Source organism: Dyella telluris (assembly GCF_014297575.1).
GTDB lineage: Bacteria > Pseudomonadota > Gammaproteobacteria > Xanthomonadales > Rhodanobacteraceae > Dyella > Dyella telluris.
The window spans coordinates 4,806,045-4,863,715 of sequence record NZ_CP060412.1; the positions used below are offsets into that span (position 1 = coordinate 4,806,045).

54 protein-coding genes (1 of these 54 only partly in view) are annotated in these 57,671 nt (G+C 63.3%); 24 read left to right on the forward strand and 30 right to left on the reverse strand.

Annotated elements, in window-relative coordinates; all coding sequences use genetic code 11:
• Positions 1-21: 21 nt before the first annotated feature.
• The 3 genes from H8F01_RS20890 to H8F01_RS20900 form a co-directional block, all read right to left on the reverse strand.
• Positions 22-666: a hypothetical protein gene (locus H8F01_RS20890; RefSeq protein WP_187056920.1), complete on the reverse strand. Its 645-nt coding sequence runs from the start codon at positions 664-666 to the stop codon at positions 22-24.
• Positions 667-708: 42 nt separating this feature from the next.
• A complete protein-coding gene (locus H8F01_RS20895) occupies positions 709-1,521 on the reverse strand; it encodes a hypothetical protein (RefSeq protein ID WP_187056921.1) in 813 nt (270 codons plus the stop codon).
• Positions 1,522-1,585: 64 nt separating this feature from the next.
• Entirely contained in the window at positions 1,586-2,662 is a 1,077-nt protein-coding gene (locus H8F01_RS20900) for a LacI family DNA-binding transcriptional regulator (RefSeq protein WP_238481084.1), read from the reverse strand.
• A 347-nt stretch (positions 2,663-3,009) separates the two neighbouring features.
• Between H8F01_RS20900 and H8F01_RS20905 the strand changes: the two genes are divergently transcribed.
• The 8 genes from H8F01_RS20905 (at position 3,010) to H8F01_RS20940 (ending at position 11,560) form a co-directional block, all read left to right on the forward strand.
• A complete protein-coding gene (locus H8F01_RS20905; RefSeq protein WP_187056922.1) occupies positions 3,010-4,209 on the forward strand; it encodes a Gfo/Idh/MocA family protein in 1,200 nt (399 codons plus the stop codon).
• Positions 4,206-5,420: a nucleoside permease gene (locus H8F01_RS20910; protein ID WP_187056923.1), complete on the forward strand. Its 1,215-nt coding sequence runs from the start codon at positions 4,206-4,208 to the stop codon at positions 5,418-5,420. Before H8F01_RS20905 ends, H8F01_RS20910 begins: the two co-directional genes overlap by 4 nt.
• Before the next feature lie 43 nt (positions 5,421-5,463).
• Positions 5,464-6,342, forward strand: coding sequence for a sugar phosphate isomerase/epimerase family protein (locus H8F01_RS20915; protein WP_187056924.1), 879 nt, complete (start codon positions 5,464-5,466; stop codon positions 6,340-6,342).
• A 45-nt stretch (positions 6,343-6,387) separates the two neighbouring features.
• A complete protein-coding gene (locus H8F01_RS20920) occupies positions 6,388-8,079 on the forward strand; it encodes a GMC oxidoreductase (RefSeq protein WP_187056925.1) in 1,692 nt (563 codons plus the stop codon).
• Between the two features lie 10 nt (positions 8,080-8,089).
• Positions 8,090-8,680, forward strand: a complete 591-nt coding sequence (locus H8F01_RS20925; protein WP_187056926.1) for a gluconate 2-dehydrogenase subunit 3 family protein — start codon at positions 8,090-8,092, stop codon at positions 8,678-8,680.
• 35 nt (positions 8,681-8,715) lie between these two features.
• Entirely contained in the window at positions 8,716-9,771 is a 1,056-nt protein-coding gene (locus H8F01_RS20930; protein WP_187056927.1) for a sugar phosphate isomerase/epimerase family protein, read from the forward strand.
• A gap of 67 nt (positions 9,772-9,838) precedes the next feature.
• Positions 9,839-10,741 (forward strand): hydroxypyruvate isomerase family protein, encoded by a 903-nt coding sequence (locus H8F01_RS20935; RefSeq protein WP_187056928.1) that lies wholly within the window; start codon positions 9,839-9,841, stop codon positions 10,739-10,741.
• Positions 10,742-10,759: 18 nt separating this feature from the next.
• Positions 10,760-11,560 carry a 3-keto-disaccharide hydrolase gene (locus H8F01_RS20940; RefSeq protein WP_187056929.1) on the forward strand — a complete coding sequence of 267 codons (801 nt, stop codon included), beginning with the start codon at positions 10,760-10,762 and terminating at the stop codon, positions 11,558-11,560.
• 36 nt (positions 11,561-11,596) lie between these two features.
• Here H8F01_RS20940 and H8F01_RS20945 read toward each other — a convergent pair whose 3' ends face one another.
• The 3 genes from H8F01_RS20945 to H8F01_RS20955 form a co-directional block, all read right to left on the reverse strand.
• Positions 11,597-12,988 carry an FAD-containing oxidoreductase gene (locus H8F01_RS20945; protein WP_187056930.1) on the reverse strand — a complete coding sequence of 464 codons (1,392 nt, stop codon included), beginning with the start codon at positions 12,986-12,988 and terminating at the stop codon, positions 11,597-11,599.
• 115 nt (positions 12,989-13,103) lie between these two features.
• The gene (locus H8F01_RS20950; RefSeq protein ID WP_187056931.1) at positions 13,104-13,436 is read right to left on the reverse strand and encodes a BON domain-containing protein; all 333 of its coding nucleotides are present in this window, start codon (positions 13,434-13,436) and stop codon (positions 13,104-13,106) included.
• 122 nt (positions 13,437-13,558) lie between these two features.
• Positions 13,559-17,410, reverse strand: coding sequence for an ATP-binding protein (locus H8F01_RS20955; protein ID WP_187056932.1), 3,852 nt, complete (start codon positions 17,408-17,410; stop codon positions 13,559-13,561).
• A 237-nt stretch (positions 17,411-17,647) separates the two neighbouring features.
• Between H8F01_RS20955 and H8F01_RS20960 the strand changes: the two genes are divergently transcribed.
• Entirely contained in the window at positions 17,648-18,286 is a 639-nt protein-coding gene (locus H8F01_RS20960) for a response regulator (protein ID WP_187056933.1), read from the forward strand.
• Between the two features lie 1,087 nt (positions 18,287-19,373).
• Here H8F01_RS20960 and H8F01_RS20965 read toward each other — a convergent pair.
• From H8F01_RS20965 to H8F01_RS20980, 4 genes are all read right to left on the reverse strand, one after another.
• Positions 19,374-22,238, reverse strand: coding sequence for a fimbria/pilus outer membrane usher protein (locus H8F01_RS20965; RefSeq protein ID WP_338017290.1), 2,865 nt, complete (start codon positions 22,236-22,238; stop codon positions 19,374-19,376).
• Between the two features lie 131 nt (positions 22,239-22,369).
• Positions 22,370-23,104 carry a fimbrial biogenesis chaperone gene (locus H8F01_RS20970; protein ID WP_187056935.1) on the reverse strand — a complete coding sequence of 245 codons (735 nt, stop codon included), beginning with the start codon at positions 23,102-23,104 and terminating at the stop codon, positions 22,370-22,372.
• A 91-nt stretch (positions 23,105-23,195) separates the two neighbouring features.
• A complete protein-coding gene (locus H8F01_RS20975) occupies positions 23,196-23,795 on the reverse strand; it encodes a fimbrial protein (protein ID WP_187056936.1) in 600 nt (199 codons plus the stop codon).
• A 464-nt stretch (positions 23,796-24,259) separates the two neighbouring features.
• Positions 24,260-27,484 (reverse strand): GH92 family glycosyl hydrolase, encoded by a 3,225-nt coding sequence (locus H8F01_RS20980; protein ID WP_187056937.1) that lies wholly within the window; start codon positions 27,482-27,484, stop codon positions 24,260-24,262.
• A gap of 486 nt (positions 27,485-27,970) precedes the next feature.
• Between H8F01_RS20980 and H8F01_RS20985 the strand changes: the two genes are divergently transcribed.
• From H8F01_RS20985 to H8F01_RS21000, 4 genes are all read left to right on the forward strand, one after another.
• On the forward strand, positions 27,971-28,399 hold the full coding sequence (locus tag H8F01_RS20985; protein ID WP_187056938.1) for a DUF1330 domain-containing protein: 429 nt from the start codon (positions 27,971-27,973) through the stop codon (positions 28,397-28,399).
• On the forward strand, positions 28,396-28,758 hold the full coding sequence (locus tag H8F01_RS20990) for a DUF2239 family protein (protein ID WP_187056939.1): 363 nt from the start codon (positions 28,396-28,398) through the stop codon (positions 28,756-28,758). The genes H8F01_RS20985 and H8F01_RS20990 overlap by 4 nt, the downstream gene beginning before the upstream one ends.
• Positions 28,758-29,108, forward strand: coding sequence for a GIY-YIG nuclease family protein (locus H8F01_RS20995; protein ID WP_187056940.1), 351 nt, complete (start codon positions 28,758-28,760; stop codon positions 29,106-29,108). Before H8F01_RS20990 ends, H8F01_RS20995 begins: the two co-directional genes overlap by 1 nt.
• Positions 29,109-29,444: 336 nt before the next feature.
• Complete coding sequence (locus tag H8F01_RS21000) at positions 29,445-30,470, forward strand: aldo/keto reductase (RefSeq protein WP_187056941.1); 1,026 nt, start codon at positions 29,445-29,447, stop codon at positions 30,468-30,470.
• Positions 30,471-30,527: 57 nt separating this feature from the next.
• Here H8F01_RS21000 and pgm read toward each other — a convergent pair whose 3' ends face one another.
• The 4 genes from pgm to H8F01_RS21020 all read right to left on the reverse strand — a co-directional run bounded on the left by pgm (position 30,528) and on the right by H8F01_RS21020 (position 34,660).
• Positions 30,528-32,180, reverse strand: coding sequence for a phosphoglucomutase (alpha-D-glucose-1,6-bisphosphate-dependent) (gene pgm, locus H8F01_RS21005; protein ID WP_187056942.1), 1,653 nt, complete (start codon positions 32,178-32,180; stop codon positions 30,528-30,530).
• 191 nt (positions 32,181-32,371) lie between these two features.
• Positions 32,372-32,635 carry a DksA/TraR family C4-type zinc finger protein gene (locus H8F01_RS21010; RefSeq protein ID WP_187056943.1) on the reverse strand — a complete coding sequence of 88 codons (264 nt, stop codon included), beginning with the start codon at positions 32,633-32,635 and terminating at the stop codon, positions 32,372-32,374.
• Between the two features lie 106 nt (positions 32,636-32,741).
• Entirely contained in the window at positions 32,742-33,161 is a 420-nt protein-coding gene (locus tag H8F01_RS21015; protein WP_187056944.1) for a GNAT family N-acetyltransferase, read from the reverse strand.
• Positions 33,158-34,660, reverse strand: coding sequence for an efflux transporter outer membrane subunit (locus tag H8F01_RS21020; protein ID WP_187056945.1), 1,503 nt, complete (start codon positions 34,658-34,660; stop codon positions 33,158-33,160). The genes H8F01_RS21015 and H8F01_RS21020 overlap by 4 nt, the downstream gene beginning before the upstream one ends.
• A gap of 314 nt (positions 34,661-34,974) precedes the next feature.
• Between H8F01_RS21020 and H8F01_RS21025 the strand changes: the two genes are divergently transcribed.
• Together H8F01_RS21025 and H8F01_RS21030 are read left to right on the forward strand one after the other, a co-directional pair.
• A complete protein-coding gene (locus tag H8F01_RS21025; protein ID WP_187056946.1) occupies positions 34,975-35,388 on the forward strand; it encodes an OsmC family protein in 414 nt (137 codons plus the stop codon).
• A gap of 319 nt (positions 35,389-35,707) precedes the next feature.
• Positions 35,708-37,369, forward strand: a complete 1,662-nt coding sequence (locus H8F01_RS21030; RefSeq protein ID WP_187056947.1) for an MASE1 domain-containing protein — start codon at positions 35,708-35,710, stop codon at positions 37,367-37,369.
• Between the two features lie 15 nt (positions 37,370-37,384).
• Here H8F01_RS21030 and H8F01_RS21035 read toward each other — a convergent pair whose 3' ends face one another.
• Positions 37,385-37,852 (reverse strand): hypothetical protein, encoded by a 468-nt coding sequence (locus H8F01_RS21035; RefSeq protein WP_187056948.1) that lies wholly within the window; start codon positions 37,850-37,852, stop codon positions 37,385-37,387.
• 304 nt (positions 37,853-38,156) lie between these two features.
• Here H8F01_RS21035 and H8F01_RS21040 point away from each other — a divergent pair, with 304 nt between their 5' ends.
• The gene (locus H8F01_RS21040) at positions 38,157-39,155 is read left to right on the forward strand and encodes an MBL fold metallo-hydrolase (RefSeq protein ID WP_187056949.1); all 999 of its coding nucleotides are present in this window, start codon (positions 38,157-38,159) and stop codon (positions 39,153-39,155) included.
• Positions 39,156-39,167: 12 nt separating this feature from the next.
• Positions 39,168-40,169 carry an NAD(P)H-quinone oxidoreductase gene (locus H8F01_RS21045; protein ID WP_187056950.1) on the forward strand — a complete coding sequence of 334 codons (1,002 nt, stop codon included), beginning with the start codon at positions 39,168-39,170 and terminating at the stop codon, positions 40,167-40,169.
• 21 nt (positions 40,170-40,190) lie between these two features.
• Here H8F01_RS21045 and H8F01_RS21050 read toward each other — a convergent pair whose 3' ends face one another.
• Complete coding sequence (locus tag H8F01_RS21050) at positions 40,191-40,418, reverse strand: hypothetical protein (RefSeq protein WP_187056951.1); 228 nt, start codon at positions 40,416-40,418, stop codon at positions 40,191-40,193.
• A 315-nt stretch (positions 40,419-40,733) separates the two neighbouring features.
• Entirely contained in the window at positions 40,734-41,168 is a 435-nt protein-coding gene (locus H8F01_RS21055; protein ID WP_187056952.1) for a universal stress protein, read from the reverse strand.
• Between the two features lie 234 nt (positions 41,169-41,402).
• Between H8F01_RS21055 and H8F01_RS21060 the strand changes: the two genes are divergently transcribed.
• Positions 41,403-41,840: a universal stress protein gene (locus tag H8F01_RS21060; RefSeq protein ID WP_187056953.1), complete on the forward strand. Its 438-nt coding sequence runs from the start codon at positions 41,403-41,405 to the stop codon at positions 41,838-41,840.
• Between the two features lie 89 nt (positions 41,841-41,929).
• On the opposite strand, the gene H8F01_RS21065 is transcribed toward H8F01_RS21060, so the two are convergent.
• From H8F01_RS21065 to H8F01_RS21075, 3 genes are all read right to left on the reverse strand, one after another.
• Positions 41,930-44,224 (reverse strand): TonB-dependent receptor, encoded by a 2,295-nt coding sequence (locus tag H8F01_RS21065; RefSeq protein WP_187056954.1) that lies wholly within the window; start codon positions 44,222-44,224, stop codon positions 41,930-41,932.
• Positions 44,225-44,393: 169 nt separating this feature from the next.
• The gene (locus H8F01_RS21070) at positions 44,394-44,831 is read right to left on the reverse strand and encodes a DUF2946 domain-containing protein (protein WP_187056955.1); all 438 of its coding nucleotides are present in this window, start codon (positions 44,829-44,831) and stop codon (positions 44,394-44,396) included.
• A gap of 146 nt (positions 44,832-44,977) precedes the next feature.
• A complete protein-coding gene (locus H8F01_RS21075; protein WP_187056956.1) occupies positions 44,978-45,397 on the reverse strand; it encodes a DUF1801 domain-containing protein in 420 nt (139 codons plus the stop codon).
• Positions 45,398-45,587: 190 nt separating this feature from the next.
• Between H8F01_RS21075 and H8F01_RS21080 the strand changes: the two genes are divergently transcribed.
• A complete protein-coding gene (locus H8F01_RS21080; RefSeq protein WP_187056957.1) occupies positions 45,588-46,199 on the forward strand; it encodes a histidine phosphatase family protein in 612 nt (203 codons plus the stop codon).
• A gap of 12 nt (positions 46,200-46,211) precedes the next feature.
• On the opposite strand, the gene H8F01_RS21085 is transcribed toward H8F01_RS21080, so the two are convergent.
• The gene (locus H8F01_RS21085; protein WP_187056958.1) at positions 46,212-46,652 is read right to left on the reverse strand and encodes a hypothetical protein; all 441 of its coding nucleotides are present in this window, start codon (positions 46,650-46,652) and stop codon (positions 46,212-46,214) included.
• 202 nt (positions 46,653-46,854) lie between these two features.
• A complete protein-coding gene (locus tag H8F01_RS21090) occupies positions 46,855-47,112 on the reverse strand; it encodes a hypothetical protein (RefSeq protein WP_187056959.1) in 258 nt (85 codons plus the stop codon).
• Positions 47,113-47,721: 609 nt separating this feature from the next.
• Between H8F01_RS21090 and H8F01_RS21095 the strand changes: the two genes are divergently transcribed.
• The 3 genes from H8F01_RS21095 (at position 47,722) to H8F01_RS21105 (ending at position 49,397) form a co-directional block, all read left to right on the forward strand.
• Complete coding sequence (locus tag H8F01_RS21095) at positions 47,722-48,333, forward strand: M17 family peptidase N-terminal domain-containing protein (protein WP_187056960.1); 612 nt, start codon at positions 47,722-47,724, stop codon at positions 48,331-48,333.
• A 253-nt stretch (positions 48,334-48,586) separates the two neighbouring features.
• Entirely contained in the window at positions 48,587-48,913 is a 327-nt protein-coding gene (locus H8F01_RS21100; RefSeq protein ID WP_187056961.1) for a hypothetical protein, read from the forward strand.
• A gap of 217 nt (positions 48,914-49,130) precedes the next feature.
• Positions 49,131-49,397 carry a helix-turn-helix transcriptional regulator gene (locus H8F01_RS21105; protein ID WP_187056962.1) on the forward strand — a complete coding sequence of 89 codons (267 nt, stop codon included), beginning with the start codon at positions 49,131-49,133 and terminating at the stop codon, positions 49,395-49,397.
• 40 nt (positions 49,398-49,437) lie between these two features.
• On the opposite strand, the gene H8F01_RS21110 is transcribed toward H8F01_RS21105, so the two are convergent.
• The 8 genes from H8F01_RS21110 to H8F01_RS21145 form a co-directional block, all read right to left on the reverse strand.
• Positions 49,438-50,415 (reverse strand): SOS response-associated peptidase family protein, encoded by a 978-nt coding sequence (locus tag H8F01_RS21110; protein WP_187056963.1) that lies wholly within the window; start codon positions 50,413-50,415, stop codon positions 49,438-49,440.
• A gap of 8 nt (positions 50,416-50,423) precedes the next feature.
• Positions 50,424-50,633, reverse strand: a complete 210-nt coding sequence (locus H8F01_RS21115; protein ID WP_187056964.1) for a hypothetical protein — start codon at positions 50,631-50,633, stop codon at positions 50,424-50,426.
• Positions 50,634-50,808: 175 nt separating this feature from the next.
• Positions 50,809-51,249 carry a hypothetical protein gene (locus H8F01_RS21120; RefSeq protein WP_187056965.1) on the reverse strand — a complete coding sequence of 147 codons (441 nt, stop codon included), beginning with the start codon at positions 51,247-51,249 and terminating at the stop codon, positions 50,809-50,811.
• Positions 51,250-51,738: 489 nt separating this feature from the next.
• On the reverse strand, positions 51,739-52,302 hold the full coding sequence (locus H8F01_RS21125; RefSeq protein WP_187056966.1) for a hypothetical protein: 564 nt from the start codon (positions 52,300-52,302) through the stop codon (positions 51,739-51,741).
• A 442-nt stretch (positions 52,303-52,744) separates the two neighbouring features.
• Positions 52,745-53,740 (reverse strand): SLAC1 anion channel family protein, encoded by a 996-nt coding sequence (locus tag H8F01_RS21130; RefSeq protein WP_187056967.1) that lies wholly within the window; start codon positions 53,738-53,740, stop codon positions 52,745-52,747.
• Between the two features lie 150 nt (positions 53,741-53,890).
• The gene (locus H8F01_RS21135; RefSeq protein ID WP_187056968.1) at positions 53,891-54,232 is read right to left on the reverse strand and encodes a hypothetical protein; all 342 of its coding nucleotides are present in this window, start codon (positions 54,230-54,232) and stop codon (positions 53,891-53,893) included.
• Between the two features lie 70 nt (positions 54,233-54,302).
• Positions 54,303-54,650: a hypothetical protein gene (locus tag H8F01_RS21140; RefSeq protein WP_187056969.1), complete on the reverse strand. Its 348-nt coding sequence runs from the start codon at positions 54,648-54,650 to the stop codon at positions 54,303-54,305.
• Positions 54,651-54,716: 66 nt separating this feature from the next.
• Positions 54,717-55,646: an alpha/beta hydrolase family protein gene (locus tag H8F01_RS21145; RefSeq protein WP_187056970.1), complete on the reverse strand. Its 930-nt coding sequence runs from the start codon at positions 55,644-55,646 to the stop codon at positions 54,717-54,719.
• 257 nt (positions 55,647-55,903) lie between these two features.
• On the opposite strand from H8F01_RS21145, the gene H8F01_RS21150 reads away from it, so the two are divergent.
• Both H8F01_RS21150 and H8F01_RS21155 read left to right on the forward strand, forming a co-directional pair.
• Positions 55,904-56,800 carry a dienelactone hydrolase family protein gene (locus tag H8F01_RS21150; protein ID WP_187056971.1) on the forward strand — a complete coding sequence of 299 codons (897 nt, stop codon included), beginning with the start codon at positions 55,904-55,906 and terminating at the stop codon, positions 56,798-56,800.
• 804 nt (positions 56,801-57,604) lie between these two features.
• On the forward strand, positions 57,605-57,671 hold the 5' portion of the coding sequence (locus tag H8F01_RS21155; protein ID WP_187056972.1) for a tyrosine-type recombinase/integrase. It continues 1,199 nt past the right edge of the window; the window shows 67 of its 1,266 coding nt (coding positions 1-67); the start codon lies at positions 57,605-57,607; its stop codon lies beyond the right edge, outside the window.

Genomic DNA, 57,671 nt, shown 5'->3' on the forward strand with positions numbered 1-57,671 from the left:
TGCGCAACACGCCAAACTCCTTCAGGCTCGTGTCTGCAGTGCGAGCCACGCCGACAGACAGGCGAGCTTCTGCTCTTTTCGCCAGGGCCGCCCTGCGACCACGCCCATGATCCTCAGGCGTGCGAGCTGCTCCGTTGACGACAAACCCAGGGATTTCCCCGCGAGATCGGGAAGCGACTTCTCATCCAGTTCCACGAGGCCGATGCCGCATTCACTGAAGGCGTGCCGGATGGCATCGCGCACGGCCAACGCCTCGGCCACCGGCACATGCTCCGCCCAGGCCAGGCTGTAGGAAAGGAGATCGGTGATCCAACCCGCCCGATTGACCAGCAGCGCACCCACCACCGTTGCCGCACCCGCCGATTCCAGTCGCGCCAGCAGCATGCGTAGTCCGCGGGTGGCCTGCTGCTCCTGTCGATGGCGTCCTGTCGCCACGGCATCCGCGGCTTCCTGCATGGCCCTGCCATTCGATTCGCGGATCAGCTCGGAGGCGACACCATAAGGCTCCAGCGAAAGCCGGTCACCCTCGGCACGGGTTTCAAGAAACGTGGAAAAAGCGATGCGAGGCTCGCCCGCCTCGTCCATCAATCCCACGGCAACCGCGCCACCTTTGCACGCGCGCAACCCAAGGGCGGCTCGATGCGATTGAAGCTGCGGATGTGACATCGATTCCTCCACGACGACACGCGCGAAGATCCAGCAGGGAAATCAGGACACGGCCTCCATGACCGTCGATACCACATGCCAGCCGGTGGCATCGTGCTTCATCACGGCTTTGTACGAGCCGGCACAAAGGGAGCCGCAGTAATAACCGAAGGATACGTCGTAGTTGCCGTCGGCACGACGAACCGGCAAGCCGATCGAATACTGCATCTGCAGCGGGGACACGGGATGCTGCGGATCTTCCGGCGGCTTCCAGCTACTGCCTGGAAGCGTCTCGATGCCATCACGCTTGAGCCGCGCCACCACCTCGGGAGCCAGGTCGGTTCCGCGGGAACTGTCCGGCGACTGGAGCAGCACGAAATAGCTCGCCCGCGTCGATGCACCCGCACCCGTGCGCTGCGGATCGAACTGATACCGGATCAGCGCCTCGGCCATGCCCTGCAGATCCGGCGCTGGGTGCGTCTTCGCCATGAGCTCGGCATCCGCCCTCGCCCTGGCCTCGGCAACCTGCTGACGGATGTCGGCCTTGGCCACGCACGCCACGCCCGGCAGGGAACGCAGGCACGCCAGTCCGGTGGATTCATTGAGGGTGATCAGGAAGTGCTTTTCGCCACTGACCGCCTCAATCGTCACCATCTCGATCACCCATTCCTGCGTGGCCGGCTCGAAGCGCATGGTCGGAATGGAGAAACTCTGGCTGGAGGAGACCTGCCGCGTGAGGTTGGTTGCCACGCCCATGACGACTTCATGGGGAAGCGCGGGCTGAAGCTCATCCGCGGCTACGGGAGAAATCCGGCAGACGCCCATCACGACCATGCCAGCCACCAGCCATACGCGCAAACGAAAACACGGTGGCATGCCCAACCTCCCGTCCACGAAAGTTTTCCGGCCCACGCTAACGTGCCTGAATTGAGCGCCTTCTCTAGCGTTGCCGCGAACGCGGCGCCGTAGACCCGCGCACGATCAGATCCGCCGACAATACGCGCTTGCGCGGCGGCACGCCCGGATCATTGAGCAACTCGATCAGCATGGCCATGGCCTCGCGGCCCAGCGCGTTCTTGGGCTGCGCCATGGTGGTCAGCGCGGGCGTGGTGTAGCGCGCGAAGCGGATATCGTCGAAGCCGACGACCGATACATCCTCCGGCACGCGCAAGCCGTGGCCGCTCAGGGCACGCAGGGCGCCGATGGCCATCTCGTCGTTGGCGCAGAACACCGCACTGAACGACTGCCCTTGAGACAGCAGCAGCTCGATGGCGCGCTCGCCCGCTTCAATCGAGAAATCACCCACGGCCATCAGTGCCCCGTTCACCGGAACATCCGCGCGCTGCAGGGCCAGTCGATAACCCTGTTCGCGATCCACGCAGATCGGGCTGCTCGACGGGCCGCCAATGAAGGCGATGTCGCGGTGCCCCAGTGTCACCAGGTAATCGACGGCAATGCCCGCCGCTGCGACGTTGTCCACATAGACGCTGGAGATCTGGTTGTCCTTGACGTACTCGCAGGCGTTGACCACCGGCAGGCGCCCGTGGATGGGTATGGCCGGCACGCGATGGGACATGGTGATGATGCCGTCGGCCTGTCGCGCCGCCACCATGTCCGCATAGGCCTGCTCGCGCACCAGGCTGCTCTGGGTTTCGCCCAGCAGCACGGAGTAGCCACTTTCGTGCGCCACCTGCTCGATGCCGCGGATGACCTCGGAGAAGAAGGGGTTGGCGATATCCGGCAGCAACGCCACGATCAGCCGTGTGCGCGCGGTGCGCAGGTTGCGGGCGAGCGCGTTGGGCGTGTAGCCCAGCCGCTTCACCACCTCATGGATGTGTTGCCGGGTGGTCTCGCTGACCACCTCAGGACGCTGCAACGCCCGCGACACCGTAGCCACGGAAACATTGGCCGCCGCCGCGATCTCCTTGACCGTCCGGGCGCGACCCGGCTGCACCGGCGCCACCGGCTTCGGTTCGCCGGCACCCTGTCGCTTGCGCTTGGATCCATCCCCACTCACGAGCCGGCGCCTCCCTCAATGTTGCATTGCTTAGGACGATACCACTGGCCTTTTGGCCACCCATTCACGCGCAGAACGCACAACCGGCCGAAACCATCGGGTGCGCATTGATGCAGTGCAATGTAATGGATTACATGAAATCGTTGCATCTGCTTTTAAGCATCTGTTACATATTTTAGCCGATTCGTGTGCATCAGCTGCCAGAGGGCGGGGAAATCCCTCCAGGTGATGTGATTGAAGCCTAAGTTTTATGCGGATGTAATCGAATACATTCGACGTCGGACGAACCGCATCGGAGGGGACATGGCAGACCACCTGGCATCGGCGACCGCCCTGGGGGCGGCACGATGAAGAAGCTCGGCATGGGCCTTGTAGGCCCGGGCTTCATCGCCGCGCATCACCTCGACGCCGTGCGTCGCCTGGGCAACGTCGACATCGTCGGCATCGCCGGCTCCAGCCTCGAATCAGCCAGCAAGCGGGCACGTGAACTGGGCGTTGGCCATGCCTATGCCAGTTACCGGGATCTGCTGGCTGACCCGGCGATTCACGTCGTGCACAACACCACGCCCAACCACCTGCACCGCGAGGTGTCGCTGGCCGCGTTGCGTGCCGGCAAGCACGTGATCTCCGACAAGCCGCTGGCCAGCAGCGCCGAGGAAAGCCGCGAGCTCTTCGAAGCCGCGCGCGACGCTGGCCTGGCCAATGTGGTGACCTTCAACTATCGCGGGCACGCCTTGATCCAGCAGGCGCGCAGCATGATTGCCAAGGGCAAGCTGGGCGCGCCCGTGTTCGTGCACGGCCGCTACCTGCAGGACTGGCTGACCGACGAGTCGACCTACACCTGGCGGCTCGACCCGAAGCTGGGCGGCGCGAGCTCCGCGCTGGGAGATATCGGCTCGCACTGGTGCGACCTTGCCGAGCACGTCACCGGCTCGCGCATCACCGCCGTGCTGGCCGACCTGCATACCGTGGTACCGGTTCGACAGGCGCCCGCCTCATCGGCCAAGGCGTTCGCGAAGCAGGACCGGTCCGTGCAGCAGCGCGCGGTGAAGATCACCAGCGAAGACCTGGCCAGCGTGCTGCTGCGCTTCGAGAACGGCGCGCGTGGCTGCCTTGTGGTCGGCCAGGTGTTGCCGGGCCACAAGAACGACCTGCGCCTGGAAGTCAACGGCCGCACGGCCTCGGTTGCTTGGCAGCAGGAACAACCCAACCAGCTGTGGCTTGGCCACCACGCGCAGGCGAACACCGTGCTGGAGCGAGACCCGGCCCGGCTGGATCCTGCCGCGCGCGGTTACGCGCACCTGCCCGCCGGCCATCCGGAAGCGTGGAGCGATGCCTTCCGCAACCTGATCGCCGACGCCTATACATGGATACGCCGCGGCGGCACGCCGGAAACGCGACCCGCCGCCCTGCCCACCTTTGCCGATGGCTACCGCAACAGCCTGGTGATTGACGCGATGCTTCGCAGTCACGCCGCTGGCGGTGTCTGGCAGAACGTCGACGAACCCATCGCATCGAAACGCAAGAACAAGGGGAAACGGGGATGAAGTGGCGCCTTCGCTTGATGATGTTGTTCGAATACGCCATCTGGGGCGCCTGGTACGTCACGGTCGGCACCTGGCTGGGCAAGACGCTGCATTTCAGCGGGCAGGAGATTGGCGCCATTGCCAGCACCACTGCCGTCGGCGCGCTGATCTCGCCACTGTTCGTCGGCCTGCTGGCTGACCGCCTGTTCGATACGCGCAGCGTGCTGGCCATTCTCCATGTCATCGGCGCCGGCCTGCTCGTGCTGGCTGCGCAGCAGCAGTCGTTCCCTGTGCTGTACGCCGCCCTGCTCGCCTACAGCCTGTGCTACATGCCCACGTTGGCCTTGACCACCTCACTGGCCCTGCGCCATATCCATGATCCGCGTGAGGAGTTCGGTGCCATCCGCGTGTTCGGCACGCTGGGCTGGATCGTGGTTGGCCTCATCGTCGGCGCATGGGGCGTGGAGGCCACGGCCTCGCCGCTGCACCTGGCCGCCGGGCTTTCCGTGCTGATGGCGGTGTATTGCCTGACCCTGCCGAAGACGCCGCCGCTCGCGCGCCACCAGCGCTTCGAACTGCGTCACGCCCTGCCGCTGGAATCGCTGCACCTGCTGCGTGACCGCTCGATGGCCATTTTTGCGCTGGCATCGTTCCTGATCTGCATTCCGCTGCAGTTCTACTACGCCTTCACCAACCTGTTCCTCAACGAAGTGGGCGTGGTCAACGCCGCAGGCAAGATGACCGGCGGACAGATGTCCGAACTGCTCTGCATGTTGCTGATCCCGTGGTTCTTCCGCCGGCTTGGCGTGAAGTACATGCTGGCCGTGGGCATGCTGGCCTGGGTGCTGCGCTACTCGCTGTTTGCCTTCGGCAACCCGGACTCGCTGATGTGGATGCTCTGGCTGGGCATCATCCTGCACGGCATCTGCTTCGACTTCTTCTTCGTCGTCGGCCAGATCTACATCGACCGCGAGGCACCGCCCGCGTTGCGTGCCGCCACGCAGGGCCTGATCACCTTCCTTACCTATGGCCTGGGCATGTTCGTCGGCTCGTGGCTGTCGGGGCTGGTCGTCGACACCTATTCGCACCCCGGTGCACAGGGCGTCGTCGTGCATGACTGGCATGCCATCTGGATGATCGCCGGTGCATGCGCTGCCGTGGTGCTCGTGCTGTTCGTCGTACTGTTCAAGGATCGCAAGGCCGCGACGCATGCCGTCGCCAGTGCCGCCTGATCCGACTCCCTCCTCCCCACCTGGTTTCCAGGAGTAACGCTTCATGATGACCCGCAGGCAGTTCTTGTCCCGATCCGCGCTACTGGGTGGCGCCGCCTGGCTCGCCGCCAACACACCCGGCAGCCTGCTGGCCGCCACGGCGCAGGGCAAGTCGCTTGGCATCCAGCTCTACATGGTGCTCAAGGCCTATCAGGACGACCCGATGGGCGCGCTGAAGACGCTCAAGTCCATCGGCTATACCGAGATCGAGGCCATCGTCACTACCACGGCCAAGGCGCTGCGCGACCAGCTGAACGAGGCTGGCCTCGCCTGCCCCAGCATGCACTTCGACAGCCTGGGCATCGAGCCGGGCATCGAAGCGGCGCACACGCTGGGCACGCAGTACTTCGTCAGCAGCATGCTGCCGTCCATCATGGGCAAGATGCCGGGCAGCAAGGGCGAGCCGGGATACACCCTGGACGGCGCCAAGCGCACCGCCGAACTGGCCAACCACATCGGTGAAAAGGCGAAGCAGGCCGGCCTGCAGTACGCGTATCACAACCATCATCTGGAATTTACCGATGTCGGCCAGGGGCAGACGTTCTACGACGTGCTGCTGAAGGAAACCGATCCGGCGCTGGTGAAGTTCGAGCTCGACTGCGGCTGGGTGCATGCCGGCGGCAAGAATCCCGCCGACTACTTCAGGGCCAATCCTGGCCGCATCCCGCTCATGCACGCCAAGGATTTCCTGCCCTCGACGACGCCGGAACAGTACCCGGGCGCCGAACTCGGACGCGGCACCATCGACTACAAGCCGATCATGGCCGCCGCGGATGCCTCGGGCCTCAAGCACTGCTTCGTCGAACAGGAAGGCCCGTTCAGCCGCATGAGCCAGCTCGAAGCTGCGCGCATCGACTACGCCTACCTGCGTCCGCTGCGTTAAGCGGTACGCATCCCCACGCATCGATACTTGCCTCCAGGGAACCACATGGACAAGAACACGTATGACGCCATTGTCGTCGGCACCGGCGTCAGTGGCGGCTGGGCCGCCAAGGAACTCACCGAAAAGGGTCTCAAGACCCTCGTGCTTGACCGTGGCCCCATGGTCAAGCACGGCGACTACCCCACGGCGATGAAGGCACCCTGGGAGCTCCCCTACGCGGACCAGCCCACCCAGGAAGACATCCGTCGCTGGCCCAAGCACACGCGTCCGTCGTTCTACGGCATCACGCAGTCCACCAAGCACTGGTTCGTGGACGACCTGGACAACCCCTACGAGGAAACCAAGCCGTTCGACTGGTTCCGCGGTTATCACGTGGGCGGCCGCTCGCTGATGTGGGGACGCCAGAGCTATCGCCTCAGCGACCTGGACCTGGAAGCGAACGGCAAGGAAGGCGTGGGCGTGGACTGGCCCATCCGCTATGCCGACCTGGCACCCTGGTACGACTACGTCGAACACTTCATTGGCGTCAGCGGCTCGGTGGAGCACCTCGCGCAGCTTCCCGACGGTGACTTCCTGCCGCCGATGGAACTGAACTGCGTCGAGAAGGAATTTGCCGGCCGGCTGTCCGACAAGTTCAGCCGCAAGCTGATCATTGGCCGCACGGCCAATCTTTCCGGGCCGCTCAAGCATGACAAGAGCCCGCAGCGCGCCACCTGCCAGTACCGCAACCTGTGCATGCGCGGCTGTCCGTTCGGTGCCTACTTCAGCAGCAACTCCTCCACCCTGCCCTCGGCCGAGCGCACCGGCAACATGACCATCGTGCCGAATTCGATTGTCTACGAGATGATCTACGACAACGCCAAGGGCAAGGCCACCGGCGTGCGCGTGCTCGATGCCGAGACGGGCAAGCAGACGGAATACTTCGCCAAGGTGATCTTCCTCTGTGCCTCCACCTTCGGCACCACGCACATCCTGCTCAATTCCACGTCCAGCCGCTTCCCCAACGGGTTCGGCAACGACAGCGGCGAGCTGGGCCACAACGTGATGGACCACCTGTTCGGCATCGGCGTATCCGCCTCGGTCGAAGGCCATGAGGATCGCTACTACAGCGGGCGTCGCCCGAACGGCTTCTATATTCCGCGCTACCGCAACGTGGGCTCGGACAAGCGCTCCTACCTGCGCGGCTTCGGCTATCAGGGCAGCGCGAGCCGCCAGAACTGGTCGCGCCTGGTCGACGAACCGCTGCTGGGCGATGACCTCAAGCGCGCCGCGGAAGAACCGGGCCCGTGGCGCCTGGGCATGTCGGGCTTTGGCGAGATGCTGCCCTCGCACTCCAACTACGTGACGCTCGATCACAACCACAAGGACAAGTACGGCCTGCCCGTGCTCAACTTCAACGTGGCCCATGGCGACAACGAGAACCGGATGAAGAAGGACATCCTCGACGACGCCATGGAGATGATGACCGCCGCCGGTTATCGCGATGTGCGCTCCTACATCACCCCGGCCAATGTCGGTGCCGCCATCCACGAGATGGGCACGGCGCGCATGGGCCGCGACCCGAAGACGTCGGTGCTCAACGGCTGGAACCAGATGCACGCCTGCAACAACGTGTTCATCACGGACGGCTCGTTCATGGCCTCGTCCGCCTGCCAGAACCCCTCGCTCACCTACATGGCCATGACGGCTCGCGCGGCCAAGTACGCCGTGGACGAGCTCAAGCGCGGCAACATCTGAGGATATCGCCATGAACCGTCGTGAATGGTTGAAATGCGTTTCCGCACTGGCCATGGGTGCCGTGGCCGCACCGTCGCTGCTGGCCGCGTTCGACGCCCATGCGGCCTCGCAGGCGCCCGGCTTCACCCCGCAGTTCTTCACCCGCCCGCAGGTCGACCTGATCACCGCCGTGGTCGACATCATCCTGCCGCGCAGCAGTACGCCGGGCGCGGTGGATGCCGGCGTGCCGTCGTTCATCGATCAGATGTTCAAGGCCGTCTACACCCCGGCCGAGCAGGAGCGCTATCAGGCCGCGCTCGCCTCGTTCGACCGGGCCGGCGGCAAGCCGTTCCTGCAACTGGATGCGGCGCAGCGCAAGGCACTGGTGACCAAGCTGCACGGCGAGGCCATTGCCGGAAAGAAAGGCAAGAACCCTGCACCAGCAGCCGACTTCGTGCTGATGACCAAGAAGCTGGCCATGATGGGCTTCTTCCTGTCCCAGCCGGGCTGCACCGAGGTGCTGCAGTACGCCGCGGTACCGGGCGCGTACCACGCCGACATTCCGCTTTCCCAGGCAGGCAACGGCAAAGCCTGGGCGGTTGAAACGGTGCTGACGCTCTGACCCATGGCTCCACTCGAACGAACAGGCACGCAGGCATGAAGACACTCAAGGGCCCGGGCATTTTCCTCGCGCAGTACGCGGGCAACGAAGCGCCATTCAATACCTTGCCGGATATCGCGCGCTGGGCGGCATCGCTTGGCTTTGTCGGCGTGCAGATTCCCTCGAACGATCATCGGTTGTTCGATCTGGAAAAGGCGGCGGCGAGCAAGACCTACTGCGACGACATGGCCGGCATGCTGGCCGGGCACGGCATCGCCATCACCGAGCTGTCCACGCACCTGCAAGGCCAGCTGGTGGCGTCGCATCCGGCCTATGACCGGCTGTACGACGGCTTCGCTCCGCCGGCATTGCGCGGCCATACCGCCGAGCGTCAGGCCTGGGCCGTGGATCAGCTCAAGCTGGCCGCCAAGGCCAGCCAGAACCTGGGCCTGTCGGCGCATGCCACGTTTTCGGGCGCGCTGGCGTGGCACCTGTTCTATCCCTGGCCGCAGCGTCCGGCCGGCCTGGTCGAAGAGGCCTTTGCGGAACTGGGCCGTCGCTGGCGACCGATCCTGGACGCCTTCGACGATGCAGGCGTGGACGTCTGCTTTGAACTGCATCCGGGCGAAGACCTGCATGACGGCGCCACCTTCGAGCGCTTCCTCGATGCGGTCGATCACCATCCGCGCGCCAACATCCTGTACGACCCCAGCCACATGGTCCTGCAGCAGATGGACTATCTGGCCTTTATCGACCTGTATCACGAACGCATCCGGGCCTTCCACGTGAAGGACGCCGAGTTCCGTCCCAACGGACGCGCGGGCGTCTATGGCGGCTACCAGAACTGGATCGATCGCCCCGGCCGTTTCCGTTCACTGGGCGACGGGCAGATCGATTTCCGCGCGGTATTCAGCAAGTTTGCGCAGTACGACTACCCGGGCTGGGCCGTACTGGAATGGGAGTGCTGCCTGAAGGATCCCGAGCAAGGCGCGAAGGAAGGCGCAGTGTTCATCCGCGACCACATCATCAAGGTGACGGATCATGCCTTTGACGATTTCGTGGCCACGGGTGCCGACCAGGCCTTCAATCGCCAGATCCTGGGGCTGGACTGATCCATGCGTTTCGCTTCACGCCAGAACCTTTCGCAAATCCAACCGATGGCCCAGACGAGACCACGCCATGACTGATACCTCCGGCGGCATCACCCGCCGCGAAGCGCTGGGCCGTATGGCGGCTGCGGCCGCCTTTGGCGCGACCGCGATGCTGCCTTCTGCTCATGCGTCGCCGGCCACGCCCGCGCAGGCAAAGCTCCCGGCCGGACGCCTCAAGCAGTCGTTGAGCCGGTGGACCTCCGACGAGCCGCTGCCCGCGCTGTGCAAGCGCCTCAAGCCGCTCGGCTTCGCCGGCGTGGACCTGTTGTTCACCGACGAATGGTCCACTGTGCTCGACAGCGGCCTGGCGGTATCCATGGGCTATCCGTCGCGACGCAAGGATTTCATCGCCACCGGCTTCAATGACCCGGCCAACCACGCCCTGCTCATCAAGGAGATCGAGGAAACCATTCCGCTGGCCAAGAAGGCGGGCGTGAAGAACCTGATCACCATGTTCGGCAACCGTCGTCCGGGCATCGACGACCACCAGGCACTCGACAACTGCGTGGCCGGTCTGTCGAAGATTGCTCCCTATGCCGCGGAGAACGGCATCACACTCCACGTGGAACTGCTGAACAGCAAGGTCGATCACCACGGCTACCAAGGCGACAGCACGGCCTTCGGCGTGGCCGTGATGAAGGGCATCAACTCGCCCAACGTGAAGCTGCTCTACGACATCTATCACATGCAGATCATGGAAGGTGACGTGATCCGCACCATCCGCGACAACATCGCGTGGATCGGTCACTTCCACACCGGCGGTGTTCCCGGTCGTCACGAGATCGACGGCACGCAGGAGCTGAACTATCACGCCATTGCCAAAGCCATTGCCGACCTGAATTACCAGGGGTTCATCGCGCACGAGTTCATGCCCGCGCAACCGGACCCGTTCGCCTCGTTCGCCGAAGCCATCCGGATCTGCACGGTCTGAACCCACTCGGGATTACCCATGAAACAATCGCTCAAAACCTTTGCCCTGCTTGCCCTGGCCACCGCCGTGCCCGCCGCATGGGCGCAGAGCAGCACCGCCACGAACACTGCCGAGCCCACCGACCCCAAGGCCACCGAGCAATGGGAGCCCGTGCCGAAGATCGTTACGCCGGGCCAGCAGGACAGTGCCCCGCCCTCCGATGCCATCGTGCTGTTCGACGGGCACGACCTCAGCAAGTGGGAAACGGTGAAAGACCAGTCGCCGGCAAGCTGGAAGGTGCATGACGGCATCGTCACGGTCGACAAGTCCGGCGGCAACATCCAGACCCGGCAGCATTTCAAGAACTATCAGCTGCATCTGGAATGGCGCGTACCCAAGGACGTCCAGGGCGAAGGCCAGGCTCGCGGCAACAGCGGCGTATTCCTTGCCTCCACCGGGCCGGGCGATGAAGGCTATGAGGTGCAGATTCTCGACTCGTACCAGAACAAGACTTACGTCAACGGGCAGGCAGCGAGCATCTACAAGCAGACGCCGCCTCTCGCCAATGCCATGCGCCCGCCCGGCGAATGGCAGAGCTACGACATCGTGTGGACGGCGCCGACCTTTGCCGCGGACGGGTCGCTCAAGACACCGGCCTACGTCACCCTGTTCCACAACGGGGTGCTCATGCAGAACCACACCCAGCTCGCCGGCGAAACACTCTACATCGGCAAGCCCAAGTACAAGGCCTATGCCGAGGCTGCCATCAAGCTGCAGGCCCATGGCGACAAGTCGCCACCGATCAGCTTTCGCAATATCTGGGTAAGGCCGCTGGATTAAGCACCCAAAGGAACACGGCGACGTCGCCCGGGTGACTCAGCTTGCCCGGGCTGACACACGATGAAGATCCTGAAGGGTCGTCGGAAGCAGCTCGCTGACCGTCGGATGGATATGCACCGCATGGGCCACCGTGCGGTAAGGGGCATCGGCGTACATCACGTCCAACAGGCAATGGATGGCCTCGTCGCCGCTCGCACCAAGGATGGCGGCACCGAGCAGGCGCTCGCTCTGCGCGTCCACCACCACCTTCATGAACCCCTGCGTCTCGCCACGCTCAATGGCCCGGCCGACGCGCGCCATGGGCCGCACGCCCACCTGCACGTCGTAGCCACGCTGTAACGCCTCATGCTCGGTCAGGCCGATGCGCCCCAGCGGCGGGTCGATATACAGGGCATACGCCGGAATGCGGTCGGCAATCTTGCGCGGCTCACCATCCAGTACGTTGGCGGCAACGATCTCGTAGTCGTTGTACGAGGTATGGGTGAACCCTCCCCTGCCATTGCAATCGCCCATGGCCCAGATGCCTTCGATGCTGGCGCGGCATTGGTCGTCCACCACGATGTAACCGTGCTCATCGGTCTCGACACCCGCCTTGTCCAGGCCAAGATCGTCCGTATTGGGGCGACGACCGACGGCCAGCAGCAGGTCGGTACCGCGGATCTCCATGCGCGGATCGGCGCACCGGGCGATCACGCCGACATCGCCGGCCTTGCCCTGCAGCTCGATGCACTCAGCCCCCAGATGGAGTGCGATGCCTTCGCGCTCGAGTATCTCGACAATGGCCGCGGAAACATCCTCGTCTTCGCGCGGCAGCAGGCGATCGCTGCGCTCCACGATGGTGACCTCGGCACCGAACCGCCGGAACATCTGGCCGAATTCCAGCCCAATGTAGCTGCCTCCCACGATGATCAGATGGCGTGGCAGGGTTTTCAGATCCATCACGCCGACATTGGTGAGGTAAGGCACGCTATCGATGCCCGGAAACGCCGGCGTGGAGGCGCGCGCACCCACGTTCAGGAAGATCTGACCGGCCTCGATGACGTCATCGCCGATGCGCAAGGCGTGGGCCGACTCGAACCGGGCATGCCCTCGAATCAGGGTGACATTCGGCATGCCTGCCACCCAGCTCTCTACATTGGTGCGCGACCGTTCGGAAATACCCCGGGTGCGCTTCCATACACCTTCCATGTCGACGGCCACCTCACCGCCGGTCGATACGCCGTAGTCGCCGGAACGCCGAGCCATGTGCGCCACGTACGCGCTGGCCACCATCGACTTGGTCGGAATGCAACCGGTGTTGACGCAGGTGCCTCCCATCAGCTTGCGCTCGACCAGCGCCACGCTGCGGCCCGCCGCACTCAGCCGCTGTGCCAGCGACGGCCCAGCCTGCCCGGCACCGACAACAACTGCATCGAATCGTCTGCTCATCACCGCCGCCCGCCGCATGGAATGCGCAAGCGTTGCACCGGAGGGTGCAAGGAACCGTCAATGACCGGCCCGGCGGCACCGGATAGCAGGGCACGGCACGGCGAAGCAACGCAACTTATTGCTTCACATCGATCTCGTTGGTGACTTCCTTGACGCCGGCCATCTTGCGGACAAGGGCATCGATCTTCGATTTCTCCGCATCGCTCTTGACGGGCCCGCGCAAGACCACGGCGCCCTCCGCCACGATGACAACCACGTGGTGCGCGGCATCGGACAGGGACGCATCATTGGCGATGGCCTGACGCACCGCTGCCTGCAGCCGTGCGTCCTCCGAGCTGTGGACCTGCGATGCCGCCTGATGCGGAGGCGCCGACGACGGCGCCGCCTGGAACGCCATGGCCTGACCCATGGCCAGCCATACCCAACCCATGATCATCCAACGCTTCATGATCCAGCCTCGCGACACGAACGATGTCGTTCCTTCGGCCCATTAGTCGCTGTCAGGCGTGAATCACGCGTGCAATGAATCTTCGGAGGGCGGTAAGAAGGCACGGACACTGCCGCCGGAACTCAGAAACGCGCCTCCAGCTGCTCGACGAGGGCGCGAATCTGAACCAGCTGGTCAACGATGGCATCCCTGCGCTGGGACAGGGTTTCATGCTCGCTGGATTCCAGCGTTTTCGGATCGATCAAACGCAGTGAGCCCACCAGTCGATGAATGAGTTCACGCTGCGTCTCGACGTCGCCGGTGGCGATGGCTGCATCCAGCCGCGTGATATCGGCGTGCCCGGCATCCAGCAGCCCCTCAAGCAGGCCCTTCAGCTGGGCCTCGGAACCGATCACACCCGCCAGATAGGCCAGCTGATCCTGACCTGACGACGGCCCGCCGGCATCTTCACCGGCCTGTAGTCCCGAGATCTTCTGGCGCAGCTCGTCCAGCTGCACGGGCTTGGCCAGGAAGTCGTCCATGCCGGCCTTGCGGCATTTCTCCACCTGCTCAGGCAAGGCGCTGGCCGACAGCGCAATGATGGGCAGGTGCGCTTGGGTGGCCACTTCCGATTCGCGAATGCGCTGGGTCAACGCGTAGCCATCCAATACCGGCATGTGGCAGTCGGTGATGAGCACGTCGTAATGGCCGGCCGCCAGTGCCTCCCATGCCTGCTGTCCATCCTCGACCACCGTATGGTCATAACCGAGCAGATCCAGCTGCCGCTCGATCACCACCCGGTTGATGGGGTGATCCTCTGCCACCAGCACGCGCACATGGCGTGCGCTGTCCGGTGACGCCACCGGCTTCGCCGGACGTTGCGGCTGCAGGCCGAGTACCAGGCGACAGGCGTCCACGCTCGAACGCCAGAGCAGCGGGCTGCCACACAACATGACTTTGCCATCCTCGACATAGAAACCTCGGGGATCGGTTTCCGGCAGCACATGGATGGCCGGCACCCCCGGCACGGCCACGCCCTGCTCGATCAGGAGTGCATCGGCGATATAGATATCCGCATCAACCCCCGTGAACTCCGCCACATCCTCGGGATCGACCTCCATGGTGCCCATCCCCATGGCAGAAAGCGTATTGGCCAGCTCGCGCTCCAGCATGCCGTCACGCGTACACACCAGGGCGCGCTTGCCGGCAAGATCGGGAATGGCTGTTGCGTTCTGCAGCACCGGCAAGGTCACCTCGAAAACCGCTTGCGTGCCACCACCGGCCTCGCTGCTGAGGCGGACGTCGCCGCCCATCATGTGCGCAAGCCGGCGGCAGATGCTCAGCCCCAGCCCGGTACCGCCGAAGCGGCGTGTGGTGGATGCTTCAGCCTGCGTAAAGGGCTGGAACAGGCGATTGAGCTGGTCGGTCGAAATACCGATGCCCGTATCCGTCACGCCAAAGCGCAGCCGCTGACCGCCGTCCACCGTACCCACCACGTCCACGCGAAGCTCCACATGGCCCACCGAGGTGAACTTCAGTGCATTGCTCAGCAGGTTGTTGATGATCTGTCGTATGCGATTGGCATCGCCCCGGTATTCGGACGCCAGGCGCCAGTCCAGCACCAGGTAGATGTGTATGTCCTTCTGCTGGGCGCGGGCTATAAAGGTACCCATGGCGCCATCGGCCAGCTTGCGCAGGTCGAACGGCCGTGGCTCCAGCTCGAGCTTCTCTGCCTCGATGCGCGAGAAATCCAGGATGTCATCGAGGATCTGCAGCAAAGCCAGGGCCGAATCCTGCACCATCCCAACCATGTGCGACTGCTCGGGGTTGAGGGGCGTTTTCGACAGCAGCTCGATCAGGCCAAGCACGCCGGCCATGGGCGTGCGAATTTCGTGGCTCATCATGGCCAGGAAGGCGCTCTTGGCGGCCACGGCGGCTTCGGCCGTGGCCTTGGCCTCCACCAGCGCCCGCTCCTGCTCCTTCAGCAGGGTGACGTCCGCGCAATAGACGCTCCAGAAATAGCCCCCGCCACCGGTGGGCTTGAGCTCGCCACCCAGGGTGCGGATCCAGCGAGTGACACCATCCACGACCACGCGAAACTCGACAACCTCTGCATGGTGCGAGCGCGATGCACGCACCACCATGGCCCGCACTGCGTCCCGGTCTTGCTGCTGTGCAGTGTCCAGCGGACTGGCCGCGCCGGACAGGATGTCCGCGTGCGACATGCCGAACAGCGCGCGTGTCGGGCCGCTGACGTACTCGCACGTATATCGTTCGGACGCATCGATATGCAGCCGCATCACCACGCCCGGCAGATTCTCGTTGGTATCGACCAGCCGCTGCTCCGACGCGCGCGCGCGGGCTTCGGCGACGCGCATGCGCTTGTAGGCAAAACCGATGACGGCGACCACGGAGGCACTGATCGCCAGGCCGAGCAATACCCAGCCCCAGGGGGCGCCATAGTTGTAGTCGGCGCGCAGCCAATGGCTGCGCATGGCCTGGCGCTGGCTGTCCTTCAGGTTGCCAATCACATTGTCGATCAGGCCAGCCAGCCGTGCCTTGTCACGGCTGATACCCATGGTGAAATCCTGATCCAGCCCTGCTGGCGCCACCACATGCAATGAGGCCGCATAACGGTCGCGTATAAGCGCATCGATGGCCGGCAAGGTACCGATGTAGGCGTCGACTTGACCATCGGACAGCCGCTTGAGTCCTTCCTCGTTGCTGACCACCGGCACCAGGTCGGTACGCGGCAGCAACATCTTCAGGCTGCTGATGAGCCCGGCCTCTTCGCGTACCGCCACCCTCCTTCCACGCAGATCTTCCGGGCCGGCGATGGCCGGTCCGCCAAGGCGTGACACGATCACTTCGGGGAAACGTTCGTAGGCGCGGGTAAACGCCATGCTGGACGGGTCGTAATCCGCCGGCATGGCGGCAGCCACCAGGTCGACTTCCTTCGCTGCCACTCGTCGCTGAAGTTCATCCAGGTCGCGGGCGGGCACGAACTCCAGCCGCAGCCCGAGCTCACTCTTGATCAGCGAAAGATAGTCGCTGGACAGGCCGTCGAGCGCGCCATCCTTGTCCATGAAACTGTAGGGGTAACGATCTGCCTCATAACCCACGCGCAACGTGCCGAGTTGGGCAAGCCAGCGACGATCGTCCTCGGTGAGGCTACGCCCATGGGCAATAGGTGATGACAAGTCCGCACTGTAGCCCCAGCGTGCCTTCAGATCGGAGAGTTCGTCGTCGCTGATCGATGCCTCCGCCTTACGCAGGATGGCCGCGAGCATGGCCTGGTCGCGCGGCACCGCCAGCGACGCCTTAAGGGTGCCCATGTCCGGCAGACGGGCCAGGATGCTCAGGTCGTCACGTTCACGTTCGGCCAGCAGCCAGCGGGTTCGACCAGGGGTACCGATGAACGCATCGGCCTGCCCCTGCGCGACCATGTCCAGCGCCTGCCGCGCGTCGTCGGCATACACCATGGTGGCGTCGGGAAACCGCTGTTTGATCCGCTGATTGAAATATTTGCCGAAGCGCTCGGTAGCTATGCGTGCGTGCGCCAGGCTGCTCTCGTCGAGAATCTGCAGGTCGCCCTTGCGCGCCGCCATGACGAAGCCCGATTCCACGTAAGGCTTTAGGTACTCAAACCGGCTGTTTCGCCCGTACGGCTGGGCCACCAGCAGGTCGAACGGGACGGGTTTGTCCACGTCGTCGAAAGCTACGTAATCCCATTCGGTAAAGGGACGAAACTGCAAGCGCAGCCCCACCCGGCTGGCCAGTCGTTTCGCATAGTCCACGCCAAAACCATCCGGGGCGCCAGCCACCCAGGCTTCCAGCGGAAAGTGATTCCCGGCATACACGCCCACCTGTATCACCGGATGAGCCGCGATCCACGCGGATTCCTGCGGCGACAGTTCAACCCCGGCCGTCGATGCGGCGCGTGCGCCAGACACCAGCAAGAACAACACGACCAGCGCAGTCAGCCAGGTTCGCACCTTGCGCGACCGCACACCGACGCTTGGTCGATGCCAGGAATCCTGCAGATTGGCACTGGCCACCGGCCGCCTGCGATGCATAAACGCCCCGGACTTCTCTGAACTGAGATATCAGAATAAGTGTCGTATGCGAGACCCATCCATGAGATTTATCCGAATTGCCCTTGGCGACCGTCGCCGCAGACATCGGGATGGCTATTCTTGCCATCTACTTCCAGATCACCCTTTTCGCCTGCCATGTCCATTCGAGCCTTTCTCGCCGACGATCACCCCATCGTGCGCGCCAGCGTCAGCATGGAGATCAGCCGCATGAGTGATGTCCATGTTGTTGGTGAAGCTTCCACTGCCGACGAACTCATCACGTTCATCCGCACCGGTGCATGCGACCTTCTGGTCACGGACTTCAACATGCCAGGCAACATCGATGAAGACGGACTGGCCATGCTCGACGCCATCCGGCGACTGCAGCCCACGCTTCCGGTGATCGTATTGACCATGCTCACCAATTCCGCCCTGCTTCGCGCCATCCACGAACGCGGCATTGCAGGCATCGTGATCAAATCCGATGGCATGAGCGAGCTTGCCTCCGCCCTGCGGGCTGTCGTGGCTGGCGACATCTACGTTAGCGCAAATGCCCGGGCCCTGTTCCAGACTGCCACCCGGCGGGATGCCGCGGCACCAGGCATGGCCCTGACCGATCGCGAAGCCGAGGTCCTGCGCCTGTTCGCCTCTGGCCGTACGGTTTCCGAAATTGCCGTCCAGCGTGGGCGCAGCGTAAAAACCATCAGCCACCAGAAGATCAGCGCCATGAACAAGCTCGGGTTGCGCAACGACCCAGAGCTTTACACGTATGCGCACGAACATGGACTGTGCTGATTACCTAAGTACATCCGCTTAGGTAGCTGAGCATACGTTGACTGGCCGCCATAAGGCGGCCTTCTTCTTTTGGATAGCTCATGGCCAAAAGATGGCGACAGATTCTACAGCCCCGACTACACCTCACACGGGACAGCCATATGTACCAGCAACCAATCAGTTGAATCCATACAAGCCTTATCCTCTACATCGAAAGGTAGACTATGAATCAATCGACACTCAAATAAGAAGCCGCCTGTGCGGCCTCCTATTTTGCGGACTAACGGGCACTGGTAGATAACCAACCAATGGGCATCGGTAAAGCCCCCCCTGTTACCTAGCGAAGATCGTACCGTTCTGCTGCTGGCAAACATTTAGTGTTGCGCTGATCATCTGGCCAGTGGTGGTATCCACAAGACCAGCGGCAGTGATGAAAGACCCGCCGGGCGGCGTGGACGGGAGACACCCAAAGTTCGCATTGTATTCGTCGTGCTTCCCGATGTAGATGTTTGTTCCTTTCCAATTCACGCTCATGGGACGCCCAGCATAAGTTGCCGTGCAATTCCCTCCCCATCCATCGTCGCACTCCAGCTTCATGCTCTGGATCCCGACTGTGTCAACAGTCGACTGCGACTTCGCAAATACTGGGCTGCTTATCGAAGGACAGACTTGGACTGTCACCCCCGCCTTCTTGCCGGTAGTCAGATCTACGGGACCAGAAGCAGTGATGAACGATCCACCGTTTGGCGCGGTAACACAAGAGAAATTCATGGCTGAAAACCGAGATGCAGCTATATCCATATTTACGTTTACTCCCTCCCACGTAGACGCCAATGGCGCCCCGTCATACGTCGCCTGGCAATTTCCCCCAACGGCGCTCTGGCACGAGAGTTCTATGCTTTGGGGACCCGCCTGTGCAGAAGTCGGGAATGACACAACGGATAACGTCAAGGCTAACAACGACAGACCCACTACTTCACCCTTCATAGTTCAATCCTTTCCTTTGATGTTCTTCAAACTCAATTGATGACATACAGCGGGATTGCGGAGATCGGCAAGGCTTAGAGAAATTAATCTCGCGATGAGGCCTCCTCGGCATCTAGCCTATTCAGTGGCACATCACATTGGTTACATCGAGAATTGACACCTGCCCCTTGGACCGGGCGGGCAGCTGATAATTGACCCGGCACTGCTCGTGATCTGAGTCTCCCCAGTGCACGGTGAGCACACCGCCTTCTTCCGCTCCGCGCACGAACATCTGTCCACCCTGGCCAACGGTGCCCACACTGTTGCCGTTGGCGTCGATCACCTCCGCACCGAACGGAAGCACCTCCCCGTTGGGCTGCGTGGCACGAATCAGTGCCGCGCGGCCCGATACGGTATTGAACTTCAACGGCACAACGGCGCCGGCGCGTGGCGCCGTCTGAAGACGCGTAGTCTGAAGCTCCACGTCCATCGACGTACTGGTGGGATCCAGCGTCACGTCGTTCATGCGGTAAGGCATGAGGCTGGTGGCTACCGCATAGCCTCGACCGTCGATCTTGGTTTGCCCGCTGCTGGAAACGCGGGCGCCCTTGGCATCGGGAGCCTCAATAATGGCAATGGGACTGTTGAGGTCGATCTGCGGGGCCAGCGTGACGCCGCCACCGTGTACGACGACGCCACCCGAAGCACCCACCGACCCCTGCTGGTAGTGGCTGGAGTACGAATAGCCCGCATTGAGGTTTCCATAAGCGGCCTGCCAACCCATGTTGCCGCTGGCGGTGGTGCTGCTATTGCTGTTGCCGGTATCGGCGTAGTTGACGTTGGCGTTGTAGTTGTACTGGCTGCGATCACCGAACGTGCCATTGATACCCACACGATCGTTGTTGCCCATGGTGTCATCGTGCTGCAGGGCAGCCGACAGCATGGGCGCGTTCTTGGACGAGGGACCACCAAGCGGTATGGAGATATTGAGGCCGAACTGGTTGTCGTAGCGCCCACCGCGAAACACGGGGCTGGAGGTGTAGGTACGACTGGCGGTCAGGCCGTAGTTCACGCGGCGATAGGTATTGCTATAGCCCAACTGGTAAGTGGTGGCATCGGGCATGCCGTTCCAGTAGGTATTGCGCGAGCCGTTGAAATAGAGCTGGCCGTACTTGCCGCCGAAATCCTGGTTGAGCGTCACCTGGATGCGCTGTCTGGAGCGAAGCACCGTGGGTGCTGCCCAGTCGACACTATGCATGGAGGTCAGCTGGTCCTGCGTCTGGACAGCATCGCTCAACGTCAGGAACTTGCTGTTGGAGTAGCGATACGAGGCCACCGCAAGCGTGGTGCCTGAGGTTGGAATCGCCTTGGAGTACGACAGGCGCGCGCTGTACCCCGACAACGAGTTGTCGGCACCCTTGAAGGTGGTATGCGAATTGGTGACGTCGAGCGCGAACGCACCCACCGGCGTGTTGACCGCCGCACCGCCAAGGTAGGAGTGGTACAGATCGCGATAGGTGGATTGCACGCCGGCATACAGCGTCAGCCAGTTGGTGATGCCGCGCTGGTAGGTACCTTCCACGAAGTACGGCTTGCCGTTCTGTAGCGTGGTGTCACGCACCTGGCCGTCGGTGATGGCCCAGCGACTGACGCCCGGGCGCAGCAGCATGGGGACAGCCGAGTACGGCACGGAGAAGGTATGGGTAGAGCCATCTGCCTCGAATACCGTGACGTTGAGGTCGCCGCCGTAGCCCGTCGAATACAGGTCATTGATGACGAACGGACCGGGAGCCACCGTAGTCTCGTACAGCAGGTTGCCGTTCTGCCGAACCTCCACGCGGGCCTGCGTGTTTGCCACGCCGCGCACCACTGGCGCAAAGCCCTGCTGCGAATCGGGCAACATGCGATCGTCGCTGTAGACGGTGGCACCACGGAATGGCGTGGTATCGAACACGATGCCCTGTGTATAGCTGTCGCCCACGGTGAACTGGGCTTTCCACTTCGTAATGTCGTGGGTCGCCGTAGTATTGAAGTTGTGCCAGGTGGTGCGACCGGTCTTCTGGTCCCATTGCCCCGTCTCCACGCTACGGACACGCCACCCCGCCACATTCAGGCCAAGATTGAGACCCAGATACGCATTGATGTCGTTGTAGCGGTAGCCGGTACTGCTCGCGGGCGAATAGCTACCGATCTGCACGGGTACATAGGCACCCGTGTTGCTCAGCATGTAGTTGCCGGTACTGCTCGGCACGTAGACGCCACCCGGCCCCTGCGTATAGTACGTACCGCTCTGCACCTGGACGGGCGTACCGTCCGTGCTGATCGCATTGCCGCCGCTCGCCCGGGGCCCGCTGTAGCTCTGGTTGACGGAGTAGGCGTTGAAGTTGTAGCCCAGCAGGAAGGCCGCTTCGCCCTGATCCCACAACTCCGGACTGACGTAGCCGCGCGCTCGCTTGAGCAGGGACGCCTGCGGAATGGACACATCCAGGCGAAGCTCGCCCATGTCCATCGTTACGGTGGCTTCCGGACTGACATCACTCATGGAAATGCAGGGGTTCTGCGGATTGACGACGGTCGCGTCGAGCTTGCCGACATCAACCCCCATTGTCACCAGATCGGCATAGTGGAAGCATGGCTGTGCGTTCTTCAGGCCATCGACGGCGCGGAACTGGACGTTCTGGCGCGAGATCCGCCCCTCGTTGACATAGATGTCGACGTTGTAGCTTCCCGGCAGAACGGTGACGCCGTTTTCGAAGCGTGACACGTCGACGGTCGACTTGCCCGTCCCGATAAACGCCTCGCTGAACTGCACAGAGCCGGGTTCTGCACTTGCCGGCTCGAGGGCCGCGGCACTGGCCGGCTCAATGCCTGCAGCCGCAGCAAATGCAAACCCCGGAACCATGCCCAGGGCACCGAGCACCGACCATGCAAGCAGCCGGGGACGAAAAGTCTCGTGCGGACATTCCCTTCCCTGCGAAGTCGAACGATTGTGCCTCAGCATGACCATGTTCTTCCCTGCGGTGCGTTTTTTGGGCAAATGCTGCTCGTCCAGGCGCCAAAGGCAGCCTGGTCAGGTGAGCAACTTGAATGAATGTGCAGCGAACAAGGCCTGTCGGGACGGCCTTGACGCGCCCTAAATCAGCGGGTGTAACTCACGTCGTGTTCGTTGAAGCCGCCGTAGTCGTTGATCACCGTAACCACCAGCTTGTTGCTGGCGTCCGGGGCACCGGTGACAGGTGTGGTCGCTTTGCCCATGGCTGGACACATGCCGCCCTTGCTTACCGACTGCACCGGCGCCGAGCCTTTGAAGGTCACGTCGCTGAAAGACACGTTGAACGGCGTGTTATTGGTGCACTCCACCAAATAGCCTTTCGCGTCCTGCAAGATATGCCAGCTTGCCTGGTCGGCAGCACTATCCGGACTACCCTGAAGGCCCTTCGGCCGATAGAAGAGCTTCATGCGCGAACGCACGGCAAGCTGCATGTAGTTTTCCGCGTGATCCGAGCCGGCTTTTGGTTTGGGAGGAATCTCCAGAACATTCAGCCAGAACACTGTCTCGCGATCCTGCGGCAGCTCTGCACCAGTAAACATGATGCGCAATGTCTGTCCTTTGCCAGGATCCACTCGCGCCATTGGCGGCGTGATCAGGAACGGGGCCTTGCTGGTATCCGGCCTGGTGCTGGCATCACCCTCGTCAACCCATGCCTGGATAAGACGGGTTTCCTTGCCGTCATTGACCATGCTGAGGGATACCTCACGCTGATCGGCGGGATACACCACGCGGGTGCCATTGATGGTGATGCCGGCATGCACTGCGCCAGCACCAGCGACTGACAATGCAACGGCGAAGAGGGTACTGCCAAAGACTTTCATGTTGCTGCTCACTTGGCTAAGGGCACAAAGGCGATTACGACAAGGCAGGGCCGGATAGTCCGGCCCTGCCGCCGAAGGCCTGAGCAGGCGATCAGTTGTACTGCATGGAGTACGTCATGACCGTACTGACCGTACCAGCGCCCACCGTGCCCCCCTTTGCCAGGTAGCGGCCAACGTAGTTCAGCGTGGCCGTATTGCCGGCAATGGTGGCGGCCGGCTGGTTGTTGGCGGCAATCACAGTAGCGCCATTCGTGACAGCTGCATTGACGGCCAGATTGATCGCCTTGTTATTCGCCGGATTGACCATCTGTACTTCCACATTCGTCGCGGATCCATTGATGTTCTTGAGAGCACCGGTACTTGCATCGAGTGCCGGTGTGGAGGCGGTCTCCACCCACAGAGCAGCCGTCTTGCCGTCTGTGCACTTCGTGCCACCACCAAGAATCAGGGAGAAGGCCGTCTCGCCGGCGGTCGCACCGTCAGACGGGAATGCGGATGTGCTGACGGTCGGCAGAGTCACCGTGATGTTGCCGGTACCAGTGGCAGCACCACCACCGGTGATGGTGCAACTGGTATCAGTAATGGTGCCGTTGAAGGTGATGGTGCCATCTGCGGCGGAAGCGTGCTGCGGAGCCAGCGCGACGAGACCGAAGGTCGCGGCGAGAACCGCGGAAAGAACGCTCTTCTTCATGACGTAGTCCTTTGACTTGAATGTGTCTGCCTTCCAGGGATCGGCTGGAACTTTGGTGTGCGCGCCTCGTGATCCAGAGTCCCTTTGCAGGAGAGGCGGCAAGCCGTGCAGGTCATCCCGCATCGACTGGTACATGATCACGAACTGAACACCGCCAGAGATATCGGGAAAATCCGACAAGTTCGTCGTCAAGGAAGACAAGTTTTGTCAGTACAAACGTTCCAGCGCCACCGTATTGACTGCAAAGTCGAGAAAGGACCGTCGAGGCAGGAAAATTCGTACGAAACACCAGAGCGTTCTGGCAAAAAAAATGCGGGCACGGGAACGAAAAAGGCCTTGAAGGAAAATCCTTCAAGGCCTCGATGTTCACTGAGTTAATGAAGCGCCGATCATGCGCTCCCCAGGTCACCTGACCATCACGCGATGGAAAAGCCATCGCGCAACGACCAGTCAGAAACGGCGCATCACGGCTGCCCCAGCCACTCCACCTCGGACAACGCGACACCCTTCGAAGCACCGGCACCTTCTGCACGCCACCGGTAATGGGCGTAGCTTCCCGGGTGTGCCACCGCAAACGCGCGGGTCTGTCGGCGCCAGGGGAAGGCCTCGTCATGCCGTGTATCGAGCGCCACCCAGTGCACGCCATCGCTTGAACCCTCGAACGTCCACGCCTTGGGATCGTGCCCCGCCTGTGCCGACGAGGTGAGCGTATACAGGGCCACCTGTTTGGGCTGCTTCAGATCCAGCTGCACCGTCGCCTCGGAACCACGCAAGGTCGCCTCGGTATCGGAGGTGTTGTCGCTAAGTGCACGGCCAGCGGCAGCATCGCCGGGAACCTTTACCTGAGCGCCATCGCTATCGGCGAAGTCACGCAAGGGTGCGGGCGCGGCATTCCCGGTGGTGATCGAAGGCAGTCTTGCCTCACCTTCGGCGCTGCCCCATGCGGACGGCTTCTCGCCCATGCGGAAATCGAGCACGGCGCCGTTGGCGAGATCGGCGTGGGCCAGCCAGCTCCGGTCGTACGCCTTGCCATTGAGCGTCACGCCCTGGATGTAGCGGTTGCGATCGCTCACTTCCGGTGCGCGGATGTCGATGGTCTTGCCGTTCTCCAGATGGATGATCATGTGCGGAAAGTACGGCGCGCCGATGGCGTATGTAGGCGTACCCATGCGCAGCGGATAGAAACCGGCGGCACTGAATACCCACCACGCGGACATCTCGCCGTTGTCTTCGTCGCCCGGGTAGCCCTGCCCGATTTCACTGCCCACGTAGAGACGCGACAAGGCATCGCGCACCTTGTCCTGCGTCTTCCACGGCTGGCCGGCCAGGTCGTACATGTAGAGGATGTGGTGGGACGGCTGGTTGCTGTGGCCGTACTGGCCCATGCGTACGTCACGCGCCTCGAGCATTTCGTGAATGATGCCGCCGTAGGCACCCACGTTGAATGCCGTGCCGGCACCGAAGAACGCATCAAGCTTCTTCGCCAGCCCTTCGGTGCCGCCGTAGAGATTGGCCAAGCCCTGCCCGTCATGCACGCCGTCGAAGCTCATGTTCCATGCATTGGTCTCGGTGTAGTCACCGCCCCAGGCTTTCGGATCGAACTGCGCCGCATCGATGCGCCACGAGCCATCGGGCTTGCGGCCGATGAAGAAGCCCGCGTCCGCATTGAACAGGTTGGTGTAGCCCAGCGAACGGCTGCGGAAGTACCGGGCGTCGTCTGCGTAGTGGGCGGCATAAGGGTCGCCCGCTTCATGATCGCCAGCCAGCGTCTGCGCCAGCTCGCTGATGCCGAAGTCGTTGAGGTAACCGGCCATGGACCACGACAGGCCTTCGTCGGTGCTGTTGTCGACGTAACCGTGGAACACCGAACGCTCGATGCCCTTGCGCCCGGCACCCGGCACATCGCTGACCACGGTCGCATCCTTCAGGGCCGCCTGGTAGAACGAGCGCACGTCGAAGTTGCGGATGCCTTTGTTCCAGGCATCGGCAAACGCAACATCCGAACTGGTGCCCACCATCAGGTCGGCATAGCCCGGTGAAGACCATCGCGCGATCCAGCCGCCATCGCGGTACTGCTGCACGAAGCCGTCGATCATCTCGCCCGCCTGCTTTGGCGTCAGCAAGGCATACGCCGGCCAGGCGGTGCGGTAGGTGTCCCACAGGCCGTTGTTCACGTAGGGCTTGCCGGCAAGCACGCGCGCGCCGGTCTGCGTGGGTGTGCTGGCGCCGGTTGCCGCCGAGAACGGGCTGGCATAGCGATAGTCGGGATGCTCAGCCGTGCCGACGTTCTCGTACGCCTCGTTCGGATACAGGAACAGGCGATAGAGGTTGGAGTACAGCGTGACCTTGTCGCGGGCGCTGGCACCGGGAATCTCGATACGACCCAGCAACTGGTTCCACTGCTGCGCTGCCCGCTTCTGCACGCTGTCGAAGGTGTCGTCGCTGCTGATCTCCTGCGCCAGATTGCGCTTGGCCTGTTCCAGGCTGATCAGCGAGGTGGCCATGCGCATGGTCACGGTCTTGTCGGCGTGCGTATCGAAACCGAACCAGGCGGCGACGTTGTCACGCCCCTGCCCTGTCAGGCGTCCGCTTTCGGTAACGGGTCGATCGAACGTGGCATAGAAGAACAGGCGCGTCGCGCCGGTCGAAAGGTGGCTGGCTACATCGGAATAGCCACTGATGCTGCCGTGCGCCGCGTCCAGCTCGACGCCGCCCTTGTCGTTGCGGTTGTCGAACACCAGCTGCGAGCGGTCACCCTTGAAGGTAAAGCGCATCATCGCGGCATGGTCGGTCGGCGTCATGGCCGTGGTGATGCCGTTGTCGAAGGTGACCTGATACAGGTCGGCACGCGCGATTTCGTGGTCGTGCGTAAATGGCAGCGAGCGCGCATCGCGATCCAGCGACGGCGCGCCGGTGGCCGCGGCGGCCGGCATCACCTGGAACGTCTGGCGGTCACCCATCCACGGGCTGGGTTCGTGGCTCAGCGCAAACGCCTGGATGCGCGGGTGGTTATCCGCGCCGTTGCGATCCTGGTACTGATAAATCCAGTCGGAGCCGGCCTGCGTGGTCGGCGTCCAGAAATTGAAGCCATGCGGCAGCGCGACCGCCGGAAAGTTGTTGCCACGCGAAAAGTGCGCGTTGGCATTGCTGCCGCGGCGCGTGTCGACATAGGTGTTCGGCGCGGCGTCTGCGCTGGCCTGCGCGACATCGGCAAGACGCAGGTCATCGATATAGCCGTGGAAGGCTTCGGCGCCCTTGGGCGCGTCCTCGACCAGTTCGATGGCCGCCACCGTCTTGCCATGGGCTACCGCGCCCACGTCGATATCCAGGGCATTCCACTGGTTGTCGTGCAGCACGCGCGAATCGCCCTGTGCGGCTGCGCTGGCGAGCACACGGTGCTGGTCCATGGCCTTGAGCGAAGAAAGCCGCGTGCCGTCGGTGAACAGCAGATCCACGGCCACATACTGCGCATTGCCGCTCGCCTTGCCGGAGGCATCGGCGGGAAGCACCACGTAGGAGAGACGCGTGGATGCCGTGACCGGCTGCTTCAGCCGATAGAGCGTGGCGCGGCGCTCGCGCTGCTCACTCACGGCATCGGCGTCATAACGAAGGGTACGGACGCCGGTAAAACCGACGCCCGGCCGGGAGGTGAGGGATTCCTCCTTGCCGGGGCCGGGTACCACGCTCATTCGCCAGCCCGGGAGGCTGGCCGATACCGGTTGGGCATCTCCCGTCTCGAAGGACGTGGAAAAACCCTGATTCGGGACTGCTGCCTGCGCCCATGACGCCAGGCCTAGCGACAAGCTGCTCGCCAACAACAACGAACCTGCGTACCACCCCTGTCCTGCTGACGAGCAACGTCCCATGTACTTTCTCCCCGGGCGACCGCGGAGCGGTCTATTTGTAGCAATTGGATCGATCTAATTCAACCATCCAAAAAAACCCGCCGACCGAATCCGGAATCCGGATGCGCCGCAACGGGGCCTGCACCGGACTGTAGCGTGCCTCCATGCCGGGATGCTTGCTGCGGCGCAAAACCAGCGCCCGGGCTGTGACGGGCGACAACCCAGCGCCAGGCGCCCTTGGTTTTACCCGGATCTTATTGACCGTCGTAAATATACCCGGGTATATTTCGCGCCCACCGGCGCCCGTGCCGGCCCTGAGGAACTGCCCGCATGGAACTGAAATCCCCCTGCCTGGAACCCACCGAAGCGGCGGGTCGCGCCTTTGTCATGCGCGGCATGACCGGCAACGTCGTGATGCTCAATCTGCTGCGCTTCCGTGAGATCGCCGACTACTCGGCAACGCCCGAACTGTCGCCGCCATCGCCCATCTCCGGTGAAGCAGCCTTTCACCGCTATATCGCGCACACGCTGCCCTTCCTGCGCGCATCGGGAGGAAGCGTGGACTTCCTCGGCAGCGGCGGGCCCTTTCTCATCGGCCCTGCCGATGAACGCTGGGACATGGCCATGCTGGTCAGGCAACGCAGCGTTGAATCGTTCCTGGGCTTCGCCACGCACCCGGCCTATCTGGCGGGCATCGGGCATCGCACGGCGGCGCTTGAGGATTCACGACTGCTACCGCTCACGGAGTTGCCGCAATGACCCACGCACGAATAACACCACACGACGAACGAAACGTCCGCCTGCTTCGCCGTCACTGGCAATGGCTTGAGGCACAGCCGCGAGGTGTGGATGCCACGTTGCGCCGGATGGTGGACATGGCGCGCAAAGATGCCGATGGCCGCTACCGCGCCGAACGCGCCAGGGAAACCTGTTACCTGGCGATGCGCGACCTGGCTGGCGATCGCCCGCGCTTCGAAGAAGCCGTGCGCGCCCTGTTCGCGAACGACATCGCGCGATGCCATCGCGAGATCGCCGCGTGGCCACTGCCCGAGCGCACCCGCATTATCGAACTGATGGATGTCATCGACGCCGATGACACCACCGCAGGAGAAGCGTGATGGATCGCGCCAGGCGCAAGAAACTCGTGCAGGCCTACAAACTGGCGCTGCCACCGATGGGCATCTTTGCCATTCGCAATCTGGTCACGGGCAGGATGCTGATCGACCAGAGCAACCACGTTACGGGAACCCTCAACCGCCATCGCACCGAGCTGAAACTGGGTACGCATCGCAACCGGGCCCTGATGGACGACTGGCGCATGCATGGCGAAACCGCCTTTGCCTTCGAGGTGCTGGAAACCATCGACGAACGGCCCGAGCCCGACTTCGACTACCGGGGCGAGCTGGAACGAAGGCTGGCGATATGGCGCACGCAACTACCCACCGGGTCGCCCGCCTCCTATCTTTGATATGGCGCCGCCACAAAAAACCTCAGCCCCAGCCCGTCATTCCGGCGAAGGCCGGAATCCAGTGCACGGGTGCGCGGTTTTCGTGATGAAGTTGATCAGCGCTTCGCGAAAGCCTAGCGATATCGCCTCTGGATTCTGGCCTGCGCCGGAATGACGAGCTGAGGGAACGGCAAGTCCCGCATGCCGCTCCGGGCATTCCCGGGCCGGCGCAAACACACCGTCCTTGCACGCGCTGCGCGACCATGCCGCCCTCGCGTTTGCCTCGCCCGACATAGTTCCGTATCGTTGAACTAAGGAACATACCCTTCTCCCCCAACCTACGCAAAGAGGTTCCCCATGGAATATCGGCATTTGGGCGCATCGGGTTTCAAGGTGCCCGTACTCAGCTTTGGCACGGGCACGTTTGGCGGCAAGGGCGAGTTCTTCGGCGCCTGGGGCAATACCGATGTCGCCGAAGCCAAGCGGCTGGTGGATATCTGTCTCGACGCCGGGCTCACCATGTTCGACAGCGCGGACATCTATTCCAACGGCGTGGCCGAATCGGTGCTGGGCGAAGCCATCAAGGGGCGCCGCGACCGCGTGCTCATTTCCACCAAGGCGACGTTCCGCTTTGGCGATGACCCGAACGACGTAGGCTCCTCGCGCTTTCATCTGCTGAAGTCGTGCGATGCCGCGCTCAAGCGCCTGGGCACCGACTACATCGACCTGTTCCAGCTGCACGGCTTCGACGCCAGAACGCCGGTGGAAGAAACGCTGTCCACCCTCGATGACCTGGTGCGCGCGGGCAAGATCCGCTACGTGGGCGTGTCCAACTTCTCCGGCTGGCACCTGATGAAGTCGCTCGCCGTCGCCGACCGCTACGGCTATCCGCGTTACGTGGCCAACCAGACCTACTACTCGCTGATCGGTCGCGACTATGAGTGGGAACTGATGCCGCTGGGCATCGACCAGGGCGTGGGCGCCGTGGTGTGGAGCCCGCTCGGCTGGGGCCGACTCACCGGCAAGATCCGTCGCGGCCAACCCCTGCCCGCCACCAGCCGCCTGCACAAGACCGGCGACATGGGCCCGCAGGTCAACGACGACTATCTCTATCGCGTGGTGGATGCACTGGACGACATCGCCGCGGAGACAGGCAAGACGGTGCCGCAGGTGGCGCTGAACTGGCTGCTGCAGCGTCCGACGGTGTCGACCGTAGTGATCGGCGCACGCAACGAGGAACAGCTGACGCAGAACCTCGGTGCCGTCGGCTGGGATCTCACCAAGGAACAGGTCGCCAGGCTCGATGCGGCCAGCGCGGTCACGCCAGCCTATCCGTACTGGCACCAGCAGGGTTTCCAGGAACGCAACCCGTCGCCGGTGTAACCGCACAAAAAAAGGGCGCCACCTCGGGCGCCCTTTTTCTTTTGCAGCTAGCGGCGATCAGCCAGCGTTGAGCGCCTGATCCACCATCGCCTGCGCTTCTTCCAGCAATTGCTGAAGATGCGCCTCGTCCTTGAAGCTCTCGGCGTAGATCTTGTAGATGTCCTCGGTGCCCGACGGCCGCGCGGCAAACCAGCCATTGGCCGACGCCACCTTGATGCCTCCGATGGGCGCGCCATTGCCCGGTGCGCGATCCAGCACGGCCTCGATCTTCTCGCCGGCCAGCTGCGTGCTCTTCACCTGGTCCGGCGACAGCTTGGACAGCTTCGCTTTCTGCTCGGTGTTCGCCGGCGCATCGACGCGCTCGGACAGCGGTCGGCCCAGCTCGCTGGTCATCTGGCGATACAGCTCGCCCGGATCCTTGTCCATGCGCGCGGTGATTTCGGCGGACATCAGCGCGGAGGCGATACCGTCCTTGTCGGTGCTCCACACGCCACCATCGCGACGCAGGAACGAGGCGCCTGCGCTCTCCTCGCCACCGAAACCCAGCGAGCCGTCGAACAGGCCATCAACAAACCACTTGAAGCCCACCGGCACTTCATAGAGCCGACGCCCCAGTCGCTTGGCGACGCGATCGAGCAGCGCCGTGCTCACCAGCGTCTTGCCGACGCCGGCATCGCTGCGCCACTGCGGGCGATGACGGAACAGGTAATCCACCAGCACCGACAGGTAGTGGTTGGGCAGCAACAGGCCCGTGCTGCGCGTGACGATGCCATGGCGGTCATGGTCGGTATCGCAGGCGAAGGCAACGTCGTAGCTGTCCTTCAGGCCAATCAGGCGTTGCATGGCGTACGAGGACGAAGGATCCATGCGGATCTTGCCGTCCCAGTCCACGCTCATGAAACGGAACGTGTGATCCACCTCGTCGCTCACCACGGTGAGGTCAATGCCATAGCGGTCGGCAATCGGCGCCCAGTAGTGCACGCCCGAGCCACCGAGCGGATCGACACCCAGATGCACGCCACTGGCGCGCACGGCATCGAAGTCGATCACGTTGGCGAGATCGGATACATACGCATCCAGAAAATCGTGCTCATGCGTGGTCGACGCACGCAGCGCCTCGGCGAGCGGCACGCGGCGCACCTCGCGCAGGCCGCCTTCGATCAGGGCATTCGCGCGCTTCTGCACCCAGCCGGTGATGTCGGTATCCGCCGGGCCGCCGTTGGGCGGGTTGTACTTGAAGCCACCGCCATCGGGCGGATTGTGCGAGGGCGTCACCACGATGCCGTCGGCCAGCCCCGTCGCGCGACCACGGTTGTAAGTGAGGATGGCGTGCGAGATGGCGGGCGTGGGCGTGTACTCGCCGCCCTTGGACACCATGGTTTCCACGCCGTTGGCGGCGAGCACTTCCAGCGCACTTTCCAGTGCGGGCTGTGACAGCGCATGGGTGTCGATGCCAATGAACAACGGACCGTCAATGCCCTTGCTGGCGCGGTACTCGCAAATGGCCTGGGTGATGGCCAACACGTGCCACTCGTTGAAGCTGCGCTCCAGCGAACCGCCACGGTGTCCCGACGTGCCGAACGCCACGCGCTGCGCGGGTACGCCCACATCCGGGCGCAGGTCGACATACGCGTCGCGCAGCCTCGCCACGTCCACCAGCTGGGCCTCGGGAGCCAGCTTGCCGGCCAGCGGGCTGAGACGGGCGCTCATCGACCCACCTCGCGGCAGGTGGGGACAGCGGGCTTGCGCGAGCGGTAGCTGGGGGTCATGCGACGGCACATCCTGAGTCGACGAAAGACAAATATTGACCCTCGCCGCGCGTGCGCGTGTCAATACCGCCACCGCCACGGCGCGCCGCCATCGTTCATATGAAGCATTGCTACCAGCGGGCCAGCACGGACTCAGCGCAACTGACTGTCCTTGCTGCCGCGACGGTTGTAGCCACTGAAGGCGGCTTCTTCGTCCAGCGTGGTCTGGCAACTCACGCAAAGGCGCACGCCGGGCACGGCCTGGCGTCGCGCCTCCGGAATCGGAGCGTCGCACTCCTCACAATGGCTCAGCCCCGGCCCCTTCTGCAGCCGGCTGCGGGCGCGCTTCACCGCGTCGTCCACGGTCGCGTCGATCTGGTCCTGTACGGCGCCGTCGCCGGCCCAACCCGTTGCCATGACTGCCACCTCCTGAAACCCATGCGTGGCCCGGATCACCGGACCAAGCCATAAATGTAGGGCCTCAAAGGATTTTTTCCAGCCCGTGGCAGCACGGGTGGCAGTATCAGAAGCGCTTGAGAAGGAAGTAACGCGCACCACCCACGGGGTGATCCGGGATTTCGCCGAAAGCGGTATAGCCCAGCTTCTCGTAGAAACCCCGGGCCTGGAAGGCAAATGTATCGAGCCAGGCACCCACGCAACCCCGCTCCCGGGCCATGGCTTCCGCGCGATGCATGAGCGCGGTACCAACGTCCTGCCCGCGCATGGACTCCGGCACGGCCAGCAGATCCACATGCAGCCAATCGAGCGCCGTTTCGCCCCACAGGCCGCCGACGACCTGGTCATGCTCGTCGTGCAGCGCAATCACCAGCGGCTGGACGTCGAGCGTTGGTACCTTGCTGAGGTTGTAGGCGATCAACGGGGCGGCAATGGCCTTGCGATCGGCGGCACCGGGCTCGTCGACCGGCTGCAACCGGTAAGTCATGGACGCGCGGCGTCCGCATGGCCCGATGCCTGCGGCGCCGCTGCGGCTGCCTCATTCATCTGGGCAACGTCGTTGCTGCCGTCAAAGCCACCGCCCAGCGCCTCGATCAGGCGGATGGAAATGTCGTTCTGCTGGCTCTCCAGCAATGCCAGGCGCTGCTGCGCCGTGAGAAGCTGCTGGCGGCTGGTGAGCGGCGTGAGCGGGCCCTTCAGGCCACCCTGATACGCCTTGAGCGCGTCGTCCCAGCTCTTCTGCGCATCGTCCATCGAGCGCTTCTCCAGCACGATCTGCTGGCGCACCGAGGCCAGCGCAGACACCTGGTCGGAAACCTCGTTCAGCGAGCTGATCAGCAGGCCGTTGTATCGCGCCACCATCGCGTCGTACTCGGCGTCCGCCACAGCGAGGTGCGCGCGACGACGGCCACCATCGAACAACGGCAGGCTCAGCGCCGGGCCAAACGCGTACTGGCGCGCCTGCATGGACAACACATTGGTGCTGGCGCCCACCGCGATCAGTCCCGCCATGGCCGACACGCTGATATTGGGCAGGAAATCCTTCTTGGCAGCCTTCACGTCCTTGTTGGCAGCCTCGATCTCCCAGCGCGCCGCCACCAGGTCGGCACGACGACCCAGCAGATCCACCGGCAGCTTGTCGGGAAGCACCGCCGGGCCCAGGTCGGTCAGGTGCGGACGCTCGATGGCAAGGCCGCGATCCGGCCCCTGCCCCAGCAGCACCGACAGGCTGCTGCGCGCAGCGTCGATGGCGCGATCGGCGGCCACCTTCTGCTGTTCCGCACCGGCCACCTGCGAATCGGCGAAATGTTCCTGCTGCGGCGTGCCAAGGCCGCCCTTGACCAGCTTGCGCGTGACGTCGAGCGTGCGGTTGGCGCGCTCGAACTCGGCGTCAGCCACGTCCTTGGCCGCGAAGGCATAGCTGAGCTGCACATAGGCACGTGCCACGTTCACCGACAGCTCGATGCGCGCAGCATGGGCCTCGATCTCCGCTGCACGGCTGCGACCCAGTGCGCCCTCCCACGCAGCGCGCTTGCCGCCCCACAAATCGAGATCCCACGAGAAATCCGCGGTAAGCGACTTGCTCCAGGCGAACTTGCCCAGCACGTACTCGGGGTAGATCGGGTTCTTCTTGGAAAGATAGGCGCCGGTCATGGCCGCATCGAAGTTCGCCTGCGGCTTGCGCGCGGAATTGACGCCGTCCGCAATGGCCTGCGCCTGGCGCGCACGCGCCTGCGCCTGGTCAAGGCTGGGGTTGTTCTTCAGCGCCTCGTCGATCAAAGCGGTCAGCTGCGGATCGCCGTAGCTCACCCACCAGTCCTGCGCAGGCCACGCCGTGGGGCTGAGCTGCACATCGGCAAGGCTGCGCTCGGACTTCAGGCTGCCGGGATCGGTCAGGGTGCCGGTGGTGTGCAAGCCACGACTGGTGGCGCAGCCGGCAAGAACAAGACTGAATGCAATGGCGGCGGGAAGAGCAAAGGAACGCATGACGGATATCCGGAGAGAAGACACGAGGCATACACCATCGCTACGCGACCCATCGATCCGACGATGAGCCGGCACGAAAATCATGCGACAAGCGGCGGCGCGCACCTATATGCCGATTATATCGCCGCGTCTCAAGGGCGCGCAGCGCATGCGGGGCCAAAAAACGTGCCATCCGGCTTCTACTTTTGTCCAATTGCCAGACCTGCCATCGACGCCGCGCGCACTTGGCACAGGTGCCCGCGGCACTTACCCTCGACGGTTATCCGCGCCATCGCAGCGCGCGTCATCGCCTCACACGCAAGGAGCCCGGACACATGTCCAAAGTATCTTCCGCCAGCATCGTCTCGACGGACGGCAACTATCTTCATCACATCGAAGCGGGCCACTACAAGCTCGACACCGACGAACCGGTGAAGCTGGGTGGCAAGGGTGCGGGCCCGGCGCCGTTCGACTACTACCTCGCCTCGCTCGCCGCATGTACCGCCATCACCCTGCGCATGTATGCCGAGCGCAAAGGCTGGGATCTCGGCGAGTTTCGTGCGGAACTGCAGCTTGATCGTGACGATGACGGACGCCTGCATGTGATGCGCACGCTGCATGCCACGGGCCCGCTCACCGACGAACAATGGAACCGTTTGCTGGAGATCGTAGCCAACACGCCGGTGACCAAGGCCATGCGTGAAGGCGTGGAAATCAGCAGTCGGCGCGGTGATACAGCGACTACCTGAAGCGCCAGACTGCCCACCAGCGCACGGCACGCGTCGCAAGTATTTGCTTCAGTACGCAATGCGACGCCTTTCACCGGAACGTCACCGGTTTTTATGCGAGAGTCGCCGCGGTGTAAGCAAGGCCGCGCCTGTTTTCAGGCTTGACGGGGGCGCAGTCCAATCGTTGGTCCGAGGTGCAAGAACGCCCGGAGATGCACTGGCAGGTACGCCGATGCCCAATGGAATTCGGGGACGGCGACGCATGACGTCGCCCAGCCGCCCGCACAACCTCGGGCCCACGTGAGCCCGGGGAGCCAAGACACACATGGGGAAGAACACAATGGGGGAAGTTTTCGCGCTGCGCGCCCTGGGCCGCCACGTTGCTGTTTGCGTGGGGTACGCCCTTTGCTACGCACTGCTGCGCGACATTTCCGTTTCGCACTGGAACCTGCCGGCTGGATTGCGCGTTGCCTGCCTGTTGCTGCTTCCGTATCGGTACTGGCCGGCGCTGCTCCTGGGTGAACTGATCCCCGTGAGCCATCACGCATGGTCCCATATGGACGATTTCGGCTGGCGCTGGTCCGCGCTGGCAGCGCTGCCGCCCATGCTGCCGGTCATGGCCGTGGTCGCCTGGGTGCGGCGTCACGCGCGCCTGCTGCAGGATCGACAGCAGGTCAACATGCCGATGTTGCTCGGCGTGATCTTTGCCGGTGCACTCGTTACCGCCTTCGACGATGTGATGGTGGTGACAGCGGCGACGCTGCCGACGGGCATGGCCGCGCCGCTGCTCGACGCACAGGTGGCCTTCGGCTACTTCCTGGGCAATTACCTGGGCGCACTGGCGATCGCACCGTCGGCCATCGCCATCTACATGTGGCAGACCGGCCGGGTGCCTGCCGCCCTGGAAGCCCCCTTGTGGCGCAGCCGGCTTGCCAAGGACATGCTGGTCGGCGTACTGACGCCCCTGCTGGTGTTGATGGTGCTGGTGTTCAGCAGCCAGGGCGATGGCATGCAGGTGTTTCGCATCGCCATGTTCCTGCCCGTGGTGTGGCTGACCCTGCGTCATGGCTGGCAGGGCGCCGCTTTGGGCGGCACGCTGGCGAGTATCGCCGTCACGCTGACCTCGTCGATGGTGCGCGATCCGGCGGTGATCCAGGCGCAGGCACTCATCGCCTTTGCCATCACCACACTGCTGATGCTCGGCTCGCGCATCGCGCAACAGGCCCAAGTCAACCAGAATAACCATGTCGACGCCCTGCGCGGATTCCAGCTGGCCCAGCAAGGCCTGTACCTGGAGGAGCTGCGGCTGCGGCAGGCCGCCGATGCGCTCGAACATCTTGGCCACAACATCCGTGACAACCACAACCGCCTGCTGGACCGTCTTCGACATGTGCTGCCTTCGAACGAAGAGCGCTCTTATTCCAAACAGGTAGCACTGGCCCAGCACGAAATGCACCGCCTGGCCAATGCACTCTATCCGCGCGGATGGCGTGAGCGCGGCGTGCCCGCCACGTTGCGCGAAGGCCCCTTTGCGCAGGCCATCCACATGGCGGGCGCCACCTACGATTGCGAGCTTTCGGGCCGCGGCCTGAGCCAGCTCGCGCCCGACGTTCACATGGCGCTGTACCGCCTTGCCTGCGAAGTGCTGGTGCACGTACTTTCGCGCGGGCCCATGCAGCACATCCAGCTGCAGCTGCGCGGCGGCAACACCAAGGGGCGACGCTGGGTAGTGATGCGACTGATGGGCAGCCGCGCCACCACGCACACCCCGATGCACGACATCGGGCGTGGCGAGCCGGCGGACAGTGAAGCCTGGAAGCAGGCCATGACCCTGCTCGGCGCCAGTGGCCTGGGCATTTCGTCGATTCGCGATCGCACGCACATTTACGGCGGTGACGTGCATCTGCGCGAAGTCGAACAGACGGTCAGCGTCACCCTGTTGCTGCACGACTCGCTGCGCAGCTCGGTGCCTCACCGGGGCACGCCAGGCGCACCCCGGTGAAGCCTCAGCGCATCATCAATTGATGCGGGAACTGCATTCGATCGGATCGTGGCAATCGGTTGCCGCCACATAGACCCTCGCCACCCCCGTGGCCTGCGGTGCCACCAGCACCTTCACCGAGCTGTCCTGATAGACGATCTCGCCGGTGGTGCTGCCCGAGGCCGGCAGCGGTTCGTCCGGTGTCGCCACACGCGTGGCGTCCGAACCCAGCGGCAGGGTCAGGAAGTGGCCGTTGGACGCAGCGACAGCACCGCGCACCTTGCCGTTCAGATCATTGACCTGCACGTAGCGCACGCCGTTGCGCTGGAACACGTAGACGTGCCAGTGCGGACTTGCGCTGACGTCGGTGGTGTTGGGCCATGACTGGCCAAGCCCCGTGGCCGGCAGTGCGCCATCCGCCATGGCATTCATCGACGTCAACGACGCCGCCAACAACCCTGTCGCCAGCCAGAAACCAAACCGACGGCTCGATGCATGGTGCATAGGTGTTCCCTCCATAGTCGATACCCATATCGAGATGCCTGGTGGCATCGCTCTAGTTCCATCAGCACTGGCTTGCGACGTTGCGCCGGAAGCCAGACGCCGGACTCTGCCCTAGTCATCCGGTGCCGGTAAGTGCCCGCCATGCGCTCTACGGCACGCTTCAGACGAGATCCGCGACACATTTCACATGGCCATCACAAAACCGGCCAGGTAAAGGGGGCGAACTAAACCCTTCGGCGCCCTGGCGCATCGGACTCGCTGCATGCCGCGACCGCCCGTCGCGCCCGGATCCGTCGAGGCAAGAATGAAGTACGTCATGATCGTGCTGTGCTGTGCCGCCACCCTGCTGGGCATGCCTGCTTTCGCCCAGCCCTCGCCCGGCGACATGAATGTCCACTGGGATGCCGGTGCTGCCAATTGCCAGAAGAACCCGCCCCGCCCACTCCAGGTGCATCGCTACGACCAAGGCACCTACATCCTGCGCGAAAGTCTCTGCCAAACCTACGAAGGGCCGTTCATCTATCTGCTCATCGGTGCCAACCGCGCCCTGCTTATCGACACCGGTGATGTAGCTGATGCCGACAAGATGCCGCTCGCTTCCACCGTGCTCGGCTTGTTGCCCGAGGTGAACGGCAAGCGGATTCCGCTGCTCATCGCCCACACGCATGGTCACCTGGATCACCGCGAAGGCGACGCGCAGTTCGCCAGCGCCCCCGACGTTGCCATCATCGGCACCGACCTGCCCCACGTCATCGACGGCTTCGGCTTTCGCGACTGGCCCAACGACGTGGCCCATGTCGACCTGGGCGGCCGCACGGTCGACGTCATCGCCACGCCTGGCCACTACCCTTCACACGTCTCGTTCTACGACGGCAACACCGGTCTGCTGTTCACCGGTGATTTTTTCCTTCCCGGCCGGCTGATCATCGACAACACCGAGGCTGATCGCGCCAGCGCCGCGCGCATCAACGACTACGTGCGCGATCGACCGGTAACCTACGTGCTGGGCGGCCATGTGGAACTGGACCGGCATGGACAGACCGAACCCACCGGCTCGAACTGGCACCCCGACGAAGCACCACTGCCACTGGGCAAGGCCGACCTGGCCCAACTCCCCCAGCTGCTCGCGTCGTTCAACGGGTTCTACACACAGACCGGCCGCTTCGTGATGTACAGCCAGACGCGCATGCTGCAGGTGATCGGGGTGATCGGCATTCTTCTCCTGATCGTCATCGTGCTCTCCCTACGCTGGTGGTTCAGACACCGGCGCCACGCACGGGCCGCCGCCCAGGGACTCCACTGACCGGAGCGCATCATGCCGCCCTCGCTCCCCGCGACGATGACCGAGATCCACATCAGCAGCCCCGGCAAGGCGGACGTGCTGATACCAAGACAGGCACCCACGCCACAGCCCCGGCCCGGTGAAGTGCTGATCCAGGTGCGCGCTGCGGGGGTGAATCGCCCGGACGTGCTGCAGCGCGAGGGCAGCTATCCCATTCCGCCCGGCGCCAACCCCATCCCGGGACTGGAAGTGGCGGGCACGGTGGCCTCCGTCGGCGACGGCGTCACCGGGCTTTCGGTGGGCGACGAAGTGTGCGCACTGACCAATGGCGGCGGTTACGCAGAGTACTGCGTGGTTCCCGCCGGGCAGGTGCTGCCCATACCTGCCGGCGTATCCATGCTGCAGGCGGCCGCCATTCCGGAAACCTTCTTCACCGTGTGGGCCAACCTGTTCCAGCTGGGGCATGCGCGTCGCGGCGAAGTCGCACTGATCCATGGCGGCACCAGCGGTATCGGCACCACCGCGCTGATGCTGTGCCAGGAGTTCGGCATCCGCGCCTTCGCCACCGCAGGTGGACGGGAGAAATGCGAAGCCATCCGCGAACTGGGCGGCGAGCCCATCAACTATCGCCAGGAATCGTTTGTCGAGGTGGTGCTGGCGAAAACGGAAGGCCGCGGCGCGGACGTGATCCTGGACATCATGGGCGCCGCCTATTTCGCCGACAACCTGACCACGCTGGCGCGTGACGGACGCCTGCTGTTGATCGGCTTCCTCGGCGGTGGCACGGCGGAACACGTCAACCTGCACGCCATCATGGCCAAGCGCGCGGTGATCACGGGCTCGGCCATGCGCCCGCGCTCCTCACAGGAAAAGGCCGCCATTGCCGCCTCGCTCAGGGAACAGGTATGGCCGGCGCTCGCCCAAGGGCGATGCCTGCCGATGATCCACGCCACTTACCCGCTGACCCGCGCGGCGGATGCCCATCGTGAAATGGAAAGCAGCCAGCACATCGGCAAGATTGTGCTGGCTGTCTGACCCGCGAAACCGGGTGATGGCTCAGAAGGCCCGCACCGTTTGCCGGGCCGATGGAAACGGCGTGCGCCCGTGCGCGGATTCCTGCCACTCCTCCATCTGGCGGCGGGCCTCGCGAATCTGCAGTTCCCCGGCCGGGTGCTGGCGCAACTGGGCCCGCAGCAGTTCGATTTCCTGCTGCAGCAGCGCGTTCTGCTCGACCAGTTCGTCGCAGGCGCGGGTCAGCAGGTCATTGTCGCGATCCCATTCCATAAAGGTACCGCCAAGTCCCGGGTGGGGAGTTCTACGTTGCCCTTGGCGCCGTTAACGCGTCGTGACACTTTGAGTAAAACTTACGCGCGGACGCGAAACGGGTAGGCAGCCAGTCTGCAAGCCCCTTCCCCGGCACACACCCGGCCTGCCCGGATGCCCAAAGCGCTGGATGACAACCCTCGAAAGCCGGCCCCGGAAACCGCTTCCCGAGCATGTCCCGGGCGACTCAGAGCCCGGCCGATCCCGGCGCGCACGCCAGGGCCTGCGATCACCCGGCGTCACGAATCAGCCAGACGTGGCGGCGGAGCGCCGACCTCAATGGCACACCATCACCGACGTATCGCAACTGATCATGACTTTGTGCGTCACGCTGCCCAGCAGCACGCGCTCCAGTCCGCCAAAACCGCGGGAGCCCATCACGATCAGGTCGCAATGATGTTTGGCTGCTGCCGCCACGATGGCCACGTAGGGCCGCAAGTCGAATACAAACTCGGTTTCGCACGGCACGTTCGCCGCACCGGCGCGACGGGTGACCTCGGCCAGGTACTCCTGCGCGCGTTCCTTCGCCGCCTCGCTGTAACAGCCGCGATGCTGGAGCAGCTCGGACATAAAGGACACCGTGGAGAGCGGCGGCAGCACATGGAAGCCAAACACTTTCGCGTCCAGCCGGGCCGCCAGGGCAATGCCGGTATCCACTGCCCTCAACGTGTATTCGGAGCCATCAACCGGCAGCAGGATATGCTTGAACATGACCAGGTCTCCCTTGGCGTTCTGTGCCAAGTTTAGTCCTGCCACGTTGGCATGACGTGCACAACCAACGGCTGTAAGCAGGCTTCCATGCGGCGGATTGACGCCACGCGTACCGGGGCAGGTGCGCCTTGCCTAAGCTGGACCGTAAGCACCGTGACGAACGCTGCACGGCCACTGCGCCACGCTGCCCTTGCCCATTCTTTCGCCGCGCTTGCGGCTCCCTGCGAGGAATCCATGTTCAAGCACATCCTTATCCCCGTCGATGGCTCCGAACTCTCCCTGCGCGCCGCAAAAACCGGCATCGAACAGGCCACCCTGACCAAGGGCAAGGTCACCGCCATCCATGTCATCTCACCGTTCCAGACCATTGCCTACATGGGCGCCATCCTGGCTGCCACCGAGTTCGCCTATAACGAAGAAGCCAAGGCCAACGGCCAGCGTTACCTCGACCAGGTGAAGGCACTGGCCGACGCCGCCGGCGTGCCGTACGAGGGCTTGATGGAGTTCGGCGACCAGCCGTACGAAACCATCGTGAAGACCTGCCAGAACGCGCACGCCGACCTGATCGTGATGGGCTCCAACGGCTGGCGCGGCATGACCCGCCTGTTGCTTGGCAGCGAAACCCACAAAGTGTTGCTTCGCGCCGACGTGCCCGTGCTGGTGTGCCACTGAACCAGCTGCGCTCCCGCCCATCACACGCATGGTGGGAGCGCCCCGTGCGCGACAGCCGTTGCAGCCGTCGCGCACCCAGTCGCCCTTCGTTACAGGCTCAACTTGAGATCCGCCACATACGTCCGCTGCGGAAACGGGTGATACAGGTAGTACTTCTGGTTGGTGAAGTTGTCGACGCCGAACGAAGCCGCCAGATGCTCGTTGATCTGGTAATGCGCACGCAGATCGAACACCGTGAACGAGTCGAAGGCACCGAACACGTGCGGCGTGTTGTCGGTGTTGTCCAGGGTCGAATACTGCTTGCCGCTGTAACGCCCCGCCAGGGTGAACGCCCACGCCGCGTCGGGGCGATACGTCGCCACCGCTGTAGCGCGCCAGCGCGGCACATAGGGCGCATGCTTGCCTTCCGACGTGGTGCCGGTCGCACTGGCGAAACTGTCATTGGACAGGATGGTGGAATCGACGAAAGTCACGCTGCCTGACAGGTCCAGCCCATTGATCAGCACATTGGTCTTCTGCGCCGCCAGCTCGATGCCGCGGTTGCGCAACTTGCCCACGTTCGTCACAAAGGTCACCGGTACCGCCACGTTGGGCAGCGTCGAGGTCTGCGAGATCAGCGCGTCTTTCGTGTTCTCCTGAAACAACGACAGGCGAACCATGCCCTGCTCGATCGCATGCTCCACGGCCAGCTCGCCGCTACGCACGGTTTCCGGTTTCAGGTCCGGATTGGGCACGCTGTACGTGGAACCCGTCTGCACGAGCTGGTAGAGCTCGCCCACCGTCGGAAACCGGATGGCCTTGGCCAGCGAGCCTGTGATGCGCCAGTCATCCGCCACGCTCCATTGCAGGGTCGCCTTGGGCGAGAAGCCGTCCGCCTTCTCCACCGGCTGCTGCACGGCCGTCTTTCCGCTGAAATTGTAGCCGTCGCTGGCCTTCCACCATTCGTAGCGCCCGCCCAGCGTGAACAGCCAGCCCGGGGCCAGCGTCCAGGCGTCCTGCAGCCACAAAGCCTGCGTCCGCGTCTTGCCGCGACCGGCCGAATACAGCGTGGTGAGGCTGTCCGGATCCTCCCAGTCGCTCAGGTTGGTGGTGGGGTTGTCGAGCGTGTACTCATCGGCATGCGCGCCCACGGACACCTCGTGCGCACCGCCATAACCCTGCGGACGCCAGATGCCAGTAGCATCGGCCGTGGACCATCCGGTGCCGCCATAGCTGGCAAGACGCCCGTTGGTGGTAACGCCGGTACCGGTGGTCACGCCCGCCGGCTGCCACTGGTTGTCCTTGAGGAAGCCGTAGTGCGTGACCACGAACGAGGCGTCGTAGTCGCCCTTGGTATCCGACTTCACCGACAGCCCTTGCATCAGGTGATGCGCACTGAGCTGATAGGTGTTGCTGGCAAAACCCGCCACCTTGCCGTAGGTGGGGTCGCCCGATGCGTCCGTCAGGTAAGTATCGGTGCGCGACTGGCCGTGATTGCTCCAGTAGCCCACCAGGTAGGTGGCCTTCCACTCCGGCGTGATGTCGTAGGTCAGTTCACCGTTGAGATCCAGCATGCGCGTGTGCAGCAGGCCGCCCGCGCCGTAAACGTTCGCTACCTGCCCCGTCTTGTTCAGCGCGGGGACGGTGCCGCTGGTACCGGCCGGCGTGATCGCGCCGGTGATGAAGGACAGCGGCTGACTGAAGCTGTTCATGGCGTTGGCACCGAAGAACCAGCCCAGCTTGCCGCTGCGCCCCCCCGCCGTGAGGCTGGTCTGGCTGGTGCTGTAGTTGCCATGCGTGCCGTACAGGTCAAACGACTGCACCGCCTCGGTCTGCTTGACGGTCACCTCGGTCTTGTCGGGCATGCGCGTCACGATGTGCATGACACCGCCCATCGAGTTCCCCGCGTAAGCCGCGGAGAACGGGCCATACAACATGTCAATGTGATCGATCGCCTCAGGCGACGTCATGCCCCAGCGTGGCGCGCCGATGGTGTTGTTGTTGGCGATCAGCGCCGAGATCGGGATGTCGTCGATATACACCAGCGTGCGCGCGCTGGAGTTGACGCCCCAGGTACGCGTGGCCAGCACCGGCTGCGTGTCGCCGTAGTTGCGCTTGCGGACGAACAGGCTCGGCAGGTATTTCACCGCGTCCTCGACATCCACGGCATTGATGGTGGCCTCCACCTGTTCCGCGGGCACCGAGGCGAGCGTCGCGGGAAAGCCCGGCGCGGCGAGTTTCTGCGTGGCCGCGGAAACCTTGACCTCGCCCAGGCTGGTCACCTTCTGGTCGGGGGCGGACGCGTCGGGCGTGTCGTCAGTGCCGCCCTGGGCCATGGCGATGGAGGAAGCAAGCAGCGTGAGCGGCAGTCCAAGGACCGCTCCGCGCAGGAAGGAAGAACGCATGACTCAAATTCCATGAGGGCCCGCGCCGCTGGGCGACGCATGGCTGGGGCACGGGCAATCACGGGAAACCGGACGCGTCAGCGCAATCCCCGCGCGTCGTCGCCCTTCCCCTGTGTTGCCGTCGATGGCAGCCACCGGCGCGCGATACGCGCACCAGGCCGCCGAACCGTCATCCCATCAGGACAGACGGTGGCCCTCGCGGACGTGCGCTGAGCAGTGGTTGCGCGTGCCACGACGCGCTGGCGGGTGCTGCCGGCGAAACCACCGGCAGCGGCGTGGCCAGCAACAGCGCGACCACGCCACCCGAAAGCAGCGGCGTATGCGACAGCAAGGCGCAGTAGCCGCAGTGATCCATGTGCTGGGCCGGGTCGCCCGGCTGCTCCGGCATGCCGGGCATATGCACCATGCCCGGCATATCGGCCATGCCTGGCATATCGGACATCAATGCCAGATCGGCACCCGCCGCATGCCCTGCGCACCAGGCTCCCGACTCGCCGGAAGCCAGCATGGGAAGCACACGGGAAACCGTTGGCGCACCCACGAGCAGCCACATGGCGGCAATAGCCAGCCATGCAACGAAGCGTCGTGATGTCCTGCGTCGGATCAAGCCGTTCCCCAACCCTTGAGTGGGCTCCAGACATGATCGCACGACTGGCGGTTTCCGACATGAACTACAGGTGCGGCGTGGCGTCGCCCTTCCATCGCGCTGATACGCACCGGCCCGGCTTTCTGGGAGCCATTCCGGCCCCGGGATCAGCTCTTTTCGGCCTTGCCGGTCTTTGCCCGGGCCCGGGCGGGCGCGTTCTTCTTCAGCTTCTCGCGATTGTGGGCGATGGCTTTGCGCACCAGCTGCTTCAGCGCGCGCTTGTCGATCTTGTCACCCTCGTGCAGATCAATCGCCCGCCACTTGCCGCCATCCAGCCCGGCGTTGAACAACCCACTGGGATCATCCAGCTGTGCGCCATGCATGAAGGTGATTTTCACCTTGTCCTTGTGTGCATTGGCCACCGCGATCATGCCGTCGCACGACCACACCGGGCTGCCCATCCACTTCCATTCCTCGATGATGGCCTCGTCGGCAGAAAGAATGGTTTCGCGAAGGCTGGCCAGCGTCTTGCCGCGCCAGTCCGCGATGCCGGCGATCAGCTGATCGATGCGCTCGGATGGATTCATCAGATGGACACTCCCTGCTCGATGCAACCTTGTGCGGAACTCGCTGCAGGCGTCGGTGGATGGCCATCGACAGAACGCCCTCGTGCGAGAATCCCCACCCCTGGCGACACCATAAACGCAGCCACCGGCCATGGCACGTGCCATCCGACCTGCCCGTCACGAGATGTCGCCGCCCCTTGGAGAGGCACGCATGACCACGTTGTTGCTGATCCGGCACGGAGAAGTGATAGGCATCCAGCCACCCACCTTCCGCGGCCGGCTGGACCTTGCCCTGACCGACAACGGCAAGCGCCAGATCGCCCTTACGCGCGACCACCTGAGCCGTCACGAAAAGCTCGATGCGATCTACTGCAGCCCGTTGTCACGCTGCGTCATCACAGCCAACACCATCGGCTCGGCCTTCGGCCTGCAGGGCACCGCGCATGCCGGCCTTATCGACATCGACTACGGCAGCTGGAGCAGCCTGCCGGTGAGCGAGGTGGAGCAGCGCTGGCCGCACGAAGCCAGCCTCTGGCAAACCGCGCCGCACCGCTTCCGCATCCCTGGTGGCGAATCCCTGCAGGAAGTGGCCGCCCGGGCCACGGACGCGCTTGCCGACATCCAGCAGGCCCATCCGCAGCAGCGCGTCGCGGTCGTCACGCACGACAGCGTCATCCGCGTGCTGCTCTGCCATTTCGCCGGATTGCCGCTGTCGAGCTACTGGCTCTTCCAGCCATCGCCGTGCGGCATCACCACCATCAAGGCGGGCGACACGGTGGCCATTCCTTCCATCAACAGCGCCCAGCACCTGCTGCTTGCCTGAGGGCGACCAGGGTCACTCCTCGCCCAACATGCCCTGCACGCCGAGCAGGCCCTTGACGGCCTTCTCGGCGGTATCGCGCATGGCGTTCGCCAGATGAAGCGTGTTGCGTGGCGTCATGTCGTGGTGCTGCAGCAGTTCGCTCAACTCGTGCAGCGTGTCGAGATCCACCATGCAATGCCGCAAAACGGACATCGCCAGTGGCGACCGTGCCACCGACTCACCGGCAAGCGCGCGCTGTAGCGCCACCACGGCCTGCCTCGCGCCGTCGGCCATCGACGCGGCCAGAGCAAGTGGCAAGGCACCATCCTCCGCGGCCCGGCGGGCGAACGCGAGAAAAGCCCTTGCTGCGCGCAACGCCTGTGCAACGGCCGCTTCCAGATCAACCTGCATGTACCGCTCCACCACCTCATGTCGTGGAGCCAATCTAGGAAAGCGATACGAATAAAGGCTCACGCTTCCTCACCCGATGGTGAGGTTCGTTAGGTACGTGTCGGCCTTGTGAATCAGGAAGGCCCCGCATCGCTGCAGGGCCTTCGTACGTGCCACGATCACCCGATGCCTTCACCACACAGGTGGTAGCAACACCGCGTTGCTTGCCTTGGCATCACCACTACGCACTCATCGTCGTGGGCAATCCATGAGTGCGCAAAGCGACTCAGTGGCCCTTGCCGTTGGTCTTGGCCAGGCCCTTGCCCTTGGACTTGTCGCGCGACACATCGCGCACGGCCGGGCCAACCTTTTCATCGGCCGCCTTGGCGCTTTTTGCTTCCGCTGACACGGCATCGCCGTGTGCATCGTGATTCATCGACATGCTGGCAGGCGCGCCACCGCCACCATGACCGTGCTGCGCGGCCGCCGCCATCGGCATGGCAAAAAGCGAAGCAATCAGCGCGAGGGGAATAAGGTTACGCATGACAAGGCTCCTGAACGCATGAAGAGAACCGTCGCGCCGGTGGCGAGGGCGGTGCAGGAAACATGGCACAGCGCCCCATACCTCCGATGAATATGGCAGGCCGCCGGCGTGGGTAACGCATCGTCATTCAGCGCGTTGTTCTGTTGCGTCAGCCCACTGAAAGATCGCAACGCATAGGGAGACAAGCTGGTGTCAGGTTCGCCGTAGCAAGGGCGCCTTTAACCACGTCAGCGTGATGAAAGAGCAGCAACGACGTCATGCATGCGCGGCACGGAGCGCCGCCCATGCATTGATGGGCTGGGCTCCCTGTTCGCCTTTGCCAGCGCCGCGTCGAAGGGCCTGCTATAGAACCCCGTAGCCCGGATGAAGCCATCGGCGGAATCCGGGAGCGCCTCACGCTCCACGCTGCGCGAGGCACGAACCGCACCATCGTCCGGCCGGAGTTGCATGGCGCTTTCGCTTCGTTGCCCCGGATTCTCGCTACGCTTCATCCGGGCTACGTGCTGACCGGACCATCACGCATCACTGAAACGAGTGTGGTCATGCTCGGGCGATCGCACGAACATCCCGTCAGAACACGTTGTTCAATCCCCGCGAGAACCCATCACCATGACGACCATGCGCACCATTGGAAGCAGCCACGGCGTAACCATCCAGGTCGCCGCCTGGGACGGGGTTGCCGCGCAGGCCGAGCTCTCCTGCGCCTGCATGTTCACGCATGAGGTATCGAGCGACGGCCCGCAGGGCGGCCTGAAGCATCTGGACGATGCACTGGGTTCCCGCCTGGTGACCATGCGTCGCGAAGGTAGCTTTACCGCAACGCGAGGCTCGTCGCTGTTGATCGACCATCCGCCCGCGAACATCAGCGCATCGGCCGTGCTGGTGCTGGGTCTGGGCTCGCCGGACGACTGGACGCCCGCCGTGATGGGTGACGCCGTGGCACAGGCCTACCTCATCGCCTCGCAACGCGGCTTTGCCAGCGTGGCGTTCGCACCCAGCATGCTGGATGCAGGACTGGACCCCGGCCGCACTGGCGACGTGCCTGACCGCATGATGGAAGCGCTGGTGAACGCGATTGATGCGGGCGCCCGGACGGACCACCACGCACAGGCCACCAAGGCCAGCGTGCGCACCTGGGTCTTTGACGTGGGCGCAGCGCGTTTCGATGCGGTGTACCAGCGATTCCTCGACGCACTGACCCGCGCCACCGGCAACGCATAAACAGCGTCACACGCCCTGTCCGGCGCGGCACCCCAGTCCCGCGCCCACTGCCTATCGAAGTGATGCCCGACGAGGTATCACCGATAAAACCCTACAGCTCGCCACAACGGGCTTTGCTAGCTTGACCGGACCGCTCGCGGGCGTCTTCGGACGAGGTTGCGGGCGGTCACGGCAGCAATGTCGTGAGTCGCGGGCCGCCGGTGCTACCAACACCGACGACCCGCTAACCATCACCAACTAATTGGAGTTGATCATGGCTAACGTCGATCATACGGCACGCCTGTGCCCAGCCCTTCCAGTGGGCCACGCCTCACGCGCTTCGCCCGCCGCCGACCCTCCGGCGGCCTACCACACGTCGCCATCGCTTCGGTTGTCCACGTTGGATGACGTGGCGTTTGCGCTGCGCGCGCTCACGCTGCTTTGCCAGGAAGACGAGCGGTTACGCCACACGGTACGGCACCCTGATGTGCCGCCGCTGCGGCCGTTGGCCACTTACTACCGGCAGGGCATCACCGTGGCCATGCAGTGTCTGGCGCAGTACGCCCGGCAGCTCGGTAGCGGGCAGGTGACGAGCGCGTAAGCGAACCGGAATGATCGAGCCTTGTGGCGTGCTGCCTCCTTGACGGCACGCCACACCCGGCCATCCCGGACGCTCCAACCAGGCTTTTGCCTACACGGATTCCCTCAACGGCATCCGCTGGTTTCGTGCACCCGAAGAAAGGCAGCTTATGCGCCCCCAGTCGCCACACACCCTGGTTCCGATTCGCCCTGGCTTGCCCATCGACACCATGACCTGCGTGCGCCCACCCCGCCCGGTGCCACTCGATGAGCACACGCTGCCCGATGGCGTGAGCGCCGATGAGCAGGCACGCCGCTGCGGCATTGCTACGCGCGACCTGCGCCGCATCCTGAGTGGCGCGCCGATGTCGGTCGAAGAAGCCACTCGCCTGGCGGGCGCGATACAACGCGGCGCGTTGTACTGGCTGGCGCTGCAGGTTTGCCACGACCTTGAACGGCTGATGCGCGAGACCGCCACGGGAACCCACCCCGGGCAGCAGGAATGAAGCCGATGGCGTGGTCCGGGGACGCAACGCCCGCGCCGCCCTACTTATCCGGCACTGCGTGCTCGTAAAAGGCATCAATCGGGTCATCCAGAATGGCGAACATCGCCGACAGGTGACCCGGATCGGGCGCCAGCCACGCATCCACATGTTCGGGCTTGAGCGCGATGATGCAGCGATCGTGCCCTGCATCCTGCACTTCCGGTGGCGGATCCCGCGTAATCACGGCAAACGAATAGAAACCCTCCTCGCCCTCCGCCGGCTCCACATGGCGCCACAGGCAGGCCAGCAACATCTCCTGCTTCGGCTCCGGCTCGAAGCGCACCTCCACGGCAATATCGCGCTCGCCCGGCACCAGCTCGCGATGCTGCAGCCGATGCAACGACACGCTCTCGTAGAACCGCCGCGCCACGATTACGCCGTGGTTGTAGCCAAACAGCTTCTTCCACACGCTGTGCAGCTTGTCCTTGCGCGCGTTGTACGTTCCCGGCTTCTCCAGCTCGTCAGCCTTCGTCCAGCCCGGCAGGCGACAGCGGTAACGTGCCGGCACGATCATGCGCGCACCGGTAGCGGGGTCGCGTATCAGCAACGGCGCAAACTGGCCGGGCCAAAGGCGGCCATAGCCATCACTTTTCGCCTGCGACTGAACTTCTTCCAGCCGCTCGCGCGCCGCGGCAATTTTGTTGGTGGCCACGCGCTTGTCGGTCTCGGCCTTCTTCGTGGGCTTGGGCGACGCCAGCACCGCCTCCGCCTTCACCAGGCGCTCCGTCTGCGCGGCCAGCTCCTCTTCGATCACCAGCGTGGCGGAGCGGTAGGCTTCCAGCATCGCCTGCCTCACCGCCTCCTCACCTTCGTTGCGAGGATGCTCGAACGGCTCGCGCATGGCCTTGGGCACGACCTTGAACAGGTCGCCGGTAAAACGGCGCGCCTCCAGCATCTTGGCAAACGCATGGATATCCAGCGTGCCACCCATGCGCTCGTAAAGACGAAAATCTTCCCAAACCTCGGCGGAGTAGCACACAGCCCCTCCTAAGGAGACGGCGCCCCGTGAAAAGCCAGCATACTCTCCAGCTTGTCGGCCACCCAGTCATGCTCCTGGCCGGCACTTTCCAGCAGCGTATCCGCCTCCCCGGCAAACGCCGGCCAGAAATCGCCAGGCTCGGGAAACTGCTCCAGCAGGTCAGGAAGATGGCCCTCGATGCGGTTCAGGGCCTTTTGGAGAGCGGCGCGCGTGGTCATGTGCGCACCTTAGGGAGAGGGGGTCTCAGCGGCTGAGATTGTCGTGGAGCGCCACGCCGTGCGCGGCTGGCCCTGCATGTGATCAGGGGGCGGGCACGCAAACGGGGTCGGATTCACACCCGGGCAGGCATGTGAACCCAGCCCCGTCAGGCCGGTGTCGACCTTGGCTCCAGCGTTACTTGTCTTCCGAAATCGTCAGGCCACCGACGCTCACGCCCAGATCGATGCCCTGCCCCGCACCGGACAGCGCCAGGGAGACCTCGCCCTTGGTGAGCACTTGTGCGGTGCCGGACTTCACGGCACCCGCACTGGCATCCGCCTGCGCGTAGGTGCCCAGCACATCGCTGATCTTGTGCAGGTCACTGAAATTGCCGATGCCATCGTCGATGCGGGACTTGCCGGCCGTCAGTCCACCACCATGACTTTCAAGCTTGACCTTCATGGTTTGACCGTCTTTGCAGGTAACCACGCCCTTGCCGCTGGTGTGCTTGTAGATCACCGACCAGCCGGACAGGCTGAATCTCATGGTGCACTCCAGGTTCGCGGCACTGGCCATCTGGGAGACGGCTAGTGCACACAGCACGATGGACGTCTGAACGAACAGTCGACCTTTCATGGGATGACTCCGTGACTGAGGGTGAAAGTTCTGGCTATCAAGCGGATGCTGCCTGATCTGATACCTACCCTGACGACGATGACCGGTAGCAGGACCATCGGTTTTCCACGCGACCATGCGAACGCGGTGAATTATCGTCCCGCAAAGGCGCGCCCCGGCAAACCGTAGTTCTACGGAGAGCAGCGCTCACCCCATCCCTGGGTGCGGCACCTGGCCGAAGAGTTCGCGTCGGGTTGCGGGCTCAAACGGCCAGCGCGACGGCGACGCGCGGCCTCCCGGGCTCCACCCGAGGGGCCCGATCTGCCTGGGCCGCCCATCAGGGAGGCCTGTTTGACCTTTCGCCTGGAGGACCCCCTCCGGCGTCGACCACCACGCCCACCCTCAGAACGAAAAGGCCCGGCGAGCCATCGCCGGGCCTTTTGTTGGGGGCTGCCGAGATGTCCGCGACCGGAAGGTGGACCTTGCCCCCATTCCGTCAGCCCTCCGGGATCAACACGCCACGCCACCATCCACCGGCAGCGTTTGCGTCGAACCCTTATAGGTAATCGTCAAGGTGCCATGCAGCTCGGTACTGTCGGCGTTCTCGTTGGTTTCGCCCGCCTCGACCGTCTCAACGATACGCAGCGTATGCGCGGCGTCTTCATACAAGGTGATACTGCTCGTGTCATCGGTGTTGGTCTGCACCATGACCACGCGAATCAGTTTGCCATCGATGCGCATGAAGCCCACGCCATCCTTGTCGGCGTCGGCTTCACGGAAGACATCCCCGGGCTGCGACGCTGAATCCTTTCGCCTCAGGCTGGTGCTGCAACCCTGCAGTTCGGCATCACCATCATTCAACCCCAGCACACCGACCACGAACGAGGCACCGGGCGCCGGGCTGGATGCGGCACTTGACGCCGCCACGGGTGCCTTTTGTGCGGCAGCCGATGCGGCAGACGCCGGTGGCGTAGACGTCTTTGCCTGCTCGCTGGTTGCCGGCTGCTCATGACAGGCCACGAGGAAGCCCGCAGCAGCGCACAGCAGCAAGGCCAGCTTATTCTTCTTATCCATGAAGTAACTCAGTCGTGTTGGAGGGATGGAACCATGGTGAAGGCATGGATCGTCGGAGCGCTTTTGGACAAAAGCCCCCATGCCGGGATGTGGATTCTACTCAGACAGCATTCGATCTATCGCCAGGGCGCAGCCAGAGGCTGATAGCCGCCACGGCGAGCAAAAGAACAAAGATCCCCAGGAAGATCTTGCCAAGCAAGCTCGTAAGAGCGGCGGATTGCTGCCCATGATCGAGACGAAAAACCTCATCATTGAAGTTCAGTGCCGAGACTTCGGGATGACCCACTTCGTAAGCAATGGGAACCTGCTTGTTGGTGCGCGCGCAGGCGACCCTGGGGTCACTGGAGCGACCACCTGGATCTGCGAGGAATCCATCTCATCGCTTCGGGTCGAAAGCGGTCCTTCGAGTACACCCCCGGAAATAAGTGATGGCCAACAAAACCTAACCGCTAAGTGTGCGCAACTCACCCGACAGGAGTCCCTTCAAGGTTCGAACAAAAAGCCCAACGATGGAAAGGCTGGCAACCGCAAGAAGAAAAATGGCGACACCATGGGTGAATGGACTCGGATTCACTCCAGCAAATTTGATGGCGCAAATGGCCGACGCAGCAAGCGGGAAGCTGACAGCCCACCAGGAAACGCGGAAGGGACAACACCGGGCGAGATAACGCATCTGCCCGATGAGAACGGCCAGAAGAAATAGCGATATCAGGTAGAGCGCCTCGGCAAATACATCCTGACTACGCGTTACCGTAAGGTACGTGGAATACCCAACAGAAAATGGCGCGACCAGGATCATCAGGGATGGCCGAAGGCCCTCGGGAATGGGGTCCTGAAACAGAAGTCGCGAAAATATGAGCGTAAAGAGGGGCACGGCAAAGAACAGACCCACCGCCATTGCAAACACCCCTAAGCGGGTATCTGCGTTCAGACCAAGCGCAGGCATGGCTAACGGGATATCCAGCAGCCCCACCACCGGCACAATCCAGGCGGGCGTGGCGTGAGCCATTTGCTGTCGCTCACTCATCCATCGACTAACGATAAGCCACGCAAAAAGTGTCATCCCGCAGGCCCCGATCACCCAAAGGCCAAGCGCAAGTTGCGGGCTGAACTGGACCGACACCAGCGGGAGTAAAAGCAGGCTGATCCACACTGCCCCGAAGAGACTTCCAGCGATCGGGTGCTGGAATTCACTCTTTACTGCCTGCCAGGCCGTCATGCATTTCCAGGCGTAGGCGAGCGCCAAGGCCGCGAACACCACCATCGCGCACACGCCGATGACATCGGCAACTTCTGCCGGCATGCCATACAAGCGCGCGGCCAGGCGCCATGCCACGGAAAGCCCGATCAAACCCATTACTGACCCAAAGAGCCCCACGGGCAAGTAGTCAAGCAGCGGTCGCCTGAGCGTGGCCTCTTCCTGCAGCATCGCGTTCATGATCACCCTCCATTGTCGGGATACACCGAAATCCGGTTAGCAGATTGACGGGCGTTGACTGCAGTTCCATTTCGTTCACTGCGCGCCTTGCAGCGGGCGCGGCCTCGATTACTAATGTCGGCTACGGGTCGAAAGCGGACCTTCCTCTTGTCATGCCGAATCCACCTTTTGACCCAAGAAGAGTTCGGGTTGCAGCCTTAAGAAGATGCCCTGGTCCCTTCCGACCTCGATCTCCAGAGTCGGGTGAGATGGACCTTCGTGGATCTTGAGGTCAGCAATTCTCTGCGCGTCGAGCTCGTAAACAACTCTCCCGCGTGTCCCAAGCACCAACTTCACGGATCGATAGGAAGGCGACACAACGAACTCCACGCTCCAGTCGCCGCTCTTCACCCTATAAATCAAGCCGCTGTATGGCCAAGGTACGTCCGCGTCCATTCGTTCAGACTCGGAACCAAAGAACAAATCAAGATCCGTTTCGGCAACGGTAAGCAAATTGGCTCCCTCCCTAAGGTCCGCTATGGGTCGAAAGCGGACATTCTTCTATTGCGCGATCGACCCTATGCTACTTCCGGAAAATTAGCTCCGGGTGGGTAAAAGTCACCCAGAGGAAGATCAGTCCTGCAGCCATCGCGCACGCGCTTAGCACCCTGATGACAATGATGCGCCGACGCATGTCCGGCCCGTGCTCGGGTGCGGGCAAATGCGAGTCCACGAGCATACCAATCACACCAAACCACGAACCTATATCCCACCAGTGCAGCGAGCCATCACGTGTCTTGAAGTAACCCGGGTCAACATTTTTGAGCTGTTGAGCGACACGCCATGTCATGAAATTGATGCTTATGACGGCCAGTCCCAGGGCATCCACTACAGGCCCATACCGCATCTTCCCCTCCCGCTCCAGCATCACGACCGCTACCGAGAAAAACAGTCCGCTACGGGTCGAAAGCGGATGCTCACGCTTTGGCTTCCCGTACTACTTGATCGTTTCAAGCCACTGCAGCACGGCGCGCGAGAGCTCCGTTCGCTGATCCGAGTAAGCGTGGTCTGTCGCCAGATGCAGTGTGGTGACGCGGGTGTCTCCCGCTTGGCGAAGTGCACTCGCAAAAGCATCGTCCACGGCTGCCAGTCCGTCGTCCGAAGTCACCACGAACACGGGCCTGTCCTTGATCTCCCCCACCTTCGCGCCAAATCGCCACGCAGATACGTGATCGGAAAGCTCTTTTGCCAAACCATCAGGAGTGCACCCGCTCAGCGGCGCCATGCCGTCCTCGGCCAGAGACGCGCCCATGGCCTTGATCGCGCCAGCCTTGGAATCGTGGGACTGCAACTGCTCCAGTTCGCCGGCCAAATCGGCACCTGAAATCATGGCAATGCCCCGGATGGCGGGGTCGGCGGCAGCGCCATGGACCGCCATGAAGCCTCCCATACTGTGGCCCACGAGTACGATCCTGGATGGATCGGTCCGCAGGCGGCTGGCGTTTGCGGGCTGGCGCAGATATGCGACGGCCGCTGCGACATCGTCGAGGCCATGCGAGAAGGAGAAGCTTCCCGGTGAACCCCACGACCCGCGATAGTTGAAGTAGAGAACGTTCCACCCGGCGCGCCGCATGTCTTGCGCGAGGTCCAGGTTTCGCTCGTTTCCGGGAAAGCCGTGCAACAGGATCACGGTCGGGTGCGGTCCAGCGCCCGCAGCCACGTAGACCAGCGCATTCATTAGCGATCCGTGGCTGGCGATCTGCATGGTCTCCATGGACGCCTTCGGCTCGCCTTCTGATTTGGAGGTACCGTCGACGCCGGCTTTTGCATCGTCTGCCGACCCCACACCAAAGGCCTGCGCCGGCGCAAGCGACTGGCACAGCAAAAGGCAAACCGCAAACCCTGCGGATGTCAAAGACGCTTTCATGCTTCCCCCTGGATGAGATGGCTGGAGTCCGCTGACTGCCGCCGTAGCCTGACTTTAAGGGGGAAGCGAGGTACCGGGAAAGCCTCTCCCTGTCGGCAAGACGGCTTATGACTGGGCTGTTCAAGGCCCGCTGCGGGTTGCGAATTCAACCGGAAGCGGACGCTGAAACCCGCCCTACGGCAACCAGTGTTTGCGATAGGCCCAGAGTAGGGAGCTGCCCACCTAGCCATCCCTGACTCAGGCTACCATTGCCCGCCATGACCAACCTCGCAACGAAGCTTCGGGAACGCCTGTCGCTTGCGGACCCCGTTCCGATGGCATTTGAACGACACGACGTCGTGGAGGCTGACGGTTACCTAAGGGAGCGAATTGAGTACCAGGGACTCGAAGGCGACCCTATTCCCGCTTTCCTGTTCACGCCGAGGGGACGCGATGCGCTCGGCGGGGTGGTTGTCTTTCACCAACACAACGGGGAATTCCACTTCGGCAAGAGCGAAGTTGCCGGCGATGTGGGCAACGCCTTTCAAGCCTTCGGGCCAGCACTCGCCCGAAAGGGCATCGCCGTCCTGGCTCCGGACTCCATCACTTTCGAGGATCGACGCGCGGCAGTTCGCGGCGTGGAGCCGGATTATTACGATTGGCTCCAGCACTACAACGCCATGAGCTATCGATTGCTGGACGGCGACCTGTTGATGAGGAAGGTGCTGGATGACGCCCAACGCGCGCTGAGCGTATTACTCCAGGCCACGGGGCTAGACGAGCGACTCGTGGGCGTGGCGGGTCACTCCTACGGCGGTTATACAGCCCTCTACCACGCGGCCGTCGATGCCCGATGCCAATGGGCATGCATTAGTGGGTCGGTGTGCAGCTTCGAGACGCGCCGCCGGGAAGGCACTGGGTTTACCCTCTTCGAGGCCGTACCTGGGCTCGCTCACCTGATCGACACGCACGATCTTCTTTCAGCCATCGGACCTCGACCGACGATGGTTGTGTCGGGCACGAAAGACAAGTATTCGCGTGACGCCGATCAGGTCGTCGCCAAGGTTGCCGGCAACTTTATTACCGAGCTGCGCGTCGACCGCGAACATGCACTCGATCAGGAGAGATTCGACGCGATCGTTGAATGGATCGTAGCCCGCGCATCCGAAAGCTGAGGTGGAATCCGGGTGGGTTCTCACCCTGTCTCTCCGCCAGATACGCAAACGCCCCCAAGCGGCAGGAATGTCGCCTCTCATGGGAAGAGTGGGATTGCCGGGTGCATCCATGCACCCAACCCCTACGCGCTGCGCGCTACGGGGCCAGCCTGCGGCTGTCCAAATGTGTTCCTGACATATTTGTCAAACCCGGGTGGGGTCTCACCCTGTCTCTCCGCCAGATACGCAAACGCCCCCAAGCGGCAGGAATGTCGCCTCTCATGGGAAGAGTGGGATTGCTGGGTGCATCCATGCACCCAACCCCTACGCGCTGCGCGCTACGGGGCCAGCCTGCGGCTGTCCAAATGTGTTGCTGACAAATTTGTCGAACCCGGGTGGGGTCTCACCCTGTCTCTCCGCCAGATACGCAAACGCCCCCAAGCGGCAGGAATGTCGCCTCTCATGGGAAGAGTGGGATTGCTGGGTGCATCCATGCACCCAACCCCTACGCGCTACGGGGCCAGCCTGCGGCTGTCCAAATTTGTTCCTGACAAATTTGTGGAACCCGGGTGGGGTCTCACCCTGTCTCTCCGCCAGATACGCAAACGCCCCCAGTTGGGGGCGTTTGCGTATCTGGCGGAGAGAGTGACCGCCTGCAACTTCCGCAACGAGGACCAAGACACTGCAATGAGTTGCAAGAATAATACGTAATTTAAGCTGTATTTGCGAATAAAAGGCCCAGCGAACCGCAACAAGCCTCAACCACAATCAAGTCAGAATGGCATACTGCCTGGCATACCAAAACTCGATTCGGAGTCCCTCCCCATGGCATTACTGACTGACACCAAGGCGCGCAGCGTCAAACCCGGAGGTACGCCTGTCGCGCATGGCG

Bases quoted from the DNA above. Each gene is read 5' to 3' on its own strand.
- H8F01_RS20890 (WP_187056920.1), bottom strand. From the start codon at position 666: ATGTCACATCCGCAGCTTCAATCGCATCGAGCCGCCCTTGGGTTGCGC.
- H8F01_RS20895 (WP_187056921.1), bottom strand. From the start codon at position 1,521: ATGCCACCGTGTTTTCGTTTGCGCGTATGGCTGGTGGCTGGCATGGTC.
- H8F01_RS20905 (WP_187056922.1), top strand. From the start codon at position 3,010: ATGAAGAAGCTCGGCATGGGCCTTGTAGGCCCGGGCTTCATCGCCGCG.
- H8F01_RS20910 (WP_187056923.1), top strand. From the start codon at position 4,206: ATGAAGTGGCGCCTTCGCTTGATGATGTTGTTCGAATACGCCATCTGG.
- H8F01_RS20915 (WP_187056924.1), top strand. From the start codon at position 5,464: ATGATGACCCGCAGGCAGTTCTTGTCCCGATCCGCGCTACTGGGTGGC.
- H8F01_RS20920 (WP_187056925.1), top strand. From the start codon at position 6,388: ATGGACAAGAACACGTATGACGCCATTGTCGTCGGCACCGGCGTCAGT.
- H8F01_RS20925 (WP_187056926.1), top strand. From the start codon at position 8,090: ATGAACCGTCGTGAATGGTTGAAATGCGTTTCCGCACTGGCCATGGGT.
- H8F01_RS20930 (WP_187056927.1), top strand. From the start codon at position 8,716: ATGAAGACACTCAAGGGCCCGGGCATTTTCCTCGCGCAGTACGCGGGC.
- H8F01_RS20935 (WP_187056928.1), top strand. From the start codon at position 9,839: ATGACTGATACCTCCGGCGGCATCACCCGCCGCGAAGCGCTGGGCCGT.
- H8F01_RS20940 (WP_187056929.1), top strand. From the start codon at position 10,760: ATGAAACAATCGCTCAAAACCTTTGCCCTGCTTGCCCTGGCCACCGCC.
- H8F01_RS20945 (WP_187056930.1), bottom strand. From the start codon at position 12,988: ATGAGCAGACGATTCGATGCAGTTGTTGTCGGTGCCGGGCAGGCTGGG.
- H8F01_RS20950 (WP_187056931.1), bottom strand. From the start codon at position 13,436: ATGAAGCGTTGGATGATCATGGGTTGGGTATGGCTGGCCATGGGTCAG.
- H8F01_RS20960 (WP_187056933.1), top strand. From the start codon at position 17,648: ATGTCCATTCGAGCCTTTCTCGCCGACGATCACCCCATCGTGCGCGCC.
- H8F01_RS20965 (WP_338017290.1), bottom strand. From the start codon at position 22,238: ATGGTCATGCTGAGGCACAATCGTTCGACTTCGCAGGGAAGGGAATGT.
- H8F01_RS20970 (WP_187056935.1), bottom strand. From the start codon at position 23,104: ATGAAAGTCTTTGGCAGTACCCTCTTCGCCGTTGCATTGTCAGTCGCT.
- H8F01_RS20975 (WP_187056936.1), bottom strand. From the start codon at position 23,795: ATGAAGAAGAGCGTTCTTTCCGCGGTTCTCGCCGCGACCTTCGGTCTC.
- H8F01_RS20980 (WP_187056937.1), bottom strand. From the start codon at position 27,484: ATGAGCGTGGTACCCGGCCCCGGCAAGGAGGAATCCCTCACCTCCCGG.
- H8F01_RS20985 (WP_187056938.1), top strand. From the start codon at position 27,971: ATGGAACTGAAATCCCCCTGCCTGGAACCCACCGAAGCGGCGGGTCGC.
- H8F01_RS20990 (WP_187056939.1), top strand. From the start codon at position 28,396: ATGACCCACGCACGAATAACACCACACGACGAACGAAACGTCCGCCTG.
- H8F01_RS20995 (WP_187056940.1), top strand. From the start codon at position 28,758: ATGGATCGCGCCAGGCGCAAGAAACTCGTGCAGGCCTACAAACTGGCG.
- H8F01_RS21000 (WP_187056941.1), top strand. From the start codon at position 29,445: ATGGAATATCGGCATTTGGGCGCATCGGGTTTCAAGGTGCCCGTACTC.
- pgm (WP_187056942.1), bottom strand. From the start codon at position 32,180: ATGAGCGCCCGTCTCAGCCCGCTGGCCGGCAAGCTGGCTCCCGAGGCC.
- H8F01_RS21010 (WP_187056943.1), bottom strand. From the start codon at position 32,635: ATGGCAACGGGTTGGGCCGGCGACGGCGCCGTACAGGACCAGATCGAC.
- H8F01_RS21015 (WP_187056944.1), bottom strand. From the start codon at position 33,161: ATGACTTACCGGTTGCAGCCGGTCGACGAGCCCGGTGCCGCCGATCGC.
- H8F01_RS21020 (WP_187056945.1), bottom strand. From the start codon at position 34,660: ATGCGTTCCTTTGCTCTTCCCGCCGCCATTGCATTCAGTCTTGTTCTT.
- H8F01_RS21025 (WP_187056946.1), top strand. From the start codon at position 34,975: ATGTCCAAAGTATCTTCCGCCAGCATCGTCTCGACGGACGGCAACTAT.
- H8F01_RS21030 (WP_187056947.1), top strand. From the start codon at position 35,708: ATGGGGGAAGTTTTCGCGCTGCGCGCCCTGGGCCGCCACGTTGCTGTT.
- H8F01_RS21035 (WP_187056948.1), bottom strand. From the start codon at position 37,852: ATGCACCATGCATCGAGCCGTCGGTTTGGTTTCTGGCTGGCGACAGGG.
- H8F01_RS21040 (WP_187056949.1), top strand. From the start codon at position 38,157: ATGAAGTACGTCATGATCGTGCTGTGCTGTGCCGCCACCCTGCTGGGC.
- H8F01_RS21045 (WP_187056950.1), top strand. From the start codon at position 39,168: ATGCCGCCCTCGCTCCCCGCGACGATGACCGAGATCCACATCAGCAGC.
- H8F01_RS21050 (WP_187056951.1), bottom strand. From the start codon at position 40,418: ATGGAATGGGATCGCGACAATGACCTGCTGACCCGCGCCTGCGACGAA.
- H8F01_RS21055 (WP_187056952.1), bottom strand. From the start codon at position 41,168: ATGTTCAAGCATATCCTGCTGCCGGTTGATGGCTCCGAATACACGTTG.
- H8F01_RS21060 (WP_187056953.1), top strand. From the start codon at position 41,403: ATGTTCAAGCACATCCTTATCCCCGTCGATGGCTCCGAACTCTCCCTG.
- H8F01_RS21065 (WP_187056954.1), bottom strand. From the start codon at position 44,224: ATGCGTTCTTCCTTCCTGCGCGGAGCGGTCCTTGGACTGCCGCTCACG.
- H8F01_RS21075 (WP_187056956.1), bottom strand. From the start codon at position 45,397: ATGAATCCATCCGAGCGCATCGATCAGCTGATCGCCGGCATCGCGGAC.
- H8F01_RS21080 (WP_187056957.1), top strand. From the start codon at position 45,588: ATGACCACGTTGTTGCTGATCCGGCACGGAGAAGTGATAGGCATCCAG.
- H8F01_RS21090 (WP_187056959.1), bottom strand. From the start codon at position 47,112: ATGCGTAACCTTATTCCCCTCGCGCTGATTGCTTCGCTTTTTGCCATG.
- H8F01_RS21095 (WP_187056960.1), top strand. From the start codon at position 47,722: ATGACGACCATGCGCACCATTGGAAGCAGCCACGGCGTAACCATCCAG.
- H8F01_RS21100 (WP_187056961.1), top strand. From the start codon at position 48,587: ATGGCTAACGTCGATCATACGGCACGCCTGTGCCCAGCCCTTCCAGTG.
- H8F01_RS21115 (WP_187056964.1), bottom strand. From the start codon at position 50,633: ATGACCACGCGCGCCGCTCTCCAAAAGGCCCTGAACCGCATCGAGGGC.
- H8F01_RS21120 (WP_187056965.1), bottom strand. From the start codon at position 51,249: ATGAAAGGTCGACTGTTCGTTCAGACGTCCATCGTGCTGTGTGCACTA.
- H8F01_RS21125 (WP_187056966.1), bottom strand. From the start codon at position 52,302: ATGGATAAGAAGAATAAGCTGGCCTTGCTGCTGTGCGCTGCTGCGGGC.
- H8F01_RS21130 (WP_187056967.1), bottom strand. From the start codon at position 53,740: ATGAACGCGATGCTGCAGGAAGAGGCCACGCTCAGGCGACCGCTGCTT.
- H8F01_RS21145 (WP_187056970.1), bottom strand. From the start codon at position 55,646: ATGAAAGCGTCTTTGACATCCGCAGGGTTTGCGGTTTGCCTTTTGCTG.
- H8F01_RS21150 (WP_187056971.1), top strand. From the start codon at position 55,904: ATGACCAACCTCGCAACGAAGCTTCGGGAACGCCTGTCGCTTGCGGAC.